At 42.1% G+C, this 51074-nt stretch carries 41 protein-coding genes and 1 pseudogene; 16 read left to right on the top strand and 26 right to left on the bottom strand.

Translation table 11 applies throughout. The annotated features are described in order from the left end of the window. Nucleotides 1–229 precede the first annotated feature (229 nt). The 4 genes from nrfD to ORI98_RS13405 form a co-directional block, all read right to left on the bottom strand. On the bottom strand, nt 230–1177 hold the full coding sequence (gene nrfD, locus ORI98_RS13420; RefSeq protein ID WP_261299876.1) for an NrfD/PsrC family molybdoenzyme membrane anchor subunit: 948 nt from the start codon (nt 1175–1177) through the stop codon (nt 230–232). Beyond that, nucleotides 1174–1746, bottom strand: coding sequence for a 4Fe-4S dicluster domain-containing protein (locus ORI98_RS13415; protein WP_261299875.1), 573 nt, complete (start codon nt 1744–1746; stop codon nt 1174–1176). Before ORI98_RS13415 ends, nrfD begins: the two co-directional genes overlap by 4 nt. A gap of 12 nt (nt 1747–1758) precedes the next feature. Beyond that, nucleotides 1759–4035, bottom strand: coding sequence for a thiosulfate reductase PhsA (gene phsA / locus ORI98_RS13410; RefSeq protein ID WP_306135538.1), 2277 nt, complete (start codon nt 4033–4035; stop codon nt 1759–1761). Between the two features lie 258 nt (nt 4036–4293). After that, entirely contained in the window at nt 4294–6075 is a 1782-nt protein-coding gene (locus ORI98_RS13405; protein WP_306135537.1) for a sensor histidine kinase, read from the bottom strand. A gap of 151 nt (nt 6076–6226) precedes the next feature. Here ORI98_RS13405 and ORI98_RS13400 point away from each other — a divergent pair, with 151 nt between their 5' ends. Continuing rightward, the gene (locus ORI98_RS13400) at nt 6227–6838 is read left to right on the top strand and encodes a response regulator transcription factor (protein WP_306135536.1); all 612 of its coding nucleotides are present in this window, start codon (nt 6227–6229) and stop codon (nt 6836–6838) included. Nucleotides 6839–6960: 122 nt separating this feature from the next. Here ORI98_RS13400 and ORI98_RS13395 read toward each other — a convergent pair whose 3' ends face one another. From ORI98_RS13395 to ORI98_RS13385, 3 genes are read right to left on the bottom strand one after another with little or no spacing between them, the layout of a single operon-like run. Next, nucleotides 6961–7704 (bottom strand): fumarate reductase iron-sulfur subunit, encoded by a 744-nt coding sequence (locus tag ORI98_RS13395; RefSeq protein WP_306135535.1) that lies wholly within the window; start codon nt 7702–7704, stop codon nt 6961–6963. Between the two features lies 1 nt (nt 7705). Next, nucleotides 7706–9715, bottom strand: coding sequence for a fumarate reductase flavoprotein subunit (locus ORI98_RS13390; protein ID WP_306135532.1), 2010 nt, complete (start codon nt 9713–9715; stop codon nt 7706–7708). A gap of 9 nt (nt 9716–9724) precedes the next feature. Further along, nucleotides 9725–10468: a fumarate reductase cytochrome b subunit gene (locus tag ORI98_RS13385; RefSeq protein ID WP_261299869.1), complete on the bottom strand. Its 744-nt coding sequence runs from the start codon at nt 10466–10468 to the stop codon at nt 9725–9727. Nucleotides 10469–10843: 375 nt separating this feature from the next. Here ORI98_RS13385 and prmA point away from each other — a divergent pair, with 375 nt between their 5' ends. From prmA to gltS, 5 genes are all read left to right on the top strand, one after another. Beyond that, entirely contained in the window at nt 10844–11725 is an 882-nt protein-coding gene (gene prmA, locus ORI98_RS13380) for a 50S ribosomal protein L11 methyltransferase (RefSeq protein WP_306135531.1), read from the top strand. Between the two features lie 275 nt (nt 11726–12000). After that, a complete protein-coding gene (dusB, locus tag ORI98_RS13375; protein ID WP_188840060.1) occupies nt 12001–12963 on the top strand; it encodes a tRNA dihydrouridine synthase DusB in 963 nt (320 codons plus the stop codon). A gap of 23 nt (nt 12964–12986) precedes the next feature. Continuing rightward, nucleotides 12987–13292 (top strand): DNA-binding transcriptional regulator Fis, encoded by a 306-nt coding sequence (gene fis / locus ORI98_RS13370; RefSeq protein ID WP_011494902.1) that lies wholly within the window; start codon nt 12987–12989, stop codon nt 13290–13292. 364 nt (nt 13293–13656) lie between these two features. Next, complete coding sequence (locus ORI98_RS13365; RefSeq protein WP_306135529.1) at nt 13657–14142, top strand: VOC family protein; 486 nt, start codon at nt 13657–13659, stop codon at nt 14140–14142. Nucleotides 14143–14569: 427 nt separating this feature from the next. Then, on the top strand, nt 14570–15793 hold the full coding sequence (gene gltS, locus ORI98_RS13360) for a sodium/glutamate symporter (RefSeq protein ID WP_306135528.1): 1224 nt from the start codon (nt 14570–14572) through the stop codon (nt 15791–15793). 202 nt (nt 15794–15995) lie between these two features. On the opposite strand, the gene ORI98_RS13355 is transcribed toward gltS, so the two are convergent. From ORI98_RS13355 to ORI98_RS13325, 7 genes are all read right to left on the bottom strand, one after another. Further along, entirely contained in the window at nt 15996–17615 is a 1620-nt protein-coding gene (locus ORI98_RS13355; protein ID WP_306135527.1) for a methyl-accepting chemotaxis protein, read from the bottom strand. Nucleotides 17616–17985: 370 nt separating this feature from the next. Continuing rightward, nucleotides 17986–19335 (bottom strand): hybrid-cluster NAD(P)-dependent oxidoreductase, encoded by a 1350-nt coding sequence (locus ORI98_RS13350; protein ID WP_306135526.1) that lies wholly within the window; start codon nt 19333–19335, stop codon nt 17986–17988. 78 nt (nt 19336–19413) lie between these two features. After that, the gene (gene hcp / locus ORI98_RS13345; protein WP_261299791.1) at nt 19414–21072 is read right to left on the bottom strand and encodes a hydroxylamine reductase; all 1659 of its coding nucleotides are present in this window, start codon (nt 21070–21072) and stop codon (nt 19414–19416) included. Nucleotides 21073–21586: 514 nt separating this feature from the next. Next, complete coding sequence (locus ORI98_RS13340; protein WP_306135525.1) at nt 21587–23164, bottom strand: VCBS repeat-containing protein; 1578 nt, start codon at nt 23162–23164, stop codon at nt 21587–21589. A gap of 46 nt (nt 23165–23210) precedes the next feature. Continuing rightward, the gene (locus ORI98_RS13335) at nt 23211–23993 is read right to left on the bottom strand and encodes an EcsC family protein (protein ID WP_306135523.1); all 783 of its coding nucleotides are present in this window, start codon (nt 23991–23993) and stop codon (nt 23211–23213) included. Between the two features lie 341 nt (nt 23994–24334). Further along, nucleotides 24335–24832 (bottom strand): peptidylprolyl isomerase, encoded by a 498-nt coding sequence (locus ORI98_RS13330; protein WP_306135521.1) that lies wholly within the window; start codon nt 24830–24832, stop codon nt 24335–24337. Between the two features lie 31 nt (nt 24833–24863). Next, nucleotides 24864–25913 carry an HD domain-containing phosphohydrolase gene (locus tag ORI98_RS13325; RefSeq protein ID WP_306135520.1) on the bottom strand — a complete coding sequence of 350 codons (1050 nt, stop codon included), beginning with the start codon at nt 25911–25913 and terminating at the stop codon, nt 24864–24866. 504 nt (nt 25914–26417) lie between these two features. Between ORI98_RS13325 and ORI98_RS13320 the strand changes: the two genes are divergently transcribed. Together ORI98_RS13320 and ORI98_RS13315 are read left to right on the top strand one after the other, a co-directional pair. Then, nucleotides 26418–31433, top strand: coding sequence for an ATP-binding protein (locus ORI98_RS13320; RefSeq protein WP_306135519.1), 5016 nt, complete (start codon nt 26418–26420; stop codon nt 31431–31433). 4 nt (nt 31434–31437) lie between these two features. Then, nucleotides 31438–32985 carry a response regulator gene (locus ORI98_RS13315; RefSeq protein WP_261299785.1) on the top strand — a complete coding sequence of 516 codons (1548 nt, stop codon included), beginning with the start codon at nt 31438–31440 and terminating at the stop codon, nt 32983–32985. A gap of 59 nt (nt 32986–33044) precedes the next feature. On the opposite strand, the gene ORI98_RS13310 is transcribed toward ORI98_RS13315, so the two are convergent. Beyond that, the gene (locus ORI98_RS13310) at nt 33045–34370 is read right to left on the bottom strand and encodes a M20 family metallopeptidase (protein WP_306135518.1); all 1326 of its coding nucleotides are present in this window, start codon (nt 34368–34370) and stop codon (nt 33045–33047) included. Nucleotides 34371–34605: 235 nt separating this feature from the next. Here ORI98_RS13310 and ORI98_RS13305 point away from each other — a divergent pair, with 235 nt between their 5' ends. From ORI98_RS13305 to ORI98_RS13295, 3 genes are all read left to right on the top strand, one after another. After that, nucleotides 34606–36486, top strand: a complete 1881-nt coding sequence (locus ORI98_RS13305; protein ID WP_306135517.1) for a mechanosensitive ion channel family protein — start codon at nt 34606–34608, stop codon at nt 36484–36486. 87 nt (nt 36487–36573) lie between these two features. After that, nucleotides 36574–37209 carry a flavin reductase family protein gene (locus ORI98_RS13300; RefSeq protein WP_261299782.1) on the top strand — a complete coding sequence of 212 codons (636 nt, stop codon included), beginning with the start codon at nt 36574–36576 and terminating at the stop codon, nt 37207–37209. Between the two features lies 1 nt (nt 37210). Then, the gene (locus tag ORI98_RS13295) at nt 37211–38218 is read left to right on the top strand and encodes a phosphotransferase (RefSeq protein WP_306135516.1); all 1008 of its coding nucleotides are present in this window, start codon (nt 37211–37213) and stop codon (nt 38216–38218) included. A gap of 25 nt (nt 38219–38243) precedes the next feature. Here the strand turns inward: ORI98_RS13295 and ORI98_RS13290 are convergent, their stop codons facing one another. Beyond that, nucleotides 38244–39092 carry an AraC family transcriptional regulator gene (locus ORI98_RS13290; protein WP_306135515.1) on the bottom strand — a complete coding sequence of 283 codons (849 nt, stop codon included), beginning with the start codon at nt 39090–39092 and terminating at the stop codon, nt 38244–38246. 261 nt (nt 39093–39353) lie between these two features. On the opposite strand from ORI98_RS13290, the gene ORI98_RS13285 reads away from it, so the two are divergent. The 4 genes from ORI98_RS13285 to ORI98_RS13270 all read left to right on the top strand — a co-directional run bounded on the left by ORI98_RS13285 (nt 39354) and on the right by ORI98_RS13270 (nt 42548). Next, nucleotides 39354–40874 carry an aldehyde dehydrogenase family protein gene (locus ORI98_RS13285; protein ID WP_306135514.1) on the top strand — a complete coding sequence of 507 codons (1521 nt, stop codon included), beginning with the start codon at nt 39354–39356 and terminating at the stop codon, nt 40872–40874. 159 nt (nt 40875–41033) lie between these two features. Further along, nucleotides 41034–41402, top strand: a complete 369-nt coding sequence (locus ORI98_RS13280) for a PleD family two-component system response regulator (protein ID WP_261299778.1) — start codon at nt 41034–41036, stop codon at nt 41400–41402. Nucleotides 41403–41566: 164 nt separating this feature from the next. Next, nucleotides 41567–42130: a DJ-1/PfpI family protein gene (locus ORI98_RS13275; RefSeq protein ID WP_306135513.1), complete on the top strand. Its 564-nt coding sequence runs from the start codon at nt 41567–41569 to the stop codon at nt 42128–42130. 91 nt (nt 42131–42221) lie between these two features. Continuing rightward, on the top strand, nt 42222–42548 hold the full coding sequence (locus ORI98_RS13270; protein WP_306135512.1) for a ribbon-helix-helix domain-containing protein: 327 nt from the start codon (nt 42222–42224) through the stop codon (nt 42546–42548). A gap of 16 nt (nt 42549–42564) precedes the next feature. Here the strand turns inward: ORI98_RS13270 and ORI98_RS13265 are convergent, their stop codons facing one another. The 3 genes from ORI98_RS13265 to ORI98_RS13255 form a co-directional block, all read right to left on the bottom strand. After that, complete coding sequence (locus ORI98_RS13265; protein WP_306135511.1) at nt 42565–43245, bottom strand: SDR family NAD(P)-dependent oxidoreductase; 681 nt, start codon at nt 43243–43245, stop codon at nt 42565–42567. A 261-nt stretch (nt 43246–43506) separates the two neighbouring features. Next, a complete protein-coding gene (locus tag ORI98_RS13260; RefSeq protein WP_261299774.1) occupies nt 43507–44598 on the bottom strand; it encodes a branched-chain amino acid aminotransferase in 1092 nt (363 codons plus the stop codon). Nucleotides 44599–44813: 215 nt separating this feature from the next. Further along, nucleotides 44814–45182 (bottom strand): RidA family protein, encoded by a 369-nt coding sequence (locus tag ORI98_RS13255; RefSeq protein ID WP_306135542.1) that lies wholly within the window; start codon nt 45180–45182, stop codon nt 44814–44816. A gap of 241 nt (nt 45183–45423) precedes the next feature. Here ORI98_RS13255 and ORI98_RS13250 point away from each other — a divergent pair, with 241 nt between their 5' ends. Then, the gene (locus ORI98_RS13250) at nt 45424–45624 is read left to right on the top strand and encodes a cell division protein ZapB (protein ID WP_188842407.1); all 201 of its coding nucleotides are present in this window, start codon (nt 45424–45426) and stop codon (nt 45622–45624) included. Between the two features lie 15 nt (nt 45625–45639). Here ORI98_RS13250 and ORI98_RS13245 read toward each other — a convergent pair whose 3' ends face one another. From ORI98_RS13245 to ORI98_RS13215, 7 genes and pseudogenes are all read right to left on the bottom strand, one after another. After that, nucleotides 45640–45846, bottom strand: a complete 207-nt coding sequence (locus tag ORI98_RS13245; protein WP_261299773.1) for a DUF1107 domain-containing protein — start codon at nt 45844–45846, stop codon at nt 45640–45642. A 575-nt stretch (nt 45847–46421) separates the two neighbouring features. Next, nucleotides 46422–47039: a thiol:disulfide interchange protein DsbA/DsbL gene (locus tag ORI98_RS13240; RefSeq protein WP_261299772.1), complete on the bottom strand. Its 618-nt coding sequence runs from the start codon at nt 47037–47039 to the stop codon at nt 46422–46424. 176 nt (nt 47040–47215) lie between these two features. Next, entirely contained in the window at nt 47216–48205 is a 990-nt protein-coding gene (locus ORI98_RS13235) for a serine/threonine protein kinase (protein WP_261299771.1), read from the bottom strand. A 31-nt stretch (nt 48206–48236) separates the two neighbouring features. Beyond that, complete coding sequence (locus ORI98_RS13230) at nt 48237–48536, bottom strand: DUF3630 family protein (protein ID WP_306135510.1); 300 nt, start codon at nt 48534–48536, stop codon at nt 48237–48239. Nucleotides 48537–48548: 12 nt separating this feature from the next. After that, nucleotides 48549–50033: a YdiU family protein gene (locus ORI98_RS13225; protein ID WP_306135509.1), complete on the bottom strand. Its 1485-nt coding sequence runs from the start codon at nt 50031–50033 to the stop codon at nt 48549–48551. A 14-nt stretch (nt 50034–50047) separates the two neighbouring features. Continuing rightward, the gene (locus ORI98_RS13220) at nt 50048–50377 is read right to left on the bottom strand and encodes a hypothetical protein (RefSeq protein ID WP_306135508.1); all 330 of its coding nucleotides are present in this window, start codon (nt 50375–50377) and stop codon (nt 50048–50050) included. A 201-nt stretch (nt 50378–50578) separates the two neighbouring features. After that, nucleotides 50579–51074 (bottom strand): annotated as a pseudogene (locus ORI98_RS13215) (hypothetical protein); the annotation flags it as partial.

Raw genomic sequence — 51074 nt, 5'->3', positions numbered from 1 at the left:
ATCCACGATCAGTGCTCTATATACCTAGCCGCTATCCACTTAAATATAAACAGTAATGCTTATCCGAATAGCATTAACCTTAACGGTGGTTTTTTTATTGCTGTCATAATTGAGATTGCCACAATACACCATTGAATTTCTTCGCTTATCTTTAATGGTTTGCTATGACAAATAAAAATGCCGCCTAACCTTTGGCTAAGCGGCATTGCAACTATTTTGATAGTACAGACTAACTAATGTAACTTTGTCCTGCGTATACCACGAAGTGTCTTAAAGCTAACACGCCAATAATGGTGCTACATGACACGCTGATTAAAAACCCTTTGCTGTGTTTCCAGCTTTGGGGGGCTAACGTACTCGCAAGAACGGGCACAATTAAGCCTAATCCAACCACACCAATCCAGAATACGCTCGCCCAAGCACCTGTCGTAATTGCGGCTGTTGCGGCCTGAGCTGCGGTACCGGAAAAATTAAGCCCAACAAACAGCAACACTAAACATAAGGCTTCATTAAACGCCACGGGATATTCGATACGGTGAACTTGCTCAATACAATCAGATTCTTTTTTACTAAAGAACAAGGTTGCCACCAAAATATTCCCCGCAGAACCTACTGATAATGCCGAGGCTAAAAACAGTGCAGGTAATACCGCAGTATTCAAAATCGGGTAACTAATTAATGCCGACAATAGAAATCCGGTATATACACCCACCCCCAAAGCTAAAGCAAAGATCAGTTTGTTTAAGCTATTTTCTAACTTTCGGCAAATATCTAACCCTCCTGCCAACCAAGGAGCATAGCGCAAGACTTCTTTATCAAATATCAAAGCAGCAAACACAAACACCAAAGGTATATAAACAAGTAAGGCAATAACACCCCAGGCCATCACCGAGGTGAGATTATAATTAAGCAGAATGTGATAAAACTCAAACGGTTTAGTTAAATCTAGCACCAGCAGCGCCATGCCTAAAGAAATCGCTACCGGCCCAATAATTGCTGCGGCTTTAATGACCGGTAAACCTTCAGTCGGTAATCCGCGTTTTTGTCGGTACCATTTCAGGCCAATCGCCACCAGCATTGAACCTGCAGATAAGCCAGCCATAAATAAATATACTGCGATTATCCAATTCCATACGACGGGATCGTATTGCTCCATTGAGCCCCAAATATTATTCATACATTAATCCCTCCTTTACGGCTAGGAATGCGATATACCCTTGGTTTTGTTCCAAGATTCACTTTATGTTGGTAGTTCAGCTTGGTGTCTAACAACTTACTCACTTCAGAGTTAACATCGTTTGCATCACCAAAAGTTAGAGCCTGTGTTGGACACACGCTGACACAAGCCGGATCTTCACCACGAGCAAGTCGGCTTTCTTTACAAAAGTCACATTTGTCCGGTGCTTTAGTTTCAGGATTAATAAAACGCACTTTATATGGGCATGCTGCGACGCAATATAAACATCCCACACATTTACCTTCGTTGATGGACACTATGCCATCATCATTCACGTAAGCCGCACCAGTGGGGCACACTTTCACACAAGGAGCATCTTCACATTGTTCACAAGACACGCGGTTGTATTTAAAGTGTAAATGAGGGAAGTTACCGTAAGGTCCTTCGATGCGTACCTGAAGACGGGTCACCGACTCAGGTACATTATTTTCGCTGCGGCAAGCTACGTTGCAAGCCTGACAGCCAATGCACTTGTTTTCATCGTGCACAAGAACATAACGTTTAGTCATAATGAACTCCGCTTAAATCTTAGCTATTTTAACGCCGGTGGTATGCAGACACATGCCTGTCACCGGAGACTTAACATCGGGAAGCAAGTTACCGCAGTGCACACCTTTACCCGTTGCACGTGCTAGCTCCTTGTTTTTTGAGCCACAACCCATATAGGCAAATACCGTGTCAGGGCGTATACCAGGCGTCACTAAAGCATGGCCGTCTTCGCTACCTGTCGCGTTGTAAATGCGAATAGCATCACCACTTTGAATATTTAGTAACTTAGCGGTAACCGGATGGATCCATAAGGCATTGTCAGACATTAAATTAGCTAACATAGGCACATTTTGAGTCCCCGCGTTAGTGTGAACCGCTACTTTTCCTTGAATGAAATACAGCTCATCGGCTTTTTTCATACTGACTTCTCGGAACTTAATCACCCCGCGCCCAGGGGCGATGCCTTCCACTTTATCCGAGCTTAATTCAATCTTGCCCGTTGGGGTTTTAAAGCTTAGGTGACTTGCATAGGTGTTATCGCTATCAGGGGTTTTCGCATTGGGATAAGTAGCAATAAAATCTTTAACCATGCTAGGTTCACGTAGCATTAATGGCTTACCATAGCTTACCCAACCATCACGCTTAATGTGGTTTAGCAGCGCGACATCTTTGTCGACCTGAAACAATTGTAAGGTTTCCATATTATCCCAAGGGAAAAATTCCCCCTGACCTAACTTGTCGGCAACCTCCTTCCAAATTAGCCAGCTAGGCTTAGTATCACCAATGGTTTCAACAACACGCTGACGCACATAATAAACTGGATTTTTACCGGATTTATCACTGATTTCTTCATCACGCTCAAGATAAGTCGATTCCGGTAAGAAGATGTCTGCATAAGCAGCACTTTCGCTAATATAAATATCGCAGGCCACAATAAAATCGAGCTTCTGCATCGCTTTCACAATACGTGCACGATCAGTCAATGTCTGCATTGGGTTAGTGCGGCTCATCACCCAACCATGTAACTGATAAGGAACCGCATCTAAGCTGGCATCAAGAATTGATTGATACATGCCACCTTCTGACCACAGCAGTGAATACTGTTCATCCACCATATCGATACGTTTTGCATCGATTTTAGGCATATTTGCTACACCTGGTTTAGATAGCGTTGGTGCGGCTTTTTCCCCAGCAAATTTATTGTAATTAGGCGCTTTTTTCCCAAAATATAAACCACCTTTTCGCTCAATATTGCCAATCAGTACGTTGGCAGCATATAAGGCGCGGCGCATTTCAAATTCTTCGGTGGTGAAGGATGAACGATGGCCAAAGTCCACTAACGCGTGCGGTGCAGCTGCGGCATATTCATGGGTAATACGGCGAATATCTTCAGCCGGAACATCGCTGATTGATTCGGCCCATTCTGGTGTGTATTGTTCAACTTCTTCAGCAAAAGCCTCAAAGCCTGAAACATACTGAGCCACAAAAGCTTTGTCATATAAGTCATCTTTGATCAGCGTGTGGCAAATGGCTAATGCCACAGCGACGTCAGTACCGGGCTTAATGGCATACCACTCATCAGCCTTGTCGGCCACAATAGAAAACCGCGGTTCAAATACCACTAGCTTCGCGCCCTGCTCCATTTGCGCATTCATCATGCCCCGAGTTTCGGACATATTAATGCCTTCATACAGGTTATGACCGAAGTTGATAATGTATTTTGCATTGCTTAAATCGCGGCTAATTTTATCGCCAAACATGGCTTTAGCTGCAATGACATATCCTGCTGGGCAGGTTGATGCATGGGTAAAGGTATTGGGGCTGCCATAGGCTTTAGCAAGATGGAATAAATGACCGGCTAACGACCCTGACTTAGAAGAGAATGCAACCGACTCGGCGCCATAGTCGGCTTTAATCTTATTAAGGTTTTTAGCAATAATTGAATAGGCTTCATCCCATTCAATTTCAGCCCACTTACCTTCGCCACGCTCACCGATACGTTTTAGTGGCTTAACAATACGTTGTTTATCGTAAAGCTGGCTATGGCCCGCACCGCCACGAGCACAAACCGCACCACCAAATGACTTGGCTTTTTTATTACCAAGAATAGAAACGTTTTTACCCTTAACAACACGAGCAGAAATAGGGCATCGCGTTGAACACATTTCACAAATACTGGCTACAGACTCAGCACTGCCTTGTAGTTCTGTTGTACCTAGTGCAGCAATTGAGCCTGGTAAGGTTGCAAAAGCACAACCTGCAGTGCCAGCACCAAGCCCCTTGATAAAGGTTCGCCGATTTAATTTCATGGTTACTCTCCCAACTGACAATAGTGTCAAAGAAGTAAGCCGTGTTGGAACTTAGGGGGGGGGCCCTGAAACCAACCTTGGTTACTTCTACGTTGGGGTCATTGTGTGCCATAGCAACAAGCAGCCATATTGTGGTAAACCACATATCGACAGTTTACGAACTGGGTTTGTGATACGACTCACAGTTCAAAAAACAGCCATCACAAGCAGTGTTTTTTTACAATTGTGGTAAACCACATATTGTTGAAAATGAATAAATTAAGCTTGAATTTTTTGTTTGCTACCACGTTTTTTGAGCATGATAGTGGCACAGCAGCCATGACCATCGGTACAGTTGTTTAGGGTAAATAGCCCTTCATGCTCTTTAATCACATCTTTACAGATGGCTAACCCTAAACCCAGCCCGTCTTCTTTAGTGGTAAAAAATGTCGCCATCAGCGCATCCACATTTTCAACTAGCCCAGGGCCATTATCGAGAATGGCTACATTCACTTGCTGCGCTTTAAAATCAATGCTGATGGTAATTTTGCCAACCTCGCTAGATTGGCCCTCACTAATGGCATCAATACTATTTTTGATCAAATTAATCAGTACCTGCAGTAAACCAACCCCATCGGCAGTAATAAAAAATGGCTCGCCTTTCACTTTTTTAGCTATGTGGATTTCTCGTTGGCCAAGCTCAAGCCTTAATAAAGAAATACTTTCATCGACTAGAGTCAGAATATTTACATCACTCATTACCGCATCTCGGCGCTTTAGCAGCCCGCGAATTCGGTGCACCACGTCACCGGCACGAGTAGATTGTTTGTGAATTTTTTCCAACAATTCCATCGCGACCAGGTGATCTAGTTGCTGCTGACTTTGCAGTCGCATAATACCGCCTTCGCTGTAGCTGGTAATGGCTGCAATGGGTTGATTAATTTCATGAGCCAAACCCGCACCAATTTCACCTATAATCGCCGCGCTTTGTAGCCGCTCTAACGCGATTTCTTGCTGCTTTAGCTGCCGTTCCGAGGCAATCAAAGATTCACTTTTTTGATGGAATCGATATTCAATCCACAGATGATAAACGGTCGCGACAATAAAGATAAATAAGGCAAAAAGCCCCCAGTGACGATTATCCTTAAACCAGTTAGTCAGGGTTTCCCAACGGTTTTCATTTGATTCTTTGACATTTAAATCGCTGAATAATTTGATCACATTGAGCTGGCTAATGGGTGATGTCCACCCCATTAATTGTGCTTTAACCGCTGCGGGATGTTCTGCGGGCAAATTCATTAATGCTTGAGTGATGGCTTTACTGATCCGACTATCGATACTTTCATTAGCAGCAAACGACCAGTTTGGGTAAAGATTGGTACTGCATTGACACTCAAATCCTTTAGGTTTACTCGGATTGAGAACTCGATAGTCAGCCTCAACAATCAATCCTCTCGCCACCATATCTTCAAATGTGCATAAAGGCGTAATCGCTGCATCGACATTGCTATCTCGCACTTGGTATAACAATGGGTCAAGCGGAAAACCCAAAAAGTTAACTTCACTGAAATAATCTTTAGCACTCATACCAAGCTGGTGCAATAAACCAATCGTTGCTTGGTACCCCCCTAATGCGTCGGGATCACTGGCGGCAACCACCTTACCTTTTAAGTCAAAGATAGTCCGATAATCACTACTGGCTTTAACAATAATCGCAGACCCAATAGCAGACGTCGCCCCATTATGTCGACGAGAACGCATGGTTGCTAACCAAGACAGCGGATATTGATTTGATAACTCGAGGTATTGCCCTGGATTGGTAATAATAAATTGAATGTTTCCTTGCTCCATTGCGTGGTGCAATGCAGCAAAATCCCCAGGGTAAACATGGAAATTTGCGTCCGGTACTTGCTCTGTTAAGTAGTCCATCATAGGCTGCCAACGCTCTACAGCTTGTTGGTATCCCCAATTCGCTAATACGCCAACGTGCAGTTCTTGAGGCTTGGCTGCAACTGTTGCAACACTTAATAATGCTAACAAACCGAATATTAATCGCACCATGCCAGTCCTATCACAATATAATAGACAAGCTTACGATAGTGTGACCTAAACACAACGTGATTCGACTCATGATTTACCCTAAAAAAGTAAGTTAAAATAACCAAATTGAGATACTTATCATGTATCAAAGCTGCTGATTTAAGGAAATGTGGTGCAACATCAAGCAAAAAGCCCTGTTTACCTTGTCGATGATGATGAGGCTATAATTGATTCCATCAGCTATCTGATGGACGGATATCATTATCACATTATTAGCTTCAATTCAGGCCATCAGTTTCTCAACAGTGTCGATTTAACTAAGCCTGGCTGTGTCATCTTAGATGCCAGAATGCCGGGACTAACGGGTCCTGAAGTGCAGCAATTACTTAATGAAGCCCGCAGCCCATTGGCAGTAATTTTTTTAACGGGTCATGGCGATGTGCCGATGGCCGTAGATGCATTCAAAAATGGCGCATTCGACTTTTTTCAAAAACCGGTACAGGGGTTGTTACTATCACAAGCAATCAGCAAAGGGTTAGATTACAGCAACGAGCAATACTGGAAGCTCAGTAATCTTAAATTGATTGAAACCTTAACTGATCGAGAAATTCAAATATTTCATCTGATTATTGCCGGTAATACTAACAAGCAAATGTCTAATACATTATGTATCGCGGTTCGTACCATCGAAGTGCATCGCTCAAAACTAATGGAAAAATTGAGCGTTAATAATTTAGCTGAATTAATGAAGTTAGCCTCTTTAGTGGAACATGTGTCAAATTAAAGGCTGGCCTGCGCTAAGGAAGATTTGCTTTACATAGTCGACATGATAAAAATGCCGCTATCTTCATTGAGTTTAGCGGCATTTTGATATTGGATGACTTCACCCATGTTCAAGTTATTTGACTACAAAATTCGATTTGGGCTGGTCAATGCCATTTTTCTGCGTAAATACGCAATTTGAGTCATATGGGGTAAATCTTTAGGACAAGCATCCTGGCAACCCAGTAAAGTCATGCAGCCAAACACCCCATCTTGATTACCTATCACATGATAAAAATCATCAGCGGTACGGGTATCGCGACTGTCTAATTCAAAACGGGCTATTTTCATCATGCCCACAGCGCCCACAAACGTATCACGCATTTGTTTTGTCGCACAGGCTGATACACACACGCCGCACTCTACGCATCGTTCAAGCTCATAAAGTTTGGCGGCTTCATCTGGGTCCATTGGTTGTTCCATGCGATGAATATCATTATCGATACTATTGGGCTGCAACCATAACTGTAAACGCTCCGACAACTCGCGCATAAACTTACCGGTGTTAACCGACAAATCGCCGATTAATTCAAACCCAGGTAATGGCATTAATATGATCTCACCTTTGGGGTAATTGGCAGTTAATGTGCGGCATGCCAATGTCGGCTTGCCATTGATGACCATGGCGCAACTGCCGCAAATACCTGCTCGGCAAACAAAGTCAAATTGCAATGAAGGATCCTGTTGCTCGCGTAGCATGTTCAGCGCAATAAACACTGTCATACCCGGTGCTTCGGTCACTTCATAGTTAACCATTTTCGGTTTGTCGTTAGGATCTTGCGGATCAAAACGAAAAATAGAAAAACGTATTGTTCTTGCTTGGCTCATCTTATTTGTCTCCCGCCACGTTTGCGGTTTTTACTGCCGACGATAAGGTGTCGGAGAGTCGTTCATTATTTGGCAATAGCGCATCAGGTAATTCAAACGGCATAATTGCAGCTTGCTTTGCATATCTGTCGGCATCAGCATCAAGCTGGGCAAGTATGCTGGCTATTTGCTGCTCTCGTTTTTCAGTGTCTGGATGAGCAATCGCATTGTTTACACCATAGCCTCGATAACCCGGTGGTAGCTCCATCGTCATGACATCAAGCGCTTCATAACTTAGCGTTGGCGTTAATGCATTGGCATCTGGCCAGCTTGATAAAGTACGGTTGAGCCAATCTTTATCATTACGCTGCGGGAAATCTTCACGAGAATGAGCACCGCGACTCTCGGTTCGTGCGTTGGCACCGCAGGCCACGGTTAACGCCACCTTGAGCATACGTCTGATGCGTAAAGCCTCAACCAATTCAGGGTTTGCATGGCGCTTTTTACACTTCAAGCCAATATTACTTGCACGCTTAAGCAAGGCGCTTAATTCATCTACCGCTTGCTGCAACTCTCTACCATTACGGAAAATACCCACGTAATCCATCATAATTTTTTGCATAGAAAGCTTTAGTTCAAACGCACTTTCACTGCCATCGCCGTCAACAAGTTGCTCAATTTCATCGCGTAAATCTTTACCAAAACGATTGATCAATGCTGTATCGACAACCAAATCATGCTGCTCACCAAAATCAGCTACATACTTGCCAATAATCATCCCGCCAACTACGGTCTCAGCAAGCGAGTTACCACCTAAGCGATTAAAGCCATGCATATCCCAACATGCCGCTTCACCAACACTAAATAATCCCGATAATTGCGGACTTTCACCCGTTGGTGTGGTGCGTATACCGCCCATAGAGTAATGCTGTGTTGGTCTAACAGGGATCCAATCTTTTGCAGGGTCTATCCCGAGGAAGTTTTCACATATTTCTTTCACTTCGCGCAAGTTGGTTTCAATATGCTTGCGGCCTAATAAGGTGATATCTAGCCATAAATGCGGGCCATAAGGGCTATCTACCCCTTTGCCTTTGCGCATGTGTTCGGTCATCCGCCTAGACACCACATCACGTGATGCGAGTTCTTTCTTTTCTGGCTCATAATCGGGCATAAAGCGGTAACCATCTTTATCCCGCAATAAGCCACCGTCACCACGACAACCTTCGGTAGTTAAAATGCCAACGGGCACAATCGCTGTGGGATGAAATTGTACTGCTTCCATATTACCCAGCGTTGCCACACCGGTTTCTAACGCTAACGCCTGCCCAATACCATCACAAATAATGGCGTTGGTAGACACTTCGTAAATACGGCCGTAGCCCCCGGTGGCAATCGTGGTTGATTTGGCAATATACGCCCTCAACTCACCGGTAATTAAACAACGAGCAATCACCCCATGGCAGCGCTTGCCGTCATGAATAATCTTTAAGGCTTCCATGCGTTCGTGTACCGGAATACCTAACGAAATCGCTTTGTTGTCGACCGCATACAGTAATGAATGCCCGGTACCATCGGCGGTGTAACAGGTGCGCCACTTCTTAGTGCCGCCAAAGTCGCGAGCATTAATCAGCCCATGGGCTTCTTCCGCTTCATGAATCGTGACCTTTTCAGCATTCACAATCACCTGGCGGTCACCCTTTGTTACCCGTGTCCAAGGCACTCCCCAGTTAGCCAACTCACGCACCGCTTTCGGGGCACAATGGGCAAACATTCGAGCAACGGTTTGATCGCAGCCCCAGTCAGAGCCTTTTACGGTATCTTGAAAATGCACATCTTCATCGTCGCCCATGCCTTTAACTGTATTGCCAAGGCTTGCCTGCATGCCACCTTGGGCGGCAGCTGAATGAGAACGCTTTGCGGGGATCAAGGATAAAACCAAGGTATCAAGACCACGTTCTTTTGAGGCAATCGCCACTCGCAATCCAGCTAAACCAGCGCCAACGACTAATGTATCGGTATAAATTATTTGCATCTTTATTCCTTATAAAGTTGGCACAAATGGAATAATAGGCAGCTCAAGCGTCCGCCCAATAACAATATAAGTAACTAAACTGGCAATACCGATGATCATCAAATACACCACTAACACTTTGGCAAACTTCAATAAGGCAAAGCGCTGTTGTACTAATCCCCATTTGACACAAACACGATATAAACCAAATATCGCATGCACCACCACAGCAGGTAGTAACAATACATATAAGATCCAAGCGTTGTCGTGATATACCCGCTCAGCCGAAAGGTGCGGGCCAATATCAGGATTCATAATCATGGTAAATAAATGCACTGGCGCTAAGAAAAATAACAAAAATCCTGTGACCATCTGCCAAAACCAGATTTTAGTATCCTCGTGGGGTAAAAATTGTAATTGCTGACGCAAAGCTCGCCATTGGCCAATTTGAGTAGGGAAGCGACGTAATGCAAACACGGCGTGGATCATCACCACAACCAGCATAAATGCAGAAAAGACCTGGGTAAGGATCGGGTAGCCATGACCCGTCTCGCTAAAAATACCGCCTTCTAAAAACTGCACCACATAATAAAATGCATCTTTGCCAAGTAAAATACTGGACTCAAAATGTAAATGCATAATGATAAAAAGCCCAAGTAACACACCTGATGCACTTTGTAATCTATCGGCTCTTGCTGCCCAAATGGGATGAGAAAACCCTTTAGCAGCGCTGGCACTTAAATCGACTTTTGCGGGCAAGGGATTGTTAGCCATAAAGTGTCGCATCCTGTCTTGACGTAATTTAGAGACATTGACCTTAGCAAGTCTTTTCAAACAACATCACTGTTCACAAAACAAACCGTGACCATGCTCACCTACCAACACGTGGGAGTTAGAGGCAGATCACATTGTGTTTACAACAGAATTTCAAACAATAATAACAACTTGGCTAATAACTCAAACCAGCATCCCTTATTTAAAACAATGAAGTAAATAAATACCTCAAGATTTCAGTCTAATAAGTAAAATAATTCGCTCTTAAAGCAGACGGTAAGAGATAAAATTCACACGAAGGTGCACATCTATTAACTGGTTTGGGTATAATAGACGTCATTAACTACCCATTTTATCAAAGATTAGGAACACCCCATGGCTTGGATCCAATTACGCATTCACACTCACCGTGACAATGCCGACATGTTAGGCGACTTATTAATGGATCAGGGTTCAGTTTCCATTACCTATGAAGATGGACAAGATGAGCCAATTTTTGAGCCTAAACTGGGTGAAACACCGCTTTGGCAAGATACGGTATTAATTGCTTTATTTGATGCTGGAACCAATTTAGCTCCGACAATTGAATTTTTAGAATCTATGCCGTTTTTGGGTAAAGGTTTTACCCACAAAATAGAACAAGTAGAAGATAAAGATTGGGTACGTGAGTGGATGGACAGCTTCCACCCAATTCAATTTGGACAACGATTATGGATTTGCCCAAGCTGGCGTGAAATTCCTGATCCAAAAGCGGTTAACGTGATCCTTGATCCTGGCCTAGCCTTTGGTACCGGCACTCACCCTACCACAGCCTTATGTCTAGAATGGTTAGATAGCTTAGATTTATCTAATCAAGAAGTGATCGATTTTGGCTGCGGCTCAGGTATTTTGGCCATCGCGGCAATTAAACTTGGCGCGAAAAAAGTCACAGGTGTGGATATTGATTACCAAGCCATCGACGCATCAACCGCTAACGCAGAACGTAACGATGTGGCCGATAAACTGTCACTTTACTTACCAGAAGATCAACCAGAAAATCTACAGGCGGATGTGTTAGTCGCTAACATTCTTGCAGGTCCACTCAAAGAACTTGCCCCGCTGATTGCTGAAAAAGTAAAAACTGGAGGCAAATTAGCCCTATCAGGTTTACTGCAAGAACAGGCACAAGAAGTTTCTGATTTTTACAGCCAGTGGTTTGATATGGAACCCGCTTGCCATAAAGAAGATTGGACACGTTTAAGCGGTACACGCAAATAACCCATTTTTAACCCCATAGACGTGTTTATGACAAAATTTGCATCCATCATTCACACGTCTATTGCTTCGTTTAACCCAAAAATCACCTCGCTGTAACACGCACCAGTGCTCAAAAAATCAAATTAATTGTTTAAAAACCGCACAATTGTCACAAATCGTAGCCTAAGCACAAAAGTCAAGTAAAAAAGTTTTATTTAGGTCATTTATTGACCTTTTCAAGCCCGTAAAAAAGGGCTACTATAGCGCCCCTTTGAAGAGCAAGGTGAATAAAGCAAATGCGAATTGGCCCTTATCAACTGTCGAATCAGCTGATTGTGGCACCAATGGCAGGTGTCACCGATCAAGCCTTCCGCAACCTCTGTTTACGTTATGGCGCAGCTTTAGCGGTATCAGAAATGTTGTCGTCTAATCCAGATGTTTGGGATTCAGATAAAAGCCGTGTGCGTATGGCGCACTCAGGTGAAGAAGGAATACGCTCCGTACAAATAGCAGGTGCAGATCCTGATTTAATGGCCAATGCCGCTCAGTTCAATGTTGAACAAGGCGCGCATATCATTGATATCAATATGGGCTGCCCAGCAAAAAAAGTGAATAAAAAGTTAGCCGGTTCAGCACTGATGCAAAACCCTTGCTTAGTAAAAGAGATTTTACAAGCAGTGGTAAGTGCGGTTGATGTCCCTGTTAGCCTAAAAATTCGCACCGGGTGGGACCCAGATAATCGTAATGGGATCCAAATAGCCCAAATTGCCCAAGATTGTGGCATTGCTTCGCTAGCGGTTCATGGCCGTACCCGACAATGCATGTATAAAGGTTTTGCTGAATACGACACAATTAAAGCAATAAAACAGAATATCTCGATTCCTGTTGTTGCCAATGGCGATATAGACAGCCCCGAAAAGGCCAAGTTTGTACTTGATTACACGGGCGCTGACGCGGTGATGATAGGAAGAGGTGCACAAGGAAGGCCCTGGATTTTTAAAGAAATTCAGTACTACTTGGAAACAGGTAAAAAGTTAGCGCCAATTAAGGCCGAAGAGCAGCGTTTAATCATGCTTGAACACCTTAATAAACTTTACGAATTATATGGCGAGTACAAAGGTGTCCGTTTTGCGAGAAAGCACATCGGGTGGTACCTAAACCAAGAAGAACAACGCCAGTGGCGTGCTGACTTCAATCGGCTTGAAACCGCTGTCCAACAACATTCCTTCGTGGAATGTTATTTTGAAGAATTAGTGTAAAATTAATTAAAGAGCAGAATAGAATGTTTGATCAGACAACTAACACAGAAGTTCACCAGCTTACCGTAGGCAAAATCGAAACAGCAAACGGCACTATCAAGCCGCAGTTATTACGCGACGCAGTAAAACGCGCCGTAACCAACTTCTTCTCTCAGTTAGACGGTCAGGAAGCTTCAGAAGTGTATGAAATGGTATTAAGTGAAGTTGAAGCACCTTTACTAGATATCATCATGCAACACACTCGTGGCAACCAAACTCGCGCAGCGAACATGTTAGGTATCAACCGTGGTACTTTACGTAAGAAGCTAAAGAAATATGGCATGAACTAAGACTTAACGTCTCAGTGATTGTAAGAAAACGGGCTTTCCAGCAATGGAAAGCCCGTTTTTGCTTATATGTACACCCACATGTACCCCCTTCTATTTAACGCCTATCTGATCACAACCAATAATAACGATAAAGCCACTTGGAACATTTGAGCGAATATTCACCATTTAATCATGTTGCTCAAAGGGTTAAGCTGCTCTTTAAGCAACATGATAATCACTTATTTCTATACTCAGCACTATTAATAAATTTAAATTATTAAAATGAGAATTTTTGATAATTTCACGAACATGAAAAACATCCATATACTTCACTCATCAGCACGAACAAGTACAAATTCACCAAGTAGATAAAAGGTAAATTAATATGAAGATGAGTCATGTAGGTATTATGGTTGGCAATATGGATAAAGCGGTTGAGTTTTATACCAAAGCATTAGGCCTTGAGATTGTTATGGGTAAATCTGCCGTCACTGAAGAGAAAGAAACGGCCATTGGTAGAATGTGTATCGCTGTTTTTGGTGAAGGCTTTAAAGGCTTTAATATCGCCCACCTTGTTACATCTGATGGCATCGGCTTTGAACTGTTTGAAATGAAAGATAGACAAGAAAAGCATCATGTCGACTTTAGTCGCATTGGTATCTTTCATTACTGTTTAGAGACCAACGATTTTGAAGGTGTGATCAAGCGAGTTGAACAGTTTGGCGGAAAAGTCAGAATGGACATCATGCGCTATCACCCTGAAGATGATAGTAAACCATATCAAATGGTTTACTTAGAAGACCCATTTGGCAACCTTTTTGAACTTTACTCTCATTCATATTCGGAAACTTATTCTTCTGAATACGAATAAATAAGCAAGTATTCTACTCAGGCGGTGGTCAATGAATATCCATTGACCACCGATTTGTTCTTCACTTAAAGCTGCCAGTATGCACAAAAGTGGTGTTTTTATAGGCGAATTACATGCTGTTGATACTTGAGCCCTACGTTGTTGATATATAGCTCCGAATTACCTGTAAAAAGAAGGTTATATCCGTTAACAAACGCCAACAATAAATATAATTTACTTATCATAATGACAAAAAATAACATCTCCCATACCAATCAATAACTTAAACCAGTGAAATATACTGCCAAACAAGACTTTTTCGGGATCTTATGTCAGAATAAGTGATTGCATTCTGCTTGTGGATACCCTCCATTCAAGTGATTTATTTTATTCGCGTTTATACTTTTATAATTAAATATATCAGGCCAATCTACTGACTAGGAGTCTTATGGATACCACCTTCACTATTGGCGAGCTCGAATCATTTCTCATTGCCTTATTGGTATTGTTTATTGGTCATTCAGTTAATCGTCATGCTCCTTTTTTGCGCAAATACAACATCCCAGAACCCATAGTCGGGGGCTTAATTATTGCGACTATTATCACAGTCCTTCACTTCCAAAACATACATTTACAGTTTTCACTGTCAATGCAAAACACCCTAATGTTGATGTTTTTCAGCTCAGTAGGATTAGCAGCTAGTTACAAACTACTGATGAAAGGTGGCGCTAAAGTGTTCCTATTTTTAGGGGTTGCCTCTGTTTATATTGTGATTCAAAACGCCGTCGGGGTCAGTCTTGCCTCCGCGCTAGGCCTAGAGCCGATTATGGGCTTAATTGCAGGCTCGATTACCTTATCGGGCGGACACGGTACTGGTGCAGCCTGGGCACAAACCTTTGAGCAAGATTACGGTATCCAAACATTTGAGTTTGCTATGGCCGCTGCAACCTTTGGATTAGTCATGGGTGGCATTATTGGTGGTCCTGTTGCACAACGGCTGATTAATAAAAACCAACTAATATCTTCTTTTGGATTGGGAAAAAAACATCACAAATCGCATCCTGATTTAGTCACTTACGACCAACTTGAAGAAGACAGAGTTACCGCAAAAAGTATTTTAGAAGTGCTATTTATTATGTTGCTTTGTGTTGCTGGTTCTCAATGGACTAGCCATCTGGTGGCGACGTTTAATCTGACATGGTTAAAAATGCCTGACTTTGTTTATGCTTTATTTTTCGGTGTTGTGATCACCAATATCACTGAAGTCTCTCGTGGTTATAAAATTAACCGTGAATCAGTGGATGTACTTGGTACAGTTGCATTAGCGTTGTTTTTATCAATGGCATTAATGAATTTAAAACTGTGGGAAATTTTTGATTTAGCGATTCCGCTACTGATTATTTTAATGGCGCAAACCATCATCTTAGGGGTATTTGCTTACTTTGTTACCTTTAAAGTGATGGGGAGTAACTATGATTCAGCGGTAATGGCTGGTGGTCATTGTGGGTTTGGAATGGGCGCAACACCTACTGCGGTAATGAATATGGGCGCGTTAGTATCACGCACAGGCCCATCGCCACAAGCTTTTATGGTAGTGCCAATAGTAGGCGCATTCTTCATTGATATCGTAAATGCCATTATCCTACAGGGATATTTAAGCTTTATCGGTTAAGTAGTCATCTCACAATCCCCCTATGCCAGACAGTGTCTTGCATAGGGATATTGAGATTGCTGAGTAACCTTGGTTAATTGTCGTTTGAGTTAAATCGTCACAGTTTATTAGCCTGATAAACCAAGCTCCCATCTCATTTAAGCAATATTAAAGGCAGCTTTTTGGCTGCCTTTAATATTGTTGAAATGAAAGAAACTAAAGATTAAATCTCAAACTTTTTAATTTCTGCCTCAAGTTTGTAAGTTAATTGCTTCACTTCTTCACTCACACTGTGGGCTTGAGCAGATACGGTATTGGTTTTTGATGCTGTATCGGCAATCACCACAATCCGCTGGGCTGAATCTTCTCCTGCGGCTAGCTGCTCTGTGGCCGCTTCAGAAATCTGCTGACTCATATGAGCAATATCAGATAACGACTGAGCAATATTTTTAAGTTCATCGGTCACACGCGCCGATTTAGTTACGGTTTCCTCACTAGTTGCGATACTTTGCACCACAGATGCCTTGGCATCTTTTGTGGCCTTTTGCAGCTTGTCGATCATTTGCTTAATTTGTTCGGTGCTAGTTTGCGTTCGTTGTGCTAATTGCCTCACCTCATCGGCAACAACAGCAAAACCACGGCCTTGCTCACCCGCTCTGGCAGCTTCAATAGCCGCATTTAAAGCCAATAAATTAGTTTGTTCAGCGATCCCTTGGATCACCAACAATACGCTGGCAATGTTATTGACCTCGTCATCCAATACTTGAATATTTTTACCGGCGCTTTCAATTTGGTTTTCTAATAAAGAAATGGTGGTGGCAGACTCTTGGGTCAATCGATGGGCATTGATGCCTTGCTTTTCGGCTGCATTAACCGATTCTGCAGCTTGCTTTGCATGCTCTACCACGTTTGCCGATGATGCGGTTAATTCAGTAATCGCTGAGGCGACCATTTGAGTTTCATCGTGCATTGCACGGGTGAGTTGGTCTAACTCATTTGAGCGTTTCGCTGACCCATCAGCCTGATGATGTAAAATATCAGTCACATTTTTAATGCCTTGCACCACACCTTGCAAGCCAACTTGCATGTAATTCATTGCCCCTACCACACTGTCATCTTGGGCATTGGCAAAGCTGGATTGCTGACGTAAATTCCCGCGAGACACACTTAATACAAACTGATGTACTTGCTCAATTTCAGCCCCCAAAGAGTGACGCAACTTGAAACCAAATCGAGCTAAACTGAGCGATAACACAATGGCGATAATAATGGCAAATGTCAGCAAACCACTTGCGACAGACCAATACCGCGCATCGGCTTCGGCATAACTGATCCCAGTGCCCACATACCAATGCCATAAGTCTGATTGCTGTACCACTGACGTTAAGGCCACTACTTTGCCTTCGCGTTCTGAAGTCCATTCATAGGTGATAATTTGACCCGTTTGACTACCCACGAGTTGTTGCACCATGCGGCCGATACTTTTGCCATTGGCATCAACAAAATCATTAAAGCTGGTGCCATGTAGTTGTGGGTCATGGGGGGTCGCCACAAAATCCATATGATTATCGACAACATAAACATACTCTGAATCATGGTATTTGTTTTCACGCAGAACCTGTATTGCTAACGCTTTCGCCTGAGTTTCGGTAAGTTCACCTGATCGTTGAAATTGTTCGAATTGAGTCACAATACTGGCCGTACTGCGCATTAATTGATTAATGCGGGCAATATTATCACTGTGACTGGAGTCGGATAACGCATGCAAACCACCGAATGCGATACCAAGAGTAGAGACAAATAGCAGGGTAGCAAATAATATTATTTTTGTTTTCAATGTCATAGAACAACCTTACTTCAGTTGGCATGCAGAGTTATTATTTTTAGGCTTAACCTGTCTACTACACCACAAAAATGACAGCGATGTCATTAAGTTTTTAACATCAACACAACAATATTCATGATGGATGATAAATAACCTCAGCTCGGGATAATAAATGATTTTCAAACAGTCTTTTGCACCGCTAACAGCGTTGAATTAACTTGCAATAGGCCAGCTATTGACGCGTAAAATAACCTTGCTATCAGCACAAAGTTCAAGTTTGACTGTAAGTGATTGAGTGCCGGTTGTTAAAAGCTCATTTGTTTATCTGTTAACCCGAATACAAATAAGCCTGCTATGGCAGACTTATTTGTAAAACATAAAACAACCGCTATAAGGTTAAATTGACATCAGACGTAATCTTGGTTGAGCAGGCTAAAACAAAGCCAGAGGCGACTTCATCTGTGGTTAATGTGGCAGTACTACTCGTGACAACACTGCCTGCGGTGACTTGGCATTTACAGGCACCGCACACGCCATTTCGACACGCTGCAATAATGGGTAAACCTTGGGCTTCAATCCCCTCCAGTAGGGTTTGTTCACTACCAAGTGGAAAATCTTTATCGGCGATTTTTAACATAAAGCCCCCCGCAGCATGCTCGATCGGGCTAAGTAATACTGTATTTGCAACTGTGCGAGGTGCGCTAGCGAAGCTTTCTTGATAAAAGTTAGCCATATTAAATTTTGCCTGTTGCAACATGGCTTTTACCGCTGCCATATATGGCTCTGGCCCACAAATAAACACAGTTCGCGACTGATAATCAGGCACCAAATTGGCTAGCTTACTAATATCTAATCGCCCCAAAGCACATTGTATATTGCGATTACTATCAATCACTTTTTGCTTGGCGGTTATATCTTCTAACACGTAACTTAACGATAAACTGTCACATCGTGCGGCCATAGTCGCCATCGTTTCTGCAAATATAATATCGTCAGCACTGCGCGCGCTATGCACAAATGCAATGTCGCTGCCCACTGCAGTATCACATAGCCAACGCGACATAGAGTGCATCGGCGTCACCCCACTTCCAGCACTTAAAAACAGATATTTATCTGCTTGAATATCAATAATATTAAAGGCGCCATCTGGGCCCACTACGGTCACTTCATCATTAACATTTAATTGATCTGCTAGATAATTAGACACTAATCCGCCTTCAATTTGTTTAATGGTCACAATCAATGAATAAGGGCGTGAAGGTGATGAAGCTATGGTGTAACTGCGGTAAACGGGCTTACCGTCTATTTCAAGCTTGAAGGTGATAAATTGCCCTGGTTTATAGTGAAACTTTACCGGTTCAACACCTTGAAATCGAAAACTCACTACGTCATGGGTTTCGTGCCATTTTTCAACGCAGCGTAATATGACTTCACCCCGCTGCCAATTATCTGCAGCCAGTAATTTCGCCGCATTAACTGACGTTGCTTCAGAAACGTTAGTTTTCGTTCCTAAAGAGGATAACGCGCCTGCCATCGAAAACCCCGCAGGTTTAGCTGTTGTCAATGTGGCGTTTAATTGCTTGTCAGTTTGCGCTGTTGCCAATGCATTTGAAAATGAAAAGCCACCAGCTATAGGCGTGGCTGGCTTAAGTGACTTGTCGGCTGTCGATAATGACGAGGTTTTCTCGGTTTGAGCGGAGGCTAACGCGGCTGAAAATGAAAATCCTGAGGCTGTCATAAAACACCTTTACACTGAACAAATAACCATAAAAAACGGCGATAAAAGCCTAACACTTTAATCGCCGTCCAACCTATATTACGCCGCAGTCATCATGGCTTTTAAATCGGTTGCAACATCAGTTGTGGTGCGTAACCCAAACTGTTGTTCTAAGATGTTGGCTAGGTTTTCAGTTAAGAAACCTGGGGCACTTGGACCAGTACGAATGTTTTTAACCCCTAAAGATAACAAGGTTAACAACACCACAATCGCTTTTTGCTCAAACCACGACAACACTAAACTTAATGGCAATTCATTTATGTCGCACTCAAACACATCTTTTAACGCTAACGCTAATTGAATTGCAGAGTAGGCATCATTACATTGGCCTACGTCGAGTAAACGTGGAATGCCATTGATATCGCCAAATTCCAATTTATTAAACTTATACTTACCACAACCTAGTGTAAGGATAAGTGAATCATCAGGTACTGATTTAGCTAGGTCAGTAAAGTAACTGCGCTCAGCTTTATCTCCGTCACAGCCACCGATTAAGAAGAAGTGTTTAATAGAACCATTTTTGACATTTTCAACCACAGTTGGCGCAGCGGCCATCAGTGCGTTGCGCGCAAAGCCAATGGTGATCATATGAGGAATTTCGTCATATTTAAAACCTTCAAGTGATAAGGCTTTGTCGATCACTGCGCTGAAATCTTCACCTTCAATGTGGCTTACTCCAGGCCAACCCACAATGCTACGGGTAAAAATTCGGTCAGAGTAATCGCCCACGTTAGGGTCAATAATACAGTTTGACGTCATCACAACCGCACCAGGGAAGTTAGAGAATTCTTTTTGCTGGTTTTGCCAAGCGCTACCAAAATTACCCACTAAATGGGAATACTTTTTAAAGGCTGGATACGCTAATGCAGGCAGCATTTCACCGTGGGTGAAAACGTTAATCCCTTTACCTTCGGTTTGTTGCAAGATTAGCTCTAGATCTTTCATGTCATGACCAGAGACTAAAATCGCTTTACCTTTCACAATTTTAGTATTGACTTGAGTTGGCTCTGGGTGACCAAATGCTGTCGTTTCGCCAGTATCTAACATCGCCATCACACGATAATTAAGCTGACCAATTTGCATTGCAGTGTTAAAAAGCTTATCCACATCAACCGAATCTTCACCTAAAAAGGCCATGATTTGATGGAATTCAGCAGCAATATCAGCATCAGTTTGATCAAGTACGCGGGCATGCTCCATATAAGCCGCTGCCCCTTTCAAACCGTAAAGACATAACAAACGTAACCCTAAAATATCTTCATGTACTTCACCACGATTGAGTAAAGCCACTGGTGCTTGCTCTAACATTTCAAGTTTACTTGCAGCAAGGTTTAAGGTGCCTTGTGCTGGGATCACTACCGCATCAATGCCCTTTTCTTGGCAGGCTGCTTCATAAGCCGTTTTTAATTGCTCACGGTAAGCTTGGGCTTGTTGGGCATAACCGATTAAACGGTCATCATCAAAGTTCACGTTAGTCAGGGTTGAGAAGAATGCTTTAGGCACAAACGTGTCAATGTTGCCATTTACAATACCCATCTCGCGGGCTTTGACTGCATAAGCTGATACGCCTTGCAGCATGTAAATTAGCAAGTCTTGTAGATCGGATGTTGAAGCTAACTTGCCACACATACCTTGAGAATAACTACAGCCATTTCCCGCTGGGGTTTTAATTGTTTGCTCACATTGTACACAAAACATAACACACTCCTGCTTTACTTATTTAATCATGTATAATTTTTACATGTTTTAGCGCAGTTTACTCTTTACAGCGTAAAGCTAAAGACTCTTTTGCGTTCAATGTGTGTTTTTATGATCGCTATCACGTTAAGAAAATGCTTAAGTATTTGTGGCAAGGTTGCTGTAATTAACCAAACACAAGCATTGCAATCAGAATAATATTTACCCTTGAATATTTTGCCGAAAGCATTGTCAGGGCAACTGTCGATGCGGAGAGATTGATATGAAAAATAATCTAAACAAAGGCTTATATGTCTAGATTTTCAATTGCAGACGGTACTGAATAATACTGATACTCGCATCAAGGGGGTAAGTGCAATGCAAGCGAATGACTCTCCTGCACCGCACTAAGAGATAGGCTAACAGTTTAATTGACCTGTTCAGGTCAACAAGACAAAAACAAAGACTGTCAATGCTGAGCTAGTAAAGCTGAGTGCTATCTATAATTGCGACCAACTCATTATGGCCTTCAACCTTATTGAGCGACAAACACAATCACCTTACGCTGCATCTCTTTGGCATCCTGGCGGCCATAATGCACCACTAAATCCTCTTTTCCATCGTGATTGATATCTGTTACCGACACCATTGAACCTTCTGTTGGCAAGGTAAAGGCTAACTCATCACTGCTTCTCGCAAATGGCGAGTCACCACTTTGGCCTTGAAATATTTTTAGGCGTTTTTCGGTATCGGACAACAATAACTCTTTAAATCCATCACCATTTAAATCGCCTAAGGTAATCACAGGCTCACCGGTTTGACCTGACGTTAAGCTAAAACTTAACTCCACTTCTTTGGTAACATTAGCTTGTTTAGGAAACTGAAATGCATTGTCCATTTTGAATACGTACACATCTTGATCAATACTGCCTGACAGCAATGCCCCGACAACTTGAGATACGCCAATATCAAACCCTGACACCACAACTTCAAATTGGTTATCTTTGTTTAAATCAACAAAACTTAACCCTGTTAATGTACCGTCAGCTCGGATGACACTGCTAGGTTTTCGGCCAAAACTGAGTACATTATTTTTGTTGCTGCCAAGGTAGACTTCGTAGTCATTACTGCGATCAAATACCCCGCTACTTTTGGTGTATCTAATCACTAAATCGGTTATGCCATCAGCATTGATATCGGCAATTTTTTCTACTTTTCGATACAGCAAATCACTTTGATCTAACTGCCGACCATAGGCATCACGTTTCTTCCACCAATCCACGCCACTAATGGGCTGACTGACAGAAATAAATGTTGCGCTAGGTGTAAACTGGCCATTATCTTTTTGAAAATACACTTCTAATAAACCTTCGCCAACTTTAATAATGTCATCACGATTATCAAAATTCGCATCGGAAAAATACAATTCTGGCTGGCTATATTCCGCTCCACTATCGGTTAATTCAATGTTTGGTAAAAGTGGTAATGACTGCAAGGTAAAGGTTTGTAAGTCGCTAACGGGATTATTATTTGCCAGTAGTAGGTGTAGAGTTTTAAAGTCACTCAAAACGATATCTGCAATACCATCATTGTTGATATCTTTTACAAAATTACCACGGGAAATATAATCGGCTTTAGGAGTTAACGTAATAGAACTGATTGGTGCAACTTTATTAATTTGACCTTGGGTTGATTCTTCTGAGATGGCTGCCAACACCGGATGACCTGGCTGATACTGCCACAAGCTATCTGCGCTCAAAAAGTACAGTTTTTGTAGCTGAAGTTTTTCACTTTCCTCTTCGGGTTGATAGACATCGTAACGAAACAATGAGGGATCAATAGGCTGTTTATCAAGTAAACTCAGCTTGTCCTCTTTGAAACCATACACATACAACCAACGCTGATATTTTTCATCTACGCCAATCACGACAAGTTCATTACCTTCGTTGTCCATAATATTGGCTGATATAACGGGTTGAACCAGTTCAATGTCCGCCTCAAGGGTATATTCTAAAAACGTGAGTTTTTCATTGGCGACTGCGACACCGGCACTCAACGCTGATAACACGACTGTTGAGCCAATAATCCCTTTGACCATGGTGGGTAATCTCATTGTTATTCTGTCCTTGATGTTGATAAAAGTGCTGACATAGTCTGTATTACTGAATCGCCTCGTAACACTCCCTTATCTGTTGTTCGCCATATTTTCGTTCTAATCCACGAACAACAAAATGACCTCTGGCCATATCCTGAAAATGATCAATAAATAATGTATTGATGATGGCACCACCTGCTGCGCCAATAGCAGGCACGGCTTGCGCCGCTATTTTTTGGGTCACTTGCACGCCAAATCGTTCGGCCACTATTGTGACAATTTTTACCATCATTGGCGCGGCTTCTTTACTGAACCCTTTGGTTGCTACATATTGCGCTGATTCAGCTATTGAATTCGCTAATACGGTGCGAACGGCAAAATAGCCCGTTTCTGCTTGATCATCATCAAGACTTTCCCCCCCAAACGCAAACACTTCTATGCAGGCCATTTTGGTTGCTAAATCGCTCAACTGCTCACCTTCACTGCGAGCAATGTCGGCTATTGAACGTAACATGATGGTGGTTGAAATAGGTAACTCAATCGCTAAGGCACTTAAACCAAAAAAGCCGCCGACACCGCCGCTCAGTGCGACACCAAGCTTGTGCCATTTATCGGAAGACTGTGTGTATGACGCATCTTTTAAGGTAAACAGTGCCGCATCAACCGCTTTGGTTAATGCCATTTGAGTGACCTTACCAATGCCATTGCTCACGGTTTTAGGTAATAAAGCAAAACCGTGTTCAATCGGTTTACCTATTGCATCAGTAATTTTGGCGGCCAGCCCAGGATTTTCTAGCAATTGCTTTGCTTGCTTTAAACGCTGAAAATCGGTGTCAGTAAGCTGCATAGTGTCCTTAATCTAGTGAGTACAAGTATTAGCAATAAAGCGGCATTCATAGTTTTAACATTAATAAGCAGGATAATGAAGATGCTAGCGGGGTAAGATTAAAGGGAAATGAAACAAACAGTGAAAAACGATAAATAACAGCGTCTTATTAAATCTACAATATGGTTAATCTTGACTAATAAACACTTAGAAAACACCAAAAATGTCGGCTATTTACCCGTTAAAAATGGCATTTGAGTATAAAGATAAAAATCATCGCCATAAAAAAGGACTAACAACAGGCTGTGTTAGTCCATTTCATATTCACCGCCTATTGTACTAGCGGTTAAGTGATCACTCGTCTATTCAACTATGGTGACAGACTCAATCATAATAGGTGTTTTAGGCACATCTTCATGGCCCGCTTTAGTCGTTGTTTTTACCTTTTCAATTTGCTTAACCACGTCAATGCCAGCAATGACTTTACCAAAAACGGCATACCCCCAACCATTATTGGTGGTTGCGGTATGATCAAGAAAGCTGTTGTTAGCAGTATTGATAAAAAATTGCCCGGTAGCCGAATGCGGTGCATCTGTGCGTGCCATTGCAATGGTGCCTAATACATTGCTTAGCCCACGATTAGCCTCATTCACAATCGGCGCGTGGGTGGGTTTTTCTTCCATATTGGCGGTAAAGCCCCCGCCTTGAATCATAAAACCTTTAATCACACGATGAAAAATAGTCTGTTCGTAAAAGCCTTCCTGACAATATCTTAAAAAGTTTTTTGAACTCACGGGCGCTTTTTCTAGATCAAGTTCAATGTGAATATCGCCAACGTTAGTGGTGAAAATAATGGTCATAATGGCTCGTTAATTTAAAGGTAAAAAAGGATTAACTCATCGGTTGTTCTGGCGATTCAGGTTCCCAAAACTGTAATTTTATTTGTTCGACTTTATCGCGACATGCTAAAAAAGCCGTCACTAAATCGGGATCAAATTGTTTACCTGCACCGTCAGCAATATAATCTAATGCAGTTTGTGTCGGCCATGGTTTTTTATAGGGTCGAGTAGACGTTAACGCATCAAACACATCAACTATGGCAACGATTCTGGCACTTAAAGGAATATCTTTACCACTTATGCCTGTTGGGTAGCCATTACCATTCCAATGTTCATGGTGATATAACGCGATTTCTTTTGCCATAACCAGCAATGGGGCGTTATCGTCATCCTCTAAAATTTCAGCACCCAGTATGGGATGTTGCTGCATAATGGTGCGTTCATCGTCAGTTAGCCTACCCGGCTTTAATAAAATGGCATCTGGGATACCAATCTTGCCAATATCATGCATAGGCGAAGCATGCAAAATGTGCTCGCACCATGTGTCAGTAGCACCGATATGCTGCGCCAACATCTGGCTTAAATGACCGATTCTAACAATATGTAAGCCGGTTTCATTATCCCTAAATTCAGCAGCTCGACCTAATTTAAGGATAATTTTATGGCGAGTGTTTTCTAGTTCTTTAGTTCGCAATTTGACTAGATCTTCAAGCTGCCTAGCTTGATTTGCCAATGCTAATTGATTTTTGACTCTAACCGTTAACACAGCAGGACTGATGGGTTTACAAATATAATCAACTGCGCCTAATTCTAAACCCGTTTGCTCATCCCATTCTTCCGTTTTAGCGGTGACAAAAATAATGGGGATTCGGCTTGTATTGGGATCAAGCTTTAGTTGCTGACAAACTTCAAACCCATTCATTATTGGCATCATAACATCTAATAAAATGAGGTCTGGAAGCGGTTCCATAAGAGCAAGTTCCAATGCTTTTTGGCCTGATGTCGCAGCTCTTACAGTAAATTTATCTGCTAAAATACCGTGAATAATTCGAATATTATCCGGCATATCATCAACGACTAGAATCGTAGGTTTCAATGTCATTTCATCCACCGCTATATCTCCGCCTTAATTTCAACATTATCAAACAGCACTGTTATAAAACCCATTATTACCCTCTAGCTATTTTGGTTTATTTTTTAACCAATTATTGGGGAGCGGGAATATAACTGAAGACGAATAAATAACACACGACAATCATTACAATAACGCCAATACACCCACCAAAAAGCAACAAACATAACAACAAAAACAAACTAACTTAACGCCTCTAGCTATAATCACAATATATGCATACAAATTAAACAAATAAGTGTTATCTGATATTTAAATGTTTAGTTTATGAGCATTTCATTAAGTATGATTACGGTTATCATAATTGATAAGGTTAGTATAAAAAGCGCCCTAAGCAATAGGATTTGATGAGTAAAACAGATGATCTCATTTTCGACACCAGTGCATCAATCTGCAGCAGCAATGCCCGCAAATTCAAAGCGCATACTTAACCAGCTAACCTAAACAGAAACAACATAAAACCAATTGGAATTAATGATGCAAGAAAATGTGATGAACCCGATAAACTTGACTCCAATAAGGTTATACAGCAAACAATTAACTGCACTATGTTTATTAATTTTGTTGATGTTATTTTCCGTCAATGGGAATAGTACGACATTATCAGACCAATTAACCGCTGTGCCGGCGCTAGCAAACGAATCCGCTTCATCTAAACTTTTGCAACAAACCAAAAGTGCTCTACAAAAGAAGCCCCAAAAAAGCATCACCATGATCCTCGAAGTGGACAGACCGTTCTGGCGTGAAATAGCCACTTACTCTCAATTCGCAGCAAATGATCTCAATGTTCAGCTCAATATTGTTTACAGTGATAACACTAATTCGATGTTGCTCAATTTAAGCCGCAAAGCGATTGAAGCACAAACCGACGGTATCATCATTTCTGAAAATACCGATATTTTACCGACACTGTTAAAAGAGGCTGAAGAGCACCGCATTCCCGTCATTACAATTAATTCCAATTTAAAAGAGTCAAAACGCTCTCTCAAAGCAGACAGTTTAAATTGGATTGCTCGCTTTGGCAGAGATTTAGATTCAGGTCAAAACCTTATAAAACAATTGGTTGACGAAAAAATATCTGCCGATTGGCAACCGAATATTTTAATTTTAGGCGGCAACCCAGACGATATCTCGGTGATCAACAGAGTCAATGACATGGTCGAGTATATTTCTGCGCGTTGGAAAAATGCGCCTATTACCATTAAGTACACCAATTGGGACCCACAAATCGCGAGAGAACAATATGCGCTTGCCCGGTCTGAAAACAATGACATCAATTTAGTTGTGGCAATGAATGCGTCATTGGCTAAAGCTGTTGTATTAGAAACCGAGCAACAGCCCTTTTCAAAGCCCCTTATTGGCGCATTAAGTTGGCTTCCTGAATTAATTTCTGACATTCCTGAGCATAAAATCAATGCTGCGACCATAGGCGCAGACATGATGGGAGGATTTGCAACGGTACAGATGTTTGATTATTTAAATGATAATCAGATCAAGCGCCAAGGTTTCGATTACGTGATCCCACCTGTGGTAGTGACAGCGGGTAATTATAAAAGCTATTTGCCATTCTTAAATCTGCAGGACGAAAATATTGATTTTAAAAAAACCTCGCTCACATTTAACCCCAAAAAACTGTTAATGGACTTCAAAGTATCAGATTTGATCAACTCCTATGATGTCCAGCAATTTTTAAATAATTTAACCGCAGAAGAAAAGGCTTTTATTAAGCAGCATCCCATCATTAATCTAGGTGTAGACCCCGATGCCGCGCCGTTAGACTTTATTAATGACAAGGGTGAACAACTCGGTATTATTGCCGACTTTTTGGCCGAAATAAGCCCGCTGCTACCGTTACAATTTAACATCAGCTCCGCAGAAACTTGGCAGCTACTACTAAATGATTTTACTCAACAAAAAATAGATGTGCTTTCACCCGTGTCAGATCATCATTCTCGTGACAAAGACATGTTATTTACCAATGCACTGGCTTACTTTCCCGCGGTGATTGTCACAAGAAACGATGCCGACGAGATCAACGGCCTTGATGACTTAACCGGAAAAAAAGTCGCCGTGGTGGCAGAGGACATTACCGAGGTGCAATTAAAAGCAGAGCATCCTGAGCTGACGGTTGTTTCCTACAACACTTTAGAAGATGTGCTTGATGCCGTTAATCAACATCAAGCCTTTGCAGCCTTTATTCATTATCCATTGGCATCCAATATGTTAGAGGCTTTTGGTCATCACGATTTAAATATTGTTGATTTGTCGGATTATCGATTCGGGGTCTCCATTGGTGTCAGAAAGGACTGGCCTGAACTTAAAAGTATATTAAATAAAGCCTTTGCCTATATCCCTGAGACTCGAAAACAACAGATCAGAGATCGCTGGATTAATGTACGCTACGACTTTGGGATCAAGAGACAACAAGTCATCAATTGGGTTATCAATTTAGCGATTATTCTGACTGTCGTCTTTGGTGTTTTTATCTATTGGAATCGACGTTTAAACAAAGAGATTACCCAGCGCAAACAAACCGAAGAACAGCTTAACCTCAGTAGGGCAAGGTTTCAGTCTCTCTTTGATGTCTCTATTGAAGCTTGTATGTTATCTGATACCGAAGGCACCATACTCGATTGTAACCAAGCCCTTCTCGATTTAGTTTCATACAAAACCAAAAGTGATGTGATAGGCATGCAGCCGACATTATTTTATACCGCCGACGCGAGTCAGCGGCAGCATTTATTCAAAAACCGCTTAGCGCAAACGCTGCAACAAGGGACGCATATTTACGAATCTGAAATGCTGAGTTCAACTGGGCAACATATCCCGATTGAAGCAACCCTTAAAGTTGTCGAATTAGAAGGGCTTCAATGTATTCTTGGCTCCTTTCATGACATCAGCGAAAAATTACGCATTAATAGACTGTTGATTCAAGAGCGCGATGTATTACAAAACATCCTAGGAAAAAGCCCTATTGGTGTATGGATTTGCGTGCAAAATACCTGTCGTTATACCAACAAACGTATCACCGAAATGACCGGGCTAAATATCGGTCATTCCGTCGCGGATATCTTTGCCAACCGCAATGATTTCAATGCCATTTTACAGCTTAATGCTGGGGAAGAATTACAGCTTGAAACACAATTCAAAACACCCAATGGCACCATCAGAGACATCTTTATTACGGCTTACCCTACAATTCACGGTGGCCAAAATGCCAACTTGTGTTGGGCATTAGATATTACCGATGACAAACTCATTCAAACCGAATTAGCAAGTGCAAAAGAAGCTGCGGAATCTGCCAATCAAACAAAGTCTAATTTTTTAGCCAATATGTCGCATGAAATACGTACCCCAATGAACGCTATTCTCGGCATGTCTTATTTAGCATTACAAACTGAGCTGACAGGCAAACAACGTGACTACGTCGATAATGTTCACCGTGCTGCAAGTTCTTTGCTGGGTATTTTGAATGATATTTTAGACTTTTCGAAAATTGAAGCAGACAAAATGGATATCGAATCGGCAGAATTTGATATCTTCGATGTTTTTTCCAATCTAGCTAACATCATCAGCTTCAAAGTTGAAGAGAAAAACATCACTGTTTTATTTGATTTCCCGTCTGATTACCCAAGATTTTATATGGGTGACAGCATGCGATTAGGTCAAATTTTAATCAATTTTTGTAATAATGCGATCAAGTTTTCTCATCCCAATAGCGACATTATTATCAGGGGCAACGCCATACCAAATGGTAAAAATATTGATCTTACTTTTTGCGTCGAAGATTTTGGCATCGGTATACCAAAGCACAAGCAAGCCAAATTATTTGGGTCATTTGAGCAGGTTGATGCCTCTACATCGCGAGAATATGGCGGAACTGGCCTAGGGTTAGCAATCAGTAAGCGCCTTGCGCACTTAATGGGAGGTGAGGTTTATCTTGAAAGCGAAGAAGGAAAAGGCAGTCGATTTTACTTAGCCCTAACCTTACCCAAAGGTAGAGATCATGATCCAATCATTCGATATGAAGCCGCCAAAGGCAAAACGTTTACCTTAATTGGACTCCCGGCAATCATAACCAATGATTTGGTAAAGCATGCTCATTTTTTTGGTATGCATACAATTGTGGCAGATGAAACAAGTACAGCGCTTGAACAGCAAGGGGCATTCGAGCCAGCATCAGACACCCCAGTTTATGTTATTTGTGATTTTGAAAGTTGCAACACGACGTTATTGGACGTTTTGAGGAAAAATCCGGCATCAAAGCTGGTCATAGTGAATAAACTTTCTGAACAAGATGAAGTCAATGCATTGATGAGTGAAAGTGATCAGATTTTTTCAATCACTAAACCACTAACACCTGCAAGCATGGGTGATGCCGCAGTCAAGCTGATAACGGGCGATGCCCCAACAACAAGTGAATTACATGCCGAACAATCCATGTTCGAGCTTAAATCAAGATTAGCCGGTGCCGAAATATTATTAGTTGAAGATAATTTATTAAATCAAGAGTTAGCAATAGAACTCTTAAGACAAGCAGGTATAAAAGTTACTGTGGCCAATAACGGTATTGAAGCCGTTGAATTAGTCCAAAACCAGCGATTTGATGGCGTACTCATGGATGGTCAAATGCCACTAATGGATGGATATGAAGCCACGAGGCGTATCCGTGCAGATAAACAGTTTACTGACCTACCCATTATTGCAATGACAGCAAATGCCATGAAAGAAGACGTGGACAAAGGCATCGCTGCGGGTATGAACGATCAAATCAATAAACCTGTTCATGTGAAAGACTTATACAGCATCATGGCGCGCTGGATATCACCTAAAAAGCCGTCTCTGGTTGCCAAGAGCAAACAGACAGAATCATCAATCTCAATGCCTAAAATCAATGGACTAGACACCCAAAGAGGCTTGATGTATTGCAACCAAGATTCAAGCTTATATAGCAAATTGTTACGTTCTTTCACCCAAACGGGTGAAACACTTATCAACCAACAAAATCAAGCACTTGCAACAAAAGACTTAGCTGAAATGCAACTAAGTAGCCATACATTGAAAGGAGTCACGGCAAATATTGGGGCAAATGAAGCCAGCCATACTGCCGCTGACATTGAACTGTTAGTTAATAATAGCGATAGCCCTGATTGGCAATTAATTGCAAAAAATACCCATGAGTTACATCAACATCTTACGGTGCTACTAACTGAGCTGGATAAGTGGCATCAAAAAAATCAGCAATTTACAGTTAAACGCGAATTAGATGATGAGGTGATTATGCAAATGCTGACCCAGCTTAATCTTTGTTTAGAACAATATAATACAGAAGCATTAGAGTGGGTTAGCCAGCTAGATGGCATATCGAAGTTAGTACCACACAAATCCTTACTCAAATCATTAAAAAATGATGTTGAGCAATTTGAGTTTGATTTAGCCATCGAAAAACTAACGCAATTAACCACCTCATTGAATTTAGTGAAGGAATAGCTTTATGCAATTGAATCAGATGACAGCAATGATTATCGAAGACATGGATGCCATGCGTAACATCATGGTTGAACAATTGCGACAACATGGTTTTGGCCGCGTATTACCTGTTGAAAATAGCCGTAGGGCATTAGAAACACTGGAACACAATAACGTAGATATTGTGCTGCTTGATTGGATTATGCCTGGTGGTAATGGTATTGAAGTGTTACAAACGATGCGCTCAAATCCACAATGGCACTCTATTCCGGTCATTCTGGTTACTGCTCATACCAACAGAGATATGGTGACACAAGCCATAAAATATAATGTTTCGAACATCATCGCCAAACCCTTCACGGCTAAAACATTACAAGCAAGAGTGATACAAGCCTTAAAAGCCGAACGCAAAAACCTTTTTGAACAACTTGCACCAAAAGATCCCGATGAACTATCGTCGCAACCATTAGCAGCTGATATCAATAGCATTTTAATTGTTGATGATGTTCCTGATAATTTGGCATATTTAGTTGGTTTACTGAAAGACGATTATAAAATTCGATTCGCCAAAAATGGGGCTTCAGCATTAAAAATTTGCCAATCCGCTACCCCGCCAGATTTAGTATTACTTGATATAATGATGCCAGATATGGATGGCTATCAGGTACTGAAAGCCATGCGCGAACATCCACAATCAGACCAAATTCCTGTGGTATTTGTTACTGCACTAACAGAAATTGAACACCAAGTCGCCGGACTAGAAGGCGGCGCAATCGATTATCTAACCAAGCCTATTCAACCGCAGATTTTAAAGCTACGAGTAAAAAACTTGCTGGCCACGGTAAACTTACAACGTGATCTCCAAGCTAATTATGACAATATACTTGCGATGGCGAAGTTAAAAGACAGCGTAGAAGATATCGTTCATCATGATTTAAAAGGCCCTTTAATTGCGATAAGTGCTATGGCCGAACGGATTGCGCAAGACAAAAGTTATCCAAAAGAATTACAAACAAAAATCAATCAAATAGAAGAAATGGCTCAGCAATCAATAAACACCATCAGTTTATTTTCAGTGCTGTATAAAATTGAAACAGGCCGCTTTCAATTATCCCCTGAACCCTTTTCTATTCACAATATTATCAAGCGTATTTTGAATGTTATGCATGTCACGTTTCATCACAAACAACTGTTAGCATATCAAATTCCCGATGAAGAACCGAATCAAGAGTTTTATGTATTAGGGGATCCAATCTTAACTTACTCCTTGTTATTGAATTTGATAAAAAATGCCTTTGAAGCGGCCAAAATGAGAACAAAAGTAGCTATTCATTTTGAATCGAACAACAAAATGGTCAAGGTCAGAATTGAAAATACAGGCGTTGTGCCAGAAGATATACGTGATACTTTTTGGGATAAATACGTGTCATCGGGTAAATCGAAAGGCTCTGGTCTTGGCACATACTCAGCCAAAATACTTACCCAAGCTCAAGGTGGAGAAATTGAATTGTCGATCGATGATCTGCAAAACTTAACCTCCATAACGGTATCTATGCCCATAGCAAAGCATTGAAGCAGGTAATATCAGCACGTAATAAAGTGCCTGCAATTATGATGCAGGCACTCTATTCACTATTGATTAAACAAATCTATCGCCGTTCGAGTCATGGCTTTCACCCCCGTAGTAATAGTGGCTGGGTAGTCTGGGGCAAATTGGCTTGAATGCAATGAGGGTAAGGTGTCACCTTTTGTGACACTGTCTGTATACAATGTGGGCTCCACAGCCCCTAGCCAAAACAGTGTAATGGGCACTTTTTCAGCCGTTCTGCCATATAAACCAAAATCTTCCCCAGCCATAACCGGCGGCGCAACTTGCACATTGTCAGCCCCCAGTTCTGCTTCAATACTGACCTTCACTTTTGCCGCTAATACAGGATCGTTATAGGTAGAGGGGATAGTTTGATCGTCATGCACCTTCACTTCAGGCATTAAATGTTCAGGCAGACCCGCACTGATTGCTATGCCCTTAGTAATGCGCTTAATCGCCTCAATTTGCTGGGTTCTCACCTCTGGGTTGTATGAGCGCAAAGTGAGCTGCAGCATGACTTCATTTGAAATAATATTATGCTTTGCGCCGCCATGAATTGAGCCTACGGTAACCACATTTGGCTCAAGCGGCGAGATTTCGCGGCTAGGAATAGTTTGCAAAGCCAGCACGGTTCTGGCCGCCAATACCACAGGATCTATGGTGGTATGCGGGTAAGCACCATGACCGCCTTTGCCTTTGATTTTAATATCAACAGAGTCAACATTGGCAAGTGCATAGCCGCTAACCACGCCAACTTTTCCGGCGGGAATGCTGGCGCTAACGTGCAAACCTAACACGGCATTTGGCGTTGGGAACTGGCTAAATAAGCCTTGCTTTAACATCGCTTTAGCCCCACCTCCGACTTCTTCAGCAGGTTGCGCCACCATCATTAATGTTCCTTGCCATTTATCTTTATGCTGCATAAGCTGCTGCGCGGTGCCAATTAAACTGGTCATGTGAATATCATGGCCACAGCCATGCATAACACCCACGGTATTATTACTGGCATCCACAGTGGTGACTTTTGAAGCATAAGGCTTACCGGTTTGTTCAATAATCGGTAAACCGTCAGTATCAGCGCGGATCATTATGGTTGGGCCTGCACCATTTTTTAAAATACCGACGACCCCATAACCACCAAAGTTTGCCGTTACCTCAAAACCAAGCTCGGCCAATTCTTGTGCCATTCGAGCACTCGAGTTTTTCTCTTGATAAGATAATTCAGGATGCTGATGCAGGTGTAAGTAAAGCTGCTCTAACTTAGGTAATGCCTGCTTAACCGAGTCTTCTAATGATGTTGCTTGACTGGCGGTTGAGCTAAATAAGCTACAAGATAGCGATACCGCTAAAGCAAGTTTTGAGGCGTTCATAGGGCGTCCTTGGTATCCGTTGGTTGAATCAAAGCTGATATGTAACAGCATCAAGCTACTCTAAACCAGTGACAGCGAATAAACTAGCACGCAACACCAACATCATCACAGCAAATAAACATTAATATTTTTATAAATCATCAACATATCGCGCTAGCTCTGAAGCAATAAAACGCCTATATTTAACGGGTATTTTTAATATCGATATAAAATCTAGATCAAGGAAAGACAGACTATGCTGCATTTTTGGCGAATACTTTGCTCCGTTTTTATCCTGACTTCAATCTCGGTGCTGGCTGCGGATGATATAAACTTAAAAAAGGTATCTGAAGCAGAGTTACGCACCGAGGCCATCATTGAAGCCAAAACTAACCAACAATTTAGCAAAGAGGGTGAAACGCCTCTTTCGACAATGATTGTCATTAGCGATGCGATCAAAAAAAATGATTGGCAAAAAGCCAGTAAATTTATTGATTTACGCTATTTACCTGAAAATGTCCGCGCTGAAGATGCACCAGAATTAATCCGTAAATTAAGCATCCTATGGAAAAAGCAAAACATCATTGATTTGTCGCAAATCAGTGACTCACCAGCAGGGCAGGCTAACGATAACTTGCCCTCTTATCGTGATTTACTTGGCGTATTAGAAACCGAGGATGGCCCCTTTCCTATTTACCTACAGCTCGTTCCCGATGGTAAAGGCGGCGAAATATGGAAAATATCCAATGCAACGATTTCTAAAATACCTAAACTTTGGCAACAATATGGCTATCCACCACAAATAGAAGCTCTAGCGAACTTTTTACCGCAAGTGACTATTTTCCATATGGATAACTGGCAGGCACTTATTTTCTTTGTCAGTATTTTCTTAGGCTGGGTAGTCGCAGGTTTTATCAGTATGCTGGCGCAATCTATCGCCAAAATATTTGAAAAAAACCTCAAAGGCATCACTCTGTTTTGTGGCCGCAGTCTACGATGGTTTGTTTACCTACTGCTTTTGCAAAACACCGCGTTGGCATTAGGTCTTTCGGTACGCGCCAGAGTATGGTTTGAAAACGGCACTTTAATCTATCTTGCATTTACCCTACTTGCTTTAGGGTTGATTGAGTTATTTGCCAGCGTCAAAGCAGAACAATTACAAAGTAAAAGTAAAAAGAACAACTACAGCATTGCACTCCTGCGTCCCATGGTCGCCATTGTAAAAATTATTACTGTCATTGTTGGCATATTAATGTGGTTTGAAAGCTCAGGCTACAATATGGCGACCATTTTAACCGGCTTAGGCGTAGGCAGTTTAGCAATTGCATTAGCGGCACAAAAACCATTAGAAAACGTGTTTGGTGCATTTACCATTTATGCATCAAAACCCATTAACCCTGGCGACTTTTGCCGTTTTGGTGACGTTAAGGGAACTGTAGAAGAAATTGGTTTACGCTCAACAAGAGTAAGAAAACTAGACCGTTCGGTTGTGCATATTCCCAACTCGGTATTTTCATCAAAAGAGTTAGAAAACTTTTCGGTTATTGATCGCCGCCGCTTCAAGCAAGATTTACGCATCAGCCTAACCACCCCTAAAGAGCAGATACAAGTACTGCTAATTGAACTAAGAAAGTTACTTGCTGGTCACCCCAAAGTGCTTGATGTGGGTCAGCGCGCCCGTTTTCTTGCCATTGAGCGCGATGCGTTTTTGATAAAAATTAACGCCTATATTGATACCGGTAATGTGATCACCTATTTCGGCATTGCCGAGGATTTAAACTTTCACATTTTAACCATTTTGACAGAGTTAAACATTCAGATTGCACCAGCAGGCCAAAGCGTGGTGTTAACCCCATACCATGAGCCCAATGCCGCCATGCAACAAGAAGCTGCAACGACCATGCAGCAACTGATAGCTGCTGAAGAAATGCCGTTTCCTAACTTTAGTAAAGAAACCAAAGCCACCCTTAAAGACAGTGTGCAATATCCCCCTGTTGGCAGTATTTCCAATGCCGAGAAAAAAGAGCCCCCTACTGCGGAGGATGCGGCAACAGAGCAAGCTAAAACAGAAGAGCAGCAAGCCGCTTTATCTGAAATTGAATCTGACCAAAGTGCCACTGACAGCGGTAAATCTTAGTCAATAGTGCACTTGTTGAAGCGGATAAGACGAGTTAATAAAGGCTGATCAACTCATCTTATCCGTTCTAAATAATTGGAGCTTTAGATGCCACAAGACGAACGCTATTTTTATCAACCAAGTCAGGGGCATGGCTTAGCCCACGACCCACTTAATGCCATTGTCAGCCCACGCCCCATTGGTTGGATAGCCTCAAAAAATAGCCAAGGTCAACGTAATTTAGCCCCTTATAGTTTTTTTAATTGCTTCAATTACACCCCGCCCATTATTGGCTTTGCCAGTATTGGCAGGAAAGACAGTGTCGCCAATATTGTCGAAACCGGTGAATTTGTCTGGAACTTAACCACCAGAGAATTGGCTGAAAAAATGAATCAAACCTCTGCGCCTTTACCCCGCGGTGAAGATGAATTTACTTTTGCAGGGCTAACACCGGCAGCCAGCAAAATAGTATCTGTTGATCGCGTAGCAGAAAGCCCAGTAAACTTTGAATGCAAGTTAACCCAATGCATCCAATTAAAAGATGCCAATGGTCAAGATATTGATACTTGGCTAGTGCTTGGTGAAGTGATCGCGGTGCATATCGCCAAACACCTGATTAATGACGCTGGCATCTATCAAACCACACTCGCTGAACCTGTTATGAGAGCAGGTGGCCCAACCGCTTATTACACAGTTACTGAAAACAATCGCTTTGATTTATCTCGCCCGGTAATGTCAAAGTAATATGCAAGCACAACAGTTAACAAAAATCGTTAAAGTCCTTGGCGCGCAAAGTGCTTCCCATGTAGACACGATTCAATCACTTTGGGGCGATTATGGAGAGCTTGTCAGAGTCTATTTAACGGGGTATCACTGTGCATCTGTCATTGTTAAACATATTCACTTTCCTCAGCCTAAAACTCATCCCAGAAGTTGGGCGACTGATTTATCCCACCAGCGAAAACTCTTATCGTATCAAATAGAAAGTTATTGGTATCAGCATTACGCCAATCTCTGCACCGCGAGTTCTTATGTGCCCAAATGCCTGTGGATTGAAACAACTGAGCACGAAACCCTGCTGATTTTAGAAGATCTAGCCCAACTTGGGTTCAGCGCAATTAATCCTCAACCTAGCAAAAGCGTGATTCAAGCCTGTTTAACTTGGCTTGCGCACTTTCATGGCCAATTTATGCAACACAGTGGTGACGGATTATGGCCGATTGGAAGTTATTGGCACTTAGCAACAAGGCCTGATGAACTCGCCGCGTTGCAAGATACTAAGCTAAAAAACGCGGCTACAGCATTAGATAGCCTCCTTAATCATTGCCAGTTTCAAACCTTAGTACACGGCGATGCCAAACTAGCCAACTTTTGTTTTACACCTGATTCAACTAAAGCTGCCGCGGTCGATTTTCAATACATTGGCAAAGGCTGCGGTATGAAGGATGTCGCCTATTTCCTCAGTAGTGTCATAGCATTCAATCAAGCCACTGCAAGTATCGAACAAGCCGTAGAACAATATATTGATTTTTATTTCAAACAATTAGCCATCAGCGTTGCCCACCACCATCCTGCTATCAATGCTGCACGCCTCGAGAGCACATGGCGCCCGCTATACGCCATTGCTTGGGCTGACTTTCATCGTTTTATCAAAGGCTGGAGCCCTGAGCATCCTAAAATAAATGCCTACTCTGAAACGTTAACCTTACAAGCACTTACGCAGTTAGCCGCTGAAAACGATGACCACAACTAAACCAAAAACACAGAGGATGACTTGGTTAACTGTTTAAGTGGCGCTGCTTATAGTCAGTGGGGCTCATGCCATAATACTGTTTAAACAAGCGGCTGAAATGGCTAGCACTGTGATACCCCAGTGAAAAACACACTTGGGTAATTTGCTGCCCCTGGGCAATTAATTTTGCCGCCTGCTTAAGCCTAATCTGTTGCTGAAAAGCCATTGGAGTGCAACCAAAATGGTTTTTAAATTGGCTAAAAAATTTGCTGCGACTCATGCAGGCAAGCCGACATAACACATCGATATCTAAGGCTTCATGTAAATGATTTCTCATGTACTGCAACACTGAATTCAAGCCATTAAATTCAGGATTTTGTTCACTATGAAGTAATAAAAAATCACGGGTTTGAAAGCGCAATAATCTAATCACTAATTCTGAAATGGCTAAATCTATCAAACAAGATCTGTCTTGTTCGTTTTCGGTAAAAATCTGCACCATACGCTCGAGCAACGCTTGGGTTTGTTGGTTATGGTGGGTATGGACAACGGATTGTCGATATTGCCAGTCACCGTAGGATTTTTCTAATGGAGCCCGCATTTGCAGTTGCTCTGCCACTTGTTTCACTTTATCAGTGGCAATTTCAATCGCTAAACAAGTAGTTGGCTGATGAATTTTAGCCTCTGGAAAATCGATTTCTACCGCTTGATTCGGTGCCATGATAAACGATTCATGCGGGTAAAAAGCCGCCTCATAATCATCGACCGAATGCATGACTTTTTTGCCCGTCACCATGCCACAAAACAATAATTGGTCTGACTTTAACGCCACCCGTGACGCTTGCTCAAAAGTATCGTAAATACTTAGCTCAGCCTCGGGGCCAGCAAAAGTCATTTTATTCTCCACCAGCACCTGGGGCACGGCGCGCTTTTGTTGTAAACATCCTTTGATCATCATTTCACCTATAGCAGGGTTATACCACTCGAATATAACAATCCTGTACAACAATCCTTGCTATCGGTGACCAGATAAAAACACAGGTTACATTATCAATTGTACTGTGAGTCAACAGCTATGGATTTTCAGAATAGCGCTCTAATCAATATTTGTTCTAGGTTAATTAGTCATCCCAAAAATACAATTAGAGGAAAGTATATGATTTATGCAGCACCCGGCGAAACAGGATCTGTCATCACGTTCAAGGCTGTTTATCAAAACTACATCGGTGGTCAATGGGTCGAACCGGTTAATGGAAAATACTTTGATAATATCAGCCCGGTCAATGGCCAAGTTTTCTGTAAAATTCCGCGTTCAGACCAACATGACATCGATTTAGCATTAGATGCAGCCCATAATGTTAAGGCAGCCTGGGGAGCAACCTCAGCAACAGAGCGGTCAAATATTTTACTTAAAATAGCCGATCGTATTGAGGCCAACCTTACCCAACTTGCTGTCGCAGAAACCTGGGATAATGGTAAAGCGATACGTGAAACGTTAAATGCTGATATTCCATTAGCTGTGGATCATTTCCGATATTTTGCTGGTTGCCTGCGCGCGCAAGAAGGCAGCGCCGCTGAAATTGATGCCAATACTTTGTCTTATCATATCCATGAGCCTTTAGGCGTAGTCGGACAAATTATTCCGTGGAATTTCCCTATTTTGATGGCCGCTTGGAAACTCGGTCCGGCCTTAGCAGCCGGTAACTGCGTAGTATTAAAACCAGCAGAACAAACGCCTGCATCGATTTTAGTGTTAATGGAATTAATCGGCGATTTATTACCTGCTGGCGTACTGAACATAGTCAATGGTTACGGCGCTGAAGCAGGCCAAGCCTTAGCCACAAGTAAACGCATTGCCAAAATCGCCTTTACCGGTTCAACACCTGTGGGGTCGCATATTATGAAATGCGCCGCTGAAAACATTATCCCTTCTACCGTAGAGCTTGGGGGGAAATCGCCAAATATTTTCTTTAATGATGTGTTCAATTTTGAAGACGAATACCTCAGCAAATGTATTGAAGGAGCGGTACTCGCATTTTTCAACCAAGGCGAAGTATGTACGTGTCCATCAAGGCTGTTAGTGCAGGAAGATATTTACCCACAATTTATTGAAAAAATTATTGAACGCTCCAAAGCCATTAAACGTGGTAACCCACTGGATACAGACACCATGGTGGGCGCGCAAGCCTCTGAAGAACAATTTGATAAAATCATGAGTTATATCGCAATCGGTAAAGAAGAAGGTGCTGAAGTGTTACTTGGCGGTAATGTTGAAACCATTAGCAATGAGTATCAAAAAGGCTTTTATATTCAGCCAACCCTTTTAAAAGGCACCAATAACATGCGTGTGTTCCAGGAAGAAATTTTTGGTCCGGTTATTTCGGTCACCACTTTTAAAGATGAAGCGGAAGCACTCGCTATGGCTAATAACTCTGAATTTGGTTTAGGTGCCGGGGTATGGACCCGCGACATGAATTTAGCTTATCGAATGGGGCGTAAAATTGAAGCAGGAAGAGTCTGGACCAACTGCTATCACATGTATCCCGCCCACGCCGCATTTGGGGGTTACAAAAAGTCAGGTGTCGGGCGCGAAACCCATAAAGTGGCACTAAACCATTACCAACAAACTAAAAACCTGCTGGTTAGCTACGATGTCAATCCGCTGGGCTTTTTTTAATGTCATAAAATCGCGTATTGATTGTTGGGCACAGGGCTGATGTGATTCAGCCCTGTTATTATTGCCAGCATAAGTTCAAAAAACGCTTACATAACACACTGGATTTTTAGCTGAAATTACATACACTGTAATCAATGCGGTTAATTCAATAGGACAGGTATGACGACTAAAAAAATATTAGTAATAGATGACGATCCCATTTGTTCAGGTGTGTTGCTGGCAATTATTGGTGATGCACACCAGGTTATATCTGCTAATTCAGGTTCCAGCGCATTAGAAATTCTCACCACATTCAAACCAGATCTCATTTTACTTGATATCAATATGCCCAACATTAACGGCTATCAAGTTGTAAAACTGGTGAAAAATAATCCGCTGACAGAGAATATTCCTATCATTATTCTCAGTGGTCTAACTGAAGAGTCAGATAAAGAGTTTGGCTTACGCATAGGTGCCGACCATTACCTGACAAAACCTATTATGCCCGATGAGATTGAACGCACCATTAAACAATATTTAGGTCATTAACACCGCCCCATAAAACGAAAGCACTTTTGGCTTTCGTTTTATCACTCTCTCCGTCATCAACTCCCCGATATTCATTAGCCTTCATTTGTAGTATCTGATTACTACCACTGTCTTTTTTGAGCCAGTAAAGTAACAAGGTAATTTGAATATAAATGGAGTTTATGATGGCTAAAGTGTTAATTATTGCGGGTGATTTTGTTGAAGATTACGAGCTGATGGTGCCGTTTCAAGCATTACAAATGGTAGGACATCAGGTCACTGTTGTGTGCCCAAATAAATCAGCAGGTGACACCATTAAAACGGCTATTCATGATTTTGAAGGCGATCAAACCTACACCGAAAAACCGGGACACTTATTCGCATTAAATGGCGATTTTAATGATATTCTCGAGCCTCAATTCGATGCCTTGCTTATCCCAGGTGGCCGCGCGCCAGAATACCTTCGTCTTGATAAAAGAGTCATTGCTTTAGTACAAGCTTTTGCAGCAAGTCAAAAACCGATTGCGGCTGTGTGTCATGGAGCCCAGCTATTAACGGCTGCCAATGTAGTTCAAGGTAAAAAGATATCGGCTTACCCAGCTTGCGCCCCTGAAGTGACACAGGCTGGTGGTGAATACTGTGAGATAGCAGTTACCGAAGCCATTACTGATGGTAACTTTGTCACCGCACCAGCATGGCCTGCACATCCGGATTGGTTAGCACAATTTAATCAATTGCTAACTCGCTAATCATCAGCACTTAACGTGTGAAGTTTGGATTGCATCAGCAAATATAATCCGTCACGATGGGGACTCATCAACCAACGTGACGGATCATCATATGTGTGAAATTTATTCTGGAGCTGAACCTGAACTTTTTGAATCACAAACTCGCTCTATTCGCATTGACGGAGTGGTGACAAGCATTCGACTTGAAGCGGTATTTTGGCAAATTATTCAACAAATCGCTGAAGAAGCCGATTTGTCTATCGCTGAATTCCTCACCCGCATTTATCGTGAAGTTATGATTAAACGCGGCGAAATTAATAATTTCAGCTCTCTTTTACGCGTTGCCTGTACCACTTATTTGAATAAGGGTGCCAGAATCACATTAACGCCCTCTCATGCTGAAGACGATTTCTGGGCAAAGCAAAACTCACTCATCTAAACACGCCGCTATCCAACTAAGCTCGGTTAATGGTAATATCGGCAACATAACCATGTTGAGAGCTCACTAGAGCCTGTTTAAGCATATTGGCGGCTTCATCGGCACTCATAAAGCAAGAAGTATCTATGGTTTTACCACTGGTTGCCCAAAAGTCGGTATCCATTCCACCTGGATAGACTGCGATAATTTTCATTGGGCTGCCTTTTAACTCAAGGCGCACAGACTCAATAAACCCCCGCACAGCCCATTTAGCTGCGCAATAGGTAGACTCTCCCGCTTTAGCGACCTGTGCAGCAGTAGACATCACAACCACCACATTCACGGCCTGATCTCGATAGCGTTTAACCGCCTCACGCACCAACATAATGGCTGACATAATATTGTTTTGCAGTAACGCCGAGATAGCTGCAGGATTCTGGTTTTCAATGGCCCCAAAATACCCACTGCCAGCACAATGAATAATGGTGTGTAATCTTGATTGAGCTTGTAGCAAACCCACTTGGTCAAAAAGAGCTGACACACTGGTGTCAGAGGTTAAATCGGCATCAATAGCACAGATATGTGTTCCTTGACCTTGTGTTACGGCATCTAAACGCGCTTTATTTCGCCCTGAAATAATCACTTGCTGATTATCTTCGAGGTAACATTTGGCTAATGCCGCCCCCAACCCACTGCTTGCACCGGTAATTAAAATCATAATAGCCTCTTAAATCAAACGAATAATGAGTGTCGTTATTCTCTAGCAAGTATCAAACAACAAGCCTAATTGAATTAACCCGCGTACAAATAACAACAAGCATCTATACAGAAGTATGAATCTAAAAATGCGATCACGGGCGACTGAGTTTAGATGCGTTCAGCTAAAGCTATCGTAACAGTAAGAGGACAATAAAAAATCCGACATCATCACTGATATCGGATTTTAGTTGCTAACCTTGATTTACAAGAGCATCAAGCGCTAAGACGCGACTTTTTCAACACGTTTTACCCAGCCATCAGGACCTTGCAGGTTACCTTTTTGGATATCGGTAAATACCTTGTAGATTTTTTTGATGTTCGGGCCAACTTTGCCATCACCAACTGTCAATACTCGGTGATCTTCAAAAATATATGATGTCACCGGAGAAACCACAGCCGCAGTACCAAAACCACCCGCTTCAACAATTTCACCCGACTCAATGTCAGCAATAAATTGATCGAGCATGACGGTCTCTTGGCGAACTTCGCATCCCAGTAATTCACCCAATTCAAGAATCGATTGCGAGGTAATAGATTTTAAAATGGTGTCAGTAAATTTAGGAATAATGACAGTGCCATCTTTTAAAATATGGAAGTGGTTCATTGCCCCCACTTCTTCAATTTGCTTGTTGTTCGCATCAAGATACAGCACCTGAGCCGCACCATATTCCGCTGCCGCCTTGCCAGCACGTAATGATGCAGCATAATTACCTGATGCTTTTGAAGCGCCCGTACCACCAGACACTGCACGATGGAATTGGGTGGTAATAAGCAAGCGAATACCATCATTCACACCCGCAGCATAATAAGCGCCAGAAGGACTTAGAATGACGCAAAAAGTGTATTGCTGGCTTGGGCTGACAGACAAACGGTCTTCAGTCGCAAAAATAAATGGACGAATGTATAAACACGCCCCTTCTTGCATCGGGAACCACTTTCTATCAACATCAATTAGGCTATTAATCGCCTTTAATTGAATTTGCTCATCAATATTGGGAATACAGACGATATCGGCCGAACGATTCATGCGCTCGGCATTTTTATTCAGACGGAAAGTATAAATCTCGCCGTCTTCATGCATAAAGGCTTTCGCCCCTTCAAAAATGGATTGGCCATAGTGCAGGGTCATTGCTCCTGGCGCCATTTCAAAAGGACCATAAGGCACAATGCGCGGATCACACCATTGGCCGTCACGGTAATCCATCAAAAACATATGGTCGGTACGTAATTTACCAAAACCAACATTACCTTCGGGAGTGAACTGCTCAGTGCGGCGCTCTGACGCGGGTTTTAAATTATATTTTATATCCATTGCATACCACCTTAAAAACTGAGCTTGAAGACTATGGAGAGCTGTAAATAAAGTCAAGTTTACTGTCTCGTTAGTTGCGCAGATTACGTCAATTCAACGTAACAAGCATCAGTATTTTTTTTCAATCTCGTCAATGTACACACTGACAATGAACCAGAAACTCATCCAACAAAAAACAGCCACACAAGTAAAGTCACTGTAAGCTCAGTCAGTGATTATTCGATAACGGCAGCAATCACCGACACTTCGACTAAATATTCTGGTTCGGCAATTGCAGCTTGAACACAAGCTCTGGCAGGTGCGTGGCCTGATACCAACCACTTATCCCAAACCATGTTCATCGCATCATAATCTTGCATATCTTTAAGGTAAATCGTCGCCGATAAGATATGATTGCGCCCGCTGCCAGCTTGAGCAAGCAAGCTGTCTACTTCAGAGAGCATAGTTTGAGTTTGAGTAGTGATATCGGCAAACTTATCCGTCGCCACTTGGCCGCATAAATACACAGTCTTATTGTGAATAACGATACTGCTCATACGTGGATTTACATCTATTCGGGTGATCATCTTCTCTATCGTCGCCATCATTATTAATTTTTCGGACTTAAAAAGTATCACGAACATCGGCTTTTTCGCTATAGACGATAGGGGGAATATAAGATGATTTTATTGCGTGTTATAAGGGTTATTGATAAAAGATAAGTACAAACAGCAAAATAGTATTAAATTTGGTTTATTTTTTGCCCACTTAGCGATAAAGACTATTCTACAAGGCCTTGTCACTGCTAGAATCGGGGTTCCATCCAGAAACCATAGGACTCCCCACATGAGCCTTGAATTATTGTCCCAATTGGAAACTAAAATCCAGGCGACTCTTGAAAATATTGAGCTACTAAAAATGGAGCTTGAAGAAGAGAAGCAAAAAAGCGCAGCACTTACAGAAAAAAACCAACAATTAGAGCAAGACCTAAACTCATGGAGTGATAAGGTCAACGGCCTTGTTGGTTTATTGAATAGCGAAATCTAATCTGAATTACCCGTGCTAAACTGCTTGATGATGTTGTGATTCAATCAGCGCATTTAATTCTAAAATCGCCTGCTTAACTTTTGGCAGGCTTTTTTTCGGCAACAAAAAACGCCCTCGATCAAATTCTAGTCGGCCTAGGTCTTTTACCCAAACCACACCACAGAGAAATATTCTTGCGTGCTTCACTATTAATTTAGGAGCATAAACTGGGAACATTCTCATAAAGCCTCCTGTTTAATTATTCATCTTTTGATAAGTGGTGATACATCTCGCCTCAACTGTCCGGTTCTACTGTATCAACCTTCGATAAAACTTCTGACAAGGTCGCTTGATACTTGTTGCTATGTCCAGACACGAAATATTTGACTATAAAACATCCAATAAGTTGCATGATAGCCAGTTATTTTTAGTGAAAAATATTTAACCTCAGTTCAGGATATTCAAAAAAAACAAAGTGACAAAAAAATGCCACTTGCCAATTTTTTGACACCCTGTTACTATCTTTAACGTTACTCAGGGTATAAAGAGCTATTTAGCTCGACACCGTATCGCTTTTTTAAGCATACGGTTTTTTTTTGCCAATTATTTATGCCCGTTGCTTACAATGAATAGCCAATCATCTTGGATGTATCGCCCTGTTCAAAAACACAAAAGTGACCACATCTAACACACTCGATTTCAAGCTAACCAGCGGGCTTAGTGTCATGAGACCGTCAATACCGCTCAACGCCAAAAGAATTTGAGGCAACAAAAAAGGAGCCTAAGCTCCTTTATTGATTATGCGTTTACAGCATAACTTACTTCTTATTCATCTCGGCTAAATAATAAGCAATATCAAGCAATTCGTCATAAGACTTGATCGAACCCGTTTCAACACGGTACTTACCATTCACAACTAAAGATGGTACGCCTGAGATTTTGGCATTTTTAGCATCACGCGCCATTTTAGACATTTGGGCATTTACCATAAATGAATTGGCAGCTGCATCGAAATCTTTGCCTTCTACACCGTTAGCAATAAATAACAAACGAATGTCATTTTGATTAGCGAAGCTTTGCTTTTTCTCGTGAATCGCAGAAAATAATGCCGCTTCAATTTTTTCTTCTACTTTCAACTGGTGCGCAATAGCAAATGCACGCGACATTTCTACACCCATGTCACGACCAATAAACTCAACATGAGATTGATTAAACGCCACACCTTCTGGCAATGTCTTTTTAATTGTTGGAATAACCGTTTTTGAGAAGTTGAAACAGTGACCACAGAAAAATGAGAAAAACTCGGTGATTTCAGGCTTGGCAGAACCAGGGCCGTCGTTGATCACTGTGTAATGCACACCTTCTTGATAATCTGCTGCGGTTGCAGCTAATGGAGTAAATAGTAACGCTGCTGCCATTAATAATGCTTTTTTCATTTGAGTTCCTTTTATATATCGCTTTTATTCGTAATGTTTTAAATGCGCCATCAACCAATGCAGCTATCTTACCTTTAGCATTGAATAAAATCACAACCTTAAACGGATTGTATTTGTAACAATTTACACCAACCAGTAAAAATTAAGTTTAATTAACCTTCGTTGAGTTCTGTCGCTCAAAATAGACTTAACGGGGCTTCATCGAGTGCCGCTAACTGTTCCTTGAATGCCAAAGTTTGTTGCTCCCAGTATTTGAGATCACCGAACCATGGAAAGTTCATTGGAAATGCAGGATCTTGCCAGCGTTTTGCCAACCACGCATTGTAATGCACCATTCTTAATGCGCGCAAAGGTTCAATTAAAACCAATTGACGCGGATCAAAGTCAGCAAACTCTTGATAGCCTTCAAGCAAGGTATCAAGTTGCAGTATTTGTTGCTGACGGTCGCCCGTTAACATCATCCAGATATCCTGTACTGCTGGGCCTTGTTTAGCATCATCTAAATCGACAAAACCAGGTCCATCTGGCGTCCACAAAATATTCCCTGGATGCAAGTCACCATGCAATCGAATTGATTTAAATGCTTGTCCTTGCCAGATGGTTGTGGCTTTTTGTAACACTTGCTCGACAACGGTAAAAAAAGCATGTGCCATTGAAGGTGCGACCATACCACTTTCGCGCAAGTAATTAAGTGGCTCGACGCCTAATACCTGTGGATTTAATGCTTCACGGTGTACAAAGGGTTGCTTGGCAGCATATTGATGAATACGCCCAATAAAGCGGCCCACGGCTTCCAGTTGATCAAGGTTGTCGACTTCAAATGCTCGCCCGCCGATAGAGGCAAATAACGCCATTCGAAAGCCTTTATATTGATGTAATGTTTTACCATCAATAATGAGCGGGGCGGCAACGGGCACTTCGTTTTCAGCTAACTCAAGCGAATAGTCATGTTCTTCTTGGATCTGTTCATCCGTCCAGCGGTGCGGTCGATAAAACTTCACTACATAACGTTTACCGTCATCACTGCGAAACTGGTATACCCTATTTTCATAACTATTTAAGGCAAGTAAGCCTGTTTCAGGGTAAATACCGATGCTTTCAATCGCATCTAATATCAGATCGGGTGTAAGAGCCTGGTAATGGAATTCCGTTGCTTGTTCGATCATATCATCCGCTTTTTAGGGTATTGAGTCATTATTAAGACTGAATATAGGGCTGTAGTAAGCTATGTAAATACACTAGCACGTCGAACTCATCTTGGCGCTCGGTGCTGATCCAGCAAATATCGCCATAGAACTCATAATGCAACCATAACTGACTGCCTTCAAAATCTAATAGCCATTGGTGGCGATCTGCGCCCCACTGCCGTTCACGCACCTGACAATCTAATGCGTGAGCTAACGGCTCGGCAAAGTCGGCGAATTGTTCAAAATCAATATTGGCACTGATCAACAAACTTAAATTGTCGCCATCTAAAGTAGCAGAGAGTAACTTCATATTTATGCTCAATTAACTACTACAGGACATGATTAAACCTTGTCCCCATTCAGGTGGACGCTTGGCAAAATCTTCCATGGTAGGATGTTGATTAAAAGGGTGACGTAATAACTGATGTAATTGTACTAGCTTACTGTTATCGCCTTGCTCTTCTATAGCAATAATGGCTTCCTGAGCTAAGTAATTACGTAAAATATATTTAGGATTAACGGCATTTCTATCCCGTTGCCAGTTGGCAACATCATCCACTTTACCCACTCGTTGCTGGTAACGGGCAAACCAATGATCAAATTTAGCCACATCAACCATGTCATCTCGCAAACTCGATTTTTGGCTGCTGACATCAAGCTCACCAAAGCGACGTAAGCTATTGGTATAATCCAGTTGATTGGTTTCAAGTAAGGTTGTGAACTCGCCCACGAGTTGTAAATCTTGCTTTTGTTGCTCAGCGATAGCTTCATCGGTTAACGATGGCTCTTGAGCAAACTTTACTTCCGCTAGGCCTAATTTTTGCCCCATCAACAATAAGTAATGATCGACTAAGTGACGTTGATATTGATTCAGAGCTTGGACTAAATCATCAGAGGCAATCAGCGGTGTAAGGGCTTGCGCTAGTCGCTGTAAATTCCAAAAGCCAACACCGGGTTGCTGACCAAATGCATAACGGCCTTCATGGTCAGAATGATTACAAATAAAGTCTTCTTTAAAGGTGTCCAAAAATGCAAATGGACCAAAATCGAAACTGTCACCCAGAATCGACATGTTATCGGTATTCATGACACCGTGTGCAAAACCAATGCTTTGCCAGTGGGCAATCATTTTAGCGGTAGCCGCCACTACCTCATTAAACCATTGGATATAGCCAGCTTTGTCGGTCGATAAATGTGGAAAATGCTGGCTGATGGTAAAGTCAGCCAATTGGTTTAACTTGGCATTATTGCCCTTTTCGGTATAGCTAAAATATTCAAAATGGCCAAATCGAATATGGCTTTTAGCAAGCCTGACCGTGATAGCTGCGGTTTCCTGACCTTCACGCCATACAGGTAAATCTGATCCTATTACGGCTAATGCTCGGCTGGTCGGCACATGTAAAGCGGCCAACGCTTCAGAAATCAAAAACTCTCGAACGGCTGAACGCATGACTGCGCGACCATCTCCCATACGGGAATAAGGTGTAGGCCCTCCCCCCTTTAATGCCACATCCCAGGCATCAAGAGGTCCAATCGCTTCGCCTAAAATGATTGAGCGGCCATCGCCAAGCCTAGGAGTATATCCGCCAAATTGATGACCACTGTAGACCTGCGCATAATAGCTTGCACCCTCTGCCGCATGATTGGCAGAAAGTTGCATCAATAATTCATCAGTAGGCTTGCTCAAACCAATCAATGCCGCGGCATCATCACTCCAACCTAACCAATGCGGATTTGAAATCGGTTGTGGGTATACCTGACTGTAAAAACCCGTTAGCTGTTCAAAAAAGTCTTGCTTAAAGCGCATTAGAAATATCCTTTTTAGAGCTGCTTTAAAAAGTCTTTATCACTCATCAATTGCTGACAGTCGATTTGGTTATTGTCTAAGGTTTCACATTTTTGGCCACAGGTAAAATCAACCTGTTCTGTCACTGTGACACCTTGAATACGCACTAAGCCTGAGCCTTTAGCCTGGCATTGTTCTAACGTATCGTAATAGCCTTTTATTACATCGTGTTGCAAAGTGTGATCGGTTTTGTCTGCCGCATCTGCAAAGTAGAATAAAGTCCATTCTGGGCTACGAATACAGCCGCTTAATGACAGGGTAACAAGCAAAAGACCAATGAATTTATTAAATGACGTGGCGAGCATTTTAATATCCCTTAAGTTACATCGCAGAAGTTGTGTATCAGCCAAGTTTCATCAACCAGGTGCACAGCAAAAGTGCATAAAAAAAGCGGACTGATGTCCGCTTAATTCTACTTCAGTTAGCAATATGATACTCGATATTACTGACGTCTGTTGATATTTTAAGGTTTAGCTTTCACTAGACGCTCATCTAAATAGGGCTGATCAAGGTTGTGCTTTTAACTTGGCTTTTTCAATCCGACCAATCCGCCCTTCAAACCCTGTTATTGTGCCATCTGACAATTGATGTGCGATGGCATGCTGGCAAATTGCCAGCGCTTTATCAAACTGACCGACATCATTTAATAAGGTGGTTAAGTGCAGGTGCCCCGCCGCTTTTCCATCAGCAAATTGTGACTTATCCTGTTGATATAAACTATCAAATAATCCTAAGTACGCTTTATACAACTTAGCACCATATTGGCAATAGTCCGCTTGTTTACGCATTTTGTAGCTGTGGCTAATGACCTGTGACAGGGCGTCAAACTGAGCCTGATCACCTTCAGATATTTTGGCCTGTTCAACAATCTTTTTAAACGTGTCGCTGGCCCAACTGCCAGGTTTTACTAAGGTCAATGCTTTGGCTGGCTCTGGCTCTGGCTCTGGCTCTGGCTCTGGCTCTGGCTCTGGCTCTGGCTCTGGCTCTGGCTCTGGCTCTGGC

It is taken from the genome of Shewanella sp. ULN5, from assembly GCF_030731885.1.
Taxonomy (GTDB): domain Bacteria; phylum Pseudomonadota; class Gammaproteobacteria; order Enterobacterales; family Shewanellaceae; genus Shewanella; species Shewanella holmiensis.
Note: the sequence above shows the minus strand (reverse complement) of the source record. Positions and strands in the feature narration are given on the sequence as shown.

Coding starts and splice junctions, on each gene's coding strand:
- ORI98_RS13365 (WP_306135529.1), top strand. CDS start 13,657: ATGAAGATGAGTCATGTAGGTATTATGGTTGGCAATATGGATAAAGCG.
- ORI98_RS13260 (WP_261299774.1), bottom strand. CDS start 44,598: ATGGATATAAAATATAATTTAAAACCCGCGTCAGAGCGCCGCACTGAG.
- ORI98_RS13220 (WP_306135508.1), bottom strand. CDS start 50,377: ATGCTCGCCACGTCATTTAATAAATTCATTGGTCTTTTGCTTGTTACC.
- ORI98_RS13385 (WP_261299869.1), bottom strand. CDS start 10,468: ATGGCTAACAATCCCTTGCCCGCAAAAGTCGATTTAAGTGCCAGCGCT.
- ORI98_RS13285 (WP_306135514.1), top strand. CDS start 39,354: ATGATTTATGCAGCACCCGGCGAAACAGGATCTGTCATCACGTTCAAG.
- ORI98_RS13280 (WP_261299778.1), top strand. CDS start 41,034: ATGACGACTAAAAAAATATTAGTAATAGATGACGATCCCATTTGTTCA.
- fis (WP_011494902.1), top strand. CDS start 12,987: ATGTTTGATCAGACAACTAACACAGAAGTTCACCAGCTTACCGTAGGC.
- ORI98_RS13240 (WP_261299772.1), bottom strand. CDS start 47,039: ATGAAAAAAGCATTATTAATGGCAGCAGCGTTACTATTTACTCCATTA.
- ORI98_RS13300 (WP_261299782.1), top strand. CDS start 36,574: ATGCCACAAGACGAACGCTATTTTTATCAACCAAGTCAGGGGCATGGC.
- ORI98_RS13265 (WP_306135511.1), bottom strand. CDS start 43,245: ATGATTTTAATTACCGGTGCAAGCAGTGGGTTGGGGGCGGCATTAGCC.
- ORI98_RS13395 (WP_306135535.1), bottom strand. CDS start 7,704: ATGAGCCAAGCAAGAACAATACGTTTTTCTATTTTTCGTTTTGATCCG.
- ORI98_RS13390 (WP_306135532.1), bottom strand. CDS start 9,715: ATGCAAATAATTTATACCGATACATTAGTCGTTGGCGCTGGTTTAGCT.
- ORI98_RS13295 (WP_306135516.1), top strand. CDS start 37,211: ATGCAAGCACAACAGTTAACAAAAATCGTTAAAGTCCTTGGCGCGCAA.
- dusB (WP_188840060.1), top strand. CDS start 12,001: ATGCGAATTGGCCCTTATCAACTGTCGAATCAGCTGATTGTGGCACCA.
- ORI98_RS13310 (WP_306135518.1), bottom strand. CDS start 34,370: ATGAACGCCTCAAAACTTGCTTTAGCGGTATCGCTATCTTGTAGCTTA.
- ORI98_RS13415 (WP_261299875.1), bottom strand. CDS start 1,746: ATGACTAAACGTTATGTTCTTGTGCACGATGAAAACAAGTGCATTGGC.
- ORI98_RS13405 (WP_306135537.1), bottom strand. CDS start 6,075: ATGGTGCGATTAATATTCGGTTTGTTAGCATTATTAAGTGTTGCAACA.
- ORI98_RS13350 (WP_306135526.1), bottom strand. CDS start 19,335: ATGACAGCCTCAGGATTTTCATTTTCAGCCGCGTTAGCCTCCGCTCAA.
- prmA (WP_306135531.1), top strand. CDS start 10,844: ATGGCTTGGATCCAATTACGCATTCACACTCACCGTGACAATGCCGAC.
- ORI98_RS13305 (WP_306135517.1), top strand. CDS start 34,606: ATGCTGCATTTTTGGCGAATACTTTGCTCCGTTTTTATCCTGACTTCA.
- ORI98_RS13245 (WP_261299773.1), bottom strand. CDS start 45,846: ATGAGAATGTTCCCAGTTTATGCTCCTAAATTAATAGTGAAGCACGCA.
- ORI98_RS13250 (WP_188842407.1), top strand. CDS start 45,424: ATGAGCCTTGAATTATTGTCCCAATTGGAAACTAAAATCCAGGCGACT.
- ORI98_RS13335 (WP_306135523.1), bottom strand. CDS start 23,993: ATGCAGCTTACTGACACCGATTTTCAGCGTTTAAAGCAAGCAAAGCAA.
- ORI98_RS13315 (WP_261299785.1), top strand. CDS start 31,438: ATGCAATTGAATCAGATGACAGCAATGATTATCGAAGACATGGATGCC.
- phsA (WP_306135538.1), bottom strand. CDS start 4,035: ATGAAATTAAATCGGCGAACCTTTATCAAGGGGCTTGGTGCTGGCACT.
- ORI98_RS13355 (WP_306135527.1), bottom strand. CDS start 17,615: ATGACATTGAAAACAAAAATAATATTATTTGCTACCCTGCTATTTGTC.
- ORI98_RS13230 (WP_306135510.1), bottom strand. CDS start 48,536: ATGAAGTTACTCTCTGCTACTTTAGATGGCGACAATTTAAGTTTGTTG.
- hcp (WP_261299791.1), bottom strand. CDS start 21,072: ATGTTTTGTGTACAATGTGAGCAAACAATTAAAACCCCAGCGGGAAAT.
- ORI98_RS13290 (WP_306135515.1), bottom strand. CDS start 39,092: ATGACTTTTGCTGGCCCCGAGGCTGAGCTAAGTATTTACGATACTTTT.
- ORI98_RS13225 (WP_306135509.1), bottom strand. CDS start 50,033: ATGCGCTTTAAGCAAGACTTTTTTGAACAGCTAACGGGTTTTTACAGT.
- ORI98_RS13320 (WP_306135519.1), top strand. CDS start 26,418: ATGATGCAAGAAAATGTGATGAACCCGATAAACTTGACTCCAATAAGG.
- ORI98_RS13270 (WP_306135512.1), top strand. CDS start 42,222: ATGTGTGAAATTTATTCTGGAGCTGAACCTGAACTTTTTGAATCACAA.
- gltS (WP_306135528.1), top strand. CDS start 14,570: ATGGATACCACCTTCACTATTGGCGAGCTCGAATCATTTCTCATTGCC.
- ORI98_RS13330 (WP_306135521.1), bottom strand. CDS start 24,832: ATGACCATTATTTTCACCACTAACGTTGGCGATATTCACATTGAACTT.
- ORI98_RS13255 (WP_306135542.1), bottom strand. CDS start 45,182: ATGGCGACGATAGAGAAGATGATCACCCGAATAGATGTAAATCCACGT.
- ORI98_RS13340 (WP_306135525.1), bottom strand. CDS start 23,164: ATGAGATTACCCACCATGGTCAAAGGGATTATTGGCTCAACAGTCGTG.
- ORI98_RS13325 (WP_306135520.1), bottom strand. CDS start 25,913: ATGACATTGAAACCTACGATTCTAGTCGTTGATGATATGCCGGATAAT.
- nrfD (WP_261299876.1), bottom strand. CDS start 1,177: ATGAATAATATTTGGGGCTCAATGGAGCAATACGATCCCGTCGTATGG.
- ORI98_RS13275 (WP_306135513.1), top strand. CDS start 41,567: ATGGCTAAAGTGTTAATTATTGCGGGTGATTTTGTTGAAGATTACGAG.
- ORI98_RS13235 (WP_261299771.1), bottom strand. CDS start 48,205: ATGATCGAACAAGCAACGGAATTCCATTACCAGGCTCTTACACCCGAT.